The organism is Lentzea sp. NPDC059081, assembly GCF_042738015.1.
In the GTDB taxonomy this organism is placed as follows: domain Bacteria; phylum Actinomycetota; class Actinomycetes; order Mycobacteriales; family Pseudonocardiaceae; genus Lentzea.
On record NZ_JBHYGW010000001.1, the window covers coordinates 20,873 to 75,174 of the forward strand.

At 72.1% G+C, this 54,302-nt stretch carries 58 protein-coding genes (1 of these 58 cut by a window edge); 34 read left to right on the plus strand and 24 right to left on the minus strand.

The genetic code is table 11. The annotated features are described in order from the left end of the window. Positions 1–114: 114 nt before the first annotated feature. Positions 115–981, minus strand: coding sequence for a LysR family transcriptional regulator (locus ACFWV3_RS00100; protein WP_382406439.1), 867 nt, complete (start codon positions 979–981; stop codon positions 115–117). A 69-nt stretch (positions 982–1,050) separates the two neighbouring features. Between ACFWV3_RS00100 and ACFWV3_RS00105 the strand changes: the two genes are divergently transcribed. Beyond that, the gene (locus ACFWV3_RS00105; protein ID WP_382406441.1) at positions 1,051–1,797 is read left to right on the plus strand and encodes an SDR family NAD(P)-dependent oxidoreductase; all 747 of its coding nucleotides are present in this window, start codon (positions 1,051–1,053) and stop codon (positions 1,795–1,797) included. Positions 1,798–1,800: 3 nt separating this feature from the next. On the opposite strand, the gene ACFWV3_RS00110 is transcribed toward ACFWV3_RS00105, so the two are convergent. The 4 genes from ACFWV3_RS00110 to ACFWV3_RS00125 all read right to left on the minus strand — a co-directional run bounded on the left by ACFWV3_RS00110 (position 1,801) and on the right by ACFWV3_RS00125 (position 4,937). Beyond that, positions 1,801–2,583, minus strand: a complete 783-nt coding sequence (locus tag ACFWV3_RS00110; RefSeq protein ID WP_382406443.1) for a GntR family transcriptional regulator — start codon at positions 2,581–2,583, stop codon at positions 1,801–1,803. Positions 2,584–2,658: 75 nt separating this feature from the next. Next, positions 2,659–3,885 (minus strand): RNA polymerase sigma factor, encoded by a 1,227-nt coding sequence (locus ACFWV3_RS00115; RefSeq protein ID WP_382406445.1) that lies wholly within the window; start codon positions 3,883–3,885, stop codon positions 2,659–2,661. Next, on the minus strand, positions 3,885–4,274 hold the full coding sequence (locus tag ACFWV3_RS00120) for a YciI family protein (protein ID WP_382406447.1): 390 nt from the start codon (positions 4,272–4,274) through the stop codon (positions 3,885–3,887). The genes ACFWV3_RS00115 and ACFWV3_RS00120 overlap by 1 nt, the downstream gene beginning before the upstream one ends. 93 nt (positions 4,275–4,367) lie before the next feature. After that, positions 4,368–4,937 carry a TetR/AcrR family transcriptional regulator gene (locus tag ACFWV3_RS00125; protein ID WP_382406449.1) on the minus strand — a complete coding sequence of 190 codons (570 nt, stop codon included), beginning with the start codon at positions 4,935–4,937 and terminating at the stop codon, positions 4,368–4,370. 58 nt (positions 4,938–4,995) lie between these two features. Between ACFWV3_RS00125 and ACFWV3_RS00130 the strand changes: the two genes are divergently transcribed. Both ACFWV3_RS00130 and ACFWV3_RS00135 read left to right on the plus strand, forming a co-directional pair. Then, positions 4,996–5,631 carry an NAD(P)-dependent oxidoreductase gene (locus tag ACFWV3_RS00130; RefSeq protein WP_382406451.1) on the plus strand — a complete coding sequence of 212 codons (636 nt, stop codon included), beginning with the start codon at positions 4,996–4,998 and terminating at the stop codon, positions 5,629–5,631. Further along, positions 5,628–6,530 (plus strand): SDR family NAD(P)-dependent oxidoreductase, encoded by a 903-nt coding sequence (locus ACFWV3_RS00135; RefSeq protein ID WP_382406452.1) that lies wholly within the window; start codon positions 5,628–5,630, stop codon positions 6,528–6,530. Before ACFWV3_RS00130 ends, ACFWV3_RS00135 begins: the two co-directional genes overlap by 4 nt. Here the strand turns inward: ACFWV3_RS00135 and ACFWV3_RS00140 are convergent. Both ACFWV3_RS00140 and ACFWV3_RS00145 read right to left on the minus strand, forming a co-directional pair. Further along, a complete protein-coding gene (locus tag ACFWV3_RS00140) occupies positions 6,527–7,939 on the minus strand; it encodes an ATP-binding protein (RefSeq protein WP_382406454.1) in 1,413 nt (470 codons plus the stop codon). The genes ACFWV3_RS00135 and ACFWV3_RS00140 overlap by 4 nt on opposite strands. Continuing rightward, positions 7,939–9,606: an FAD-dependent oxidoreductase gene (locus tag ACFWV3_RS00145; RefSeq protein ID WP_382406456.1), complete on the minus strand. Its 1,668-nt coding sequence runs from the start codon at positions 9,604–9,606 to the stop codon at positions 7,939–7,941. The genes ACFWV3_RS00140 and ACFWV3_RS00145 overlap by 1 nt, the downstream gene beginning before the upstream one ends. Positions 9,607–9,662: 56 nt before the next feature. Here ACFWV3_RS00145 and ACFWV3_RS00150 point away from each other — a divergent pair, with 56 nt between their 5' ends. Further along, positions 9,663–9,929 carry a ubiquitin carboxyl-terminal hydrolase 14 gene (locus ACFWV3_RS00150; protein ID WP_382406458.1) on the plus strand — a complete coding sequence of 89 codons (267 nt, stop codon included), beginning with the start codon at positions 9,663–9,665 and terminating at the stop codon, positions 9,927–9,929. Further along, positions 9,926–10,987, plus strand: coding sequence for a spore photoproduct lyase family protein (locus ACFWV3_RS00155; RefSeq protein ID WP_382406460.1), 1,062 nt, complete (start codon positions 9,926–9,928; stop codon positions 10,985–10,987). The genes ACFWV3_RS00150 and ACFWV3_RS00155 overlap by 4 nt, the downstream gene beginning before the upstream one ends. A gap of 1 nt (position 10,988) precedes the next feature. Here the strand turns inward: ACFWV3_RS00155 and ACFWV3_RS00160 are convergent, their stop codons facing one another. From ACFWV3_RS00160 to ACFWV3_RS00170, 3 genes are read right to left on the minus strand one after another with little or no spacing between them, the layout of a single operon-like run. Beyond that, positions 10,989–11,927 carry a hypothetical protein gene (locus ACFWV3_RS00160; RefSeq protein ID WP_382406462.1) on the minus strand — a complete coding sequence of 313 codons (939 nt, stop codon included), beginning with the start codon at positions 11,925–11,927 and terminating at the stop codon, positions 10,989–10,991. After that, positions 11,928–12,266 carry an STAS domain-containing protein gene (locus ACFWV3_RS00165; RefSeq protein ID WP_382406464.1) on the minus strand — a complete coding sequence of 113 codons (339 nt, stop codon included), beginning with the start codon at positions 12,264–12,266 and terminating at the stop codon, positions 11,928–11,930. It lies immediately after the preceding gene. 5 nt (positions 12,267–12,271) lie between these two features. Continuing rightward, complete coding sequence (locus tag ACFWV3_RS00170) at positions 12,272–13,228, minus strand: LysR substrate-binding domain-containing protein (RefSeq protein WP_382406466.1); 957 nt, start codon at positions 13,226–13,228, stop codon at positions 12,272–12,274. A gap of 102 nt (positions 13,229–13,330) precedes the next feature. On the opposite strand from ACFWV3_RS00170, the gene ACFWV3_RS00175 reads away from it, so the two are divergent. Together ACFWV3_RS00175 and ACFWV3_RS00180 are read left to right on the plus strand one after the other, a co-directional pair. Then, complete coding sequence (locus tag ACFWV3_RS00175; protein WP_382406468.1) at positions 13,331–14,164, plus strand: aldo/keto reductase; 834 nt, start codon at positions 13,331–13,333, stop codon at positions 14,162–14,164. Positions 14,165–14,174: 10 nt separating this feature from the next. Beyond that, positions 14,175–15,578 (plus strand): amidase, encoded by a 1,404-nt coding sequence (locus ACFWV3_RS00180; RefSeq protein ID WP_382406470.1) that lies wholly within the window; start codon positions 14,175–14,177, stop codon positions 15,576–15,578. 38 nt (positions 15,579–15,616) lie between these two features. On the opposite strand, the gene ACFWV3_RS00185 is transcribed toward ACFWV3_RS00180, so the two are convergent. Together ACFWV3_RS00185 and ACFWV3_RS00190 are read right to left on the minus strand one after the other, a co-directional pair. Beyond that, the gene (locus ACFWV3_RS00185; protein ID WP_382406472.1) at positions 15,617–15,982 is read right to left on the minus strand and encodes a hypothetical protein; all 366 of its coding nucleotides are present in this window, start codon (positions 15,980–15,982) and stop codon (positions 15,617–15,619) included. Positions 15,983–16,023: 41 nt separating this feature from the next. Then, entirely contained in the window at positions 16,024–16,992 is a 969-nt protein-coding gene (locus ACFWV3_RS00190) for a LysR family transcriptional regulator (RefSeq protein WP_382406474.1), read from the minus strand. 141 nt (positions 16,993–17,133) lie between these two features. Here ACFWV3_RS00190 and ACFWV3_RS00195 point away from each other — a divergent pair, with 141 nt between their 5' ends. The 6 genes from ACFWV3_RS00195 to ACFWV3_RS00220 all read left to right on the plus strand — a co-directional run bounded on the left by ACFWV3_RS00195 (position 17,134) and on the right by ACFWV3_RS00220 (position 23,990). Beyond that, entirely contained in the window at positions 17,134–17,934 is an 801-nt protein-coding gene (locus tag ACFWV3_RS00195) for an alpha/beta hydrolase (RefSeq protein WP_382406476.1), read from the plus strand. An 8-nt stretch (positions 17,935–17,942) separates the two neighbouring features. Continuing rightward, the gene (locus tag ACFWV3_RS00200; protein WP_382406478.1) at positions 17,943–18,737 is read left to right on the plus strand and encodes an SDR family NAD(P)-dependent oxidoreductase; all 795 of its coding nucleotides are present in this window, start codon (positions 17,943–17,945) and stop codon (positions 18,735–18,737) included. Between the two features lie 106 nt (positions 18,738–18,843). Continuing rightward, on the plus strand, positions 18,844–20,394 hold the full coding sequence (locus tag ACFWV3_RS00205; protein ID WP_382406480.1) for a serine hydrolase domain-containing protein: 1,551 nt from the start codon (positions 18,844–18,846) through the stop codon (positions 20,392–20,394). Positions 20,395–20,477: 83 nt separating this feature from the next. Continuing rightward, positions 20,478–21,182 carry a PASTA domain-containing protein gene (locus ACFWV3_RS00210; RefSeq protein WP_382406482.1) on the plus strand — a complete coding sequence of 235 codons (705 nt, stop codon included), beginning with the start codon at positions 20,478–20,480 and terminating at the stop codon, positions 21,180–21,182. 116 nt (positions 21,183–21,298) lie between these two features. Further along, complete coding sequence (locus ACFWV3_RS00215) at positions 21,299–23,644, plus strand: hypothetical protein (RefSeq protein ID WP_382406484.1); 2,346 nt, start codon at positions 21,299–21,301, stop codon at positions 23,642–23,644. Next, the gene (locus ACFWV3_RS00220) at positions 23,595–23,990 is read left to right on the plus strand and encodes a hypothetical protein (RefSeq protein ID WP_382406486.1); all 396 of its coding nucleotides are present in this window, start codon (positions 23,595–23,597) and stop codon (positions 23,988–23,990) included. Before ACFWV3_RS00215 ends, ACFWV3_RS00220 begins: the two co-directional genes overlap by 50 nt. Before the next feature lie 71 nt (positions 23,991–24,061). On the opposite strand, the gene ACFWV3_RS00225 is transcribed toward ACFWV3_RS00220, so the two are convergent. Both ACFWV3_RS00225 and ACFWV3_RS00230 read right to left on the minus strand, forming a co-directional pair. Further along, the gene (locus ACFWV3_RS00225; RefSeq protein WP_382406488.1) at positions 24,062–24,910 is read right to left on the minus strand and encodes a helix-turn-helix domain-containing protein; all 849 of its coding nucleotides are present in this window, start codon (positions 24,908–24,910) and stop codon (positions 24,062–24,064) included. Beyond that, a complete protein-coding gene (locus ACFWV3_RS00230) occupies positions 24,907–25,404 on the minus strand; it encodes an SRPBCC family protein (protein ID WP_382406490.1) in 498 nt (165 codons plus the stop codon). Before ACFWV3_RS00230 ends, ACFWV3_RS00225 begins: the two co-directional genes overlap by 4 nt. A 199-nt stretch (positions 25,405–25,603) precedes the next feature. Here ACFWV3_RS00230 and ACFWV3_RS00235 point away from each other — a divergent pair, with 199 nt between their 5' ends. From ACFWV3_RS00235 to ACFWV3_RS00250, 4 genes are read left to right on the plus strand one after another with little or no spacing between them, the layout of a single operon-like run. Beyond that, positions 25,604–25,990 carry a hypothetical protein gene (locus ACFWV3_RS00235; RefSeq protein WP_382406492.1) on the plus strand — a complete coding sequence of 129 codons (387 nt, stop codon included), beginning with the start codon at positions 25,604–25,606 and terminating at the stop codon, positions 25,988–25,990. Then, the gene (locus ACFWV3_RS00240; protein ID WP_382406494.1) at positions 25,987–26,769 is read left to right on the plus strand and encodes a hypothetical protein; all 783 of its coding nucleotides are present in this window, start codon (positions 25,987–25,989) and stop codon (positions 26,767–26,769) included. Before ACFWV3_RS00235 ends, ACFWV3_RS00240 begins: the two co-directional genes overlap by 4 nt. Then, positions 26,766–27,470, plus strand: coding sequence for a heavy metal-binding domain-containing protein (locus ACFWV3_RS00245; protein WP_382406496.1), 705 nt, complete (start codon positions 26,766–26,768; stop codon positions 27,468–27,470). Before ACFWV3_RS00240 ends, ACFWV3_RS00245 begins: the two co-directional genes overlap by 4 nt. Next, positions 27,467–28,264 carry a heavy metal-binding domain-containing protein gene (locus ACFWV3_RS00250; protein WP_382406497.1) on the plus strand — a complete coding sequence of 266 codons (798 nt, stop codon included), beginning with the start codon at positions 27,467–27,469 and terminating at the stop codon, positions 28,262–28,264. Before ACFWV3_RS00245 ends, ACFWV3_RS00250 begins: the two co-directional genes overlap by 4 nt. A 59-nt stretch (positions 28,265–28,323) precedes the next feature. On the opposite strand, the gene ACFWV3_RS00255 is transcribed toward ACFWV3_RS00250, so the two are convergent. Beyond that, positions 28,324–28,791 carry a hypothetical protein gene (locus tag ACFWV3_RS00255; RefSeq protein ID WP_382406499.1) on the minus strand — a complete coding sequence of 156 codons (468 nt, stop codon included), beginning with the start codon at positions 28,789–28,791 and terminating at the stop codon, positions 28,324–28,326. A gap of 128 nt (positions 28,792–28,919) precedes the next feature. Here ACFWV3_RS00255 and ACFWV3_RS00260 point away from each other — a divergent pair, with 128 nt between their 5' ends. The 3 genes from ACFWV3_RS00260 to ACFWV3_RS00270 all read left to right on the plus strand — a co-directional run bounded on the left by ACFWV3_RS00260 (position 28,920) and on the right by ACFWV3_RS00270 (position 33,920). After that, positions 28,920–29,441 carry a M15 family metallopeptidase gene (locus tag ACFWV3_RS00260; protein ID WP_382406501.1) on the plus strand — a complete coding sequence of 174 codons (522 nt, stop codon included), beginning with the start codon at positions 28,920–28,922 and terminating at the stop codon, positions 29,439–29,441. 58 nt (positions 29,442–29,499) lie between these two features. Continuing rightward, positions 29,500–32,529 (plus strand): BTAD domain-containing putative transcriptional regulator, encoded by a 3,030-nt coding sequence (locus tag ACFWV3_RS00265; protein ID WP_382406503.1) that lies wholly within the window; start codon positions 29,500–29,502, stop codon positions 32,527–32,529. A gap of 86 nt (positions 32,530–32,615) precedes the next feature. Then, positions 32,616–33,920, plus strand: a complete 1,305-nt coding sequence (locus ACFWV3_RS00270) for an MFS transporter (RefSeq protein WP_382406505.1) — start codon at positions 32,616–32,618, stop codon at positions 33,918–33,920. On the opposite strand, the gene ACFWV3_RS00275 is transcribed toward ACFWV3_RS00270, so the two are convergent. Both ACFWV3_RS00275 and ACFWV3_RS00280 read right to left on the minus strand, forming a co-directional pair. Beyond that, the gene (locus ACFWV3_RS00275; protein WP_382406507.1) at positions 33,917–34,288 is read right to left on the minus strand and encodes a VOC family protein; all 372 of its coding nucleotides are present in this window, start codon (positions 34,286–34,288) and stop codon (positions 33,917–33,919) included. The genes ACFWV3_RS00270 and ACFWV3_RS00275 overlap by 4 nt on opposite strands. A 3-nt stretch (positions 34,289–34,291) precedes the next feature. After that, a complete protein-coding gene (locus tag ACFWV3_RS00280) occupies positions 34,292–34,966 on the minus strand; it encodes an ArsR family transcriptional regulator (RefSeq protein ID WP_382408114.1) in 675 nt (224 codons plus the stop codon). Positions 34,967–35,127: 161 nt separating this feature from the next. On the opposite strand from ACFWV3_RS00280, the gene ACFWV3_RS00285 reads away from it, so the two are divergent. Beyond that, a complete protein-coding gene (locus ACFWV3_RS00285) occupies positions 35,128–37,176 on the plus strand; it encodes a fibronectin type III domain-containing protein (protein WP_382406509.1) in 2,049 nt (682 codons plus the stop codon). 1 nt (position 37,177) lies between these two features. On the opposite strand, the gene ACFWV3_RS00290 is transcribed toward ACFWV3_RS00285, so the two are convergent. Beyond that, entirely contained in the window at positions 37,178–38,050 is an 873-nt protein-coding gene (locus tag ACFWV3_RS00290; RefSeq protein WP_382406511.1) for an XRE family transcriptional regulator, read from the minus strand. Between the two features lie 179 nt (positions 38,051–38,229). Here ACFWV3_RS00290 and ACFWV3_RS00295 point away from each other — a divergent pair, with 179 nt between their 5' ends. Both ACFWV3_RS00295 and ACFWV3_RS00300 read left to right on the plus strand, forming a co-directional pair. Then, complete coding sequence (locus ACFWV3_RS00295) at positions 38,230–40,506, plus strand: proprotein convertase P-domain-containing protein (protein WP_382406513.1); 2,277 nt, start codon at positions 38,230–38,232, stop codon at positions 40,504–40,506. Between the two features lie 79 nt (positions 40,507–40,585). After that, positions 40,586–41,014 carry a GNAT family N-acetyltransferase gene (locus ACFWV3_RS00300; RefSeq protein ID WP_382406515.1) on the plus strand — a complete coding sequence of 143 codons (429 nt, stop codon included), beginning with the start codon at positions 40,586–40,588 and terminating at the stop codon, positions 41,012–41,014. Between the two features lies 1 nt (position 41,015). Here ACFWV3_RS00300 and ACFWV3_RS00305 read toward each other — a convergent pair whose 3' ends face one another. The 3 genes from ACFWV3_RS00305 to ACFWV3_RS00315 form a co-directional block, all read right to left on the minus strand. After that, on the minus strand, positions 41,016–41,735 hold the full coding sequence (locus tag ACFWV3_RS00305) for an anti-sigma factor domain-containing protein (RefSeq protein ID WP_382406517.1): 720 nt from the start codon (positions 41,733–41,735) through the stop codon (positions 41,016–41,018). Beyond that, on the minus strand, positions 41,732–42,331 hold the full coding sequence (locus ACFWV3_RS00310; protein ID WP_382406519.1) for a sigma-70 family RNA polymerase sigma factor: 600 nt from the start codon (positions 42,329–42,331) through the stop codon (positions 41,732–41,734). Before ACFWV3_RS00310 ends, ACFWV3_RS00305 begins: the two co-directional genes overlap by 4 nt. A gap of 117 nt (positions 42,332–42,448) precedes the next feature. Then, a complete protein-coding gene (locus tag ACFWV3_RS00315; RefSeq protein ID WP_382406521.1) occupies positions 42,449–43,132 on the minus strand; it encodes a DJ-1/PfpI family protein in 684 nt (227 codons plus the stop codon). A 109-nt stretch (positions 43,133–43,241) separates the two neighbouring features. On the opposite strand from ACFWV3_RS00315, the gene ACFWV3_RS00320 reads away from it, so the two are divergent. Beyond that, positions 43,242–43,694 carry a YybH family protein gene (locus tag ACFWV3_RS00320; protein WP_382406523.1) on the plus strand — a complete coding sequence of 151 codons (453 nt, stop codon included), beginning with the start codon at positions 43,242–43,244 and terminating at the stop codon, positions 43,692–43,694. Here ACFWV3_RS00320 and ACFWV3_RS00325 read toward each other — a convergent pair. Next, complete coding sequence (locus ACFWV3_RS00325; RefSeq protein ID WP_382406525.1) at positions 43,691–44,551, minus strand: helix-turn-helix domain-containing protein; 861 nt, start codon at positions 44,549–44,551, stop codon at positions 43,691–43,693. The two genes, ACFWV3_RS00320 and ACFWV3_RS00325, sit on opposite strands and share 4 nt — an antisense overlap. Positions 44,552–44,678: 127 nt before the next feature. Here ACFWV3_RS00325 and ACFWV3_RS00330 point away from each other — a divergent pair, with 127 nt between their 5' ends. The 10 genes from ACFWV3_RS00330 (at position 44,679) to ACFWV3_RS00375 (ending at position 52,278) form a co-directional block, all read left to right on the plus strand. Next, positions 44,679–45,530, plus strand: coding sequence for an SDR family oxidoreductase (locus ACFWV3_RS00330; protein ID WP_382406527.1), 852 nt, complete (start codon positions 44,679–44,681; stop codon positions 45,528–45,530). A gap of 106 nt (positions 45,531–45,636) precedes the next feature. Continuing rightward, positions 45,637–45,903, plus strand: coding sequence for an Atu4866 domain-containing protein (locus tag ACFWV3_RS00335; protein WP_382406529.1), 267 nt, complete (start codon positions 45,637–45,639; stop codon positions 45,901–45,903). A gap of 191 nt (positions 45,904–46,094) precedes the next feature. Beyond that, positions 46,095–46,472: a hypothetical protein gene (locus ACFWV3_RS00340; RefSeq protein WP_382408116.1), complete on the plus strand. Its 378-nt coding sequence runs from the start codon at positions 46,095–46,097 to the stop codon at positions 46,470–46,472. 47 nt (positions 46,473–46,519) lie between these two features. Further along, positions 46,520–47,122, plus strand: a complete 603-nt coding sequence (locus ACFWV3_RS00345) for a MarR family winged helix-turn-helix transcriptional regulator (protein ID WP_382406531.1) — start codon at positions 46,520–46,522, stop codon at positions 47,120–47,122. Positions 47,123–47,259: 137 nt separating this feature from the next. Further along, positions 47,260–48,813 carry an HAD-IIIC family phosphatase gene (locus ACFWV3_RS00350; protein ID WP_382406533.1) on the plus strand — a complete coding sequence of 518 codons (1,554 nt, stop codon included), beginning with the start codon at positions 47,260–47,262 and terminating at the stop codon, positions 48,811–48,813. Continuing rightward, positions 48,813–50,150, plus strand: a complete 1,338-nt coding sequence (locus ACFWV3_RS00355; protein ID WP_382406535.1) for an FkbM family methyltransferase — start codon at positions 48,813–48,815, stop codon at positions 50,148–50,150. Before ACFWV3_RS00350 ends, ACFWV3_RS00355 begins: the two co-directional genes overlap by 1 nt. 20 nt (positions 50,151–50,170) lie before the next feature. Next, entirely contained in the window at positions 50,171–50,557 is a 387-nt protein-coding gene (locus ACFWV3_RS00360; protein WP_382406537.1) for a cupin domain-containing protein, read from the plus strand. A 64-nt stretch (positions 50,558–50,621) separates the two neighbouring features. Further along, positions 50,622–51,509: a 3-hydroxyisobutyrate dehydrogenase gene (gene mmsB, locus ACFWV3_RS00365; protein ID WP_382406539.1), complete on the plus strand. Its 888-nt coding sequence runs from the start codon at positions 50,622–50,624 to the stop codon at positions 51,507–51,509. Positions 51,510–51,582: 73 nt separating this feature from the next. Then, on the plus strand, positions 51,583–51,810 hold the full coding sequence (locus ACFWV3_RS00370; protein ID WP_382406541.1) for a hexameric tyrosine-coordinated heme protein: 228 nt from the start codon (positions 51,583–51,585) through the stop codon (positions 51,808–51,810). A gap of 18 nt (positions 51,811–51,828) precedes the next feature. Next, positions 51,829–52,278, plus strand: coding sequence for a MarR family winged helix-turn-helix transcriptional regulator (locus ACFWV3_RS00375; RefSeq protein WP_382406543.1), 450 nt, complete (start codon positions 51,829–51,831; stop codon positions 52,276–52,278). Here the strand turns inward: ACFWV3_RS00375 and ACFWV3_RS00380 are convergent. Continuing rightward, positions 52,267–53,721 (minus strand): carboxylesterase/lipase family protein, encoded by a 1,455-nt coding sequence (locus tag ACFWV3_RS00380; RefSeq protein ID WP_382406545.1) that lies wholly within the window; start codon positions 53,719–53,721, stop codon positions 52,267–52,269. The genes ACFWV3_RS00375 and ACFWV3_RS00380 overlap by 12 nt on opposite strands. 5 nt (positions 53,722–53,726) lie before the next feature. Then, positions 53,727–54,302: the 3' portion of an MBL fold metallo-hydrolase gene (locus ACFWV3_RS00385; protein WP_382406547.1), read on the minus strand. Its footprint extends 330 nt past the window's final position; only the last 576 of its 906 coding nucleotides appear in the window; its start codon lies off the right edge, out of view — the gene reads right to left on this strand; it ends in the stop codon at positions 53,727–53,729.

A 54,302-nucleotide genomic window follows, 5' to 3' on the forward strand; every position in this document is an offset into this window, starting at 1 on the left:
TGGTTCCCTCCGCTCCTGCTCTTTTTCCCAGCCTCCGCCCCCCGCCACCGTGCACGCCGTGCGCCGGGACGCCCGCAACTGGGCCGCACAGCCCGCGAGCGTCACCGGCAAGGCCTACTGGGCGGTGGGTCGCACCGGGCTCGACTGAGCGGGGGTCGTGACCGAGGTCGCGGCGCGGACGAACTCGGCGACCTGGAGCGAGGTGGACTCCCGGCGCCAGGCGATCACGAGGGTGGACGGCTCGGCGTCGGGGACCGGGCGGCTGACCGTGCCGGGCGGCAGCCGGTCGCGGACCGACTCCGGGAGCACCGCGACCATCCTGCCGAGCCGGACGAGCTGCAGCAGCTGGTCGGCGCCGGTGACGGGGTGGCCGGTCACCCCGGGACGGGCCTCCGGCCAGCGGGGCTGGGGCTGGTCGCGCAGGTCCGCCATCGACACCGAGGACCGGCCGGCGAGCGGGTGGCCCTCCGGGAGCACCACGACGTGGCGCTCGACGTGGAGGTCGTCGCTGTCCAGGCCGGTCAGGTCGTTCTGCGGCCGGTGCAGCAGCGCTAGGTCGGCACGCCCGTCGCGGACCATCGCGGCGCGTTCGCCGACGCTGAACGCGAGGTCGACCGGGACGGCGCCGGGCGTGGCGGCGTAGCGGTCCAGGATGGCCAGCAGCAGGCCTCCGTCGCCGCCGGCCTTGAGCGCCAGGACCAGGCGCGGAGTGGTCGCCGCCGCCCGGCGCGCCCGGCGGACGGCCGCGGTCATCGCGTCCAGCGCCAGGCGGCTCTCGGTCAGGAACACCTCGCCGGCCGCCGTGAGCCGGACGCCGCGGCTGGTGCGTTCCAGCAGGGCCACGTCCATCCGGTGTTCGAGCTGGCGGATCGCCCTGGACAGCGGCGGCTGGGCGATGCCGAGCCGGTGCGCGGCCCGTCCGAAGTGCAGCTCCTCGGCGACCGCGACGAAGTAGCGCAGCTCGCGGGTCTGGACGTCCATACCCCCAGGGTATCGAGCGAGACCGCGTCGGTCCTGGCTCGCGGGGCCGGGAGGTGGTGCGGTGGAGGCATGAGTGATGAAGCGACGATCGCACTGGTGACCGGGGCGAACAAGGGGATCGGACGGGCCGTCGCCGGGCGGCTCGCGGACCTCGGGGTGACGGTGCTCGTGGGCGCCAGGGACCGGGAGAAGGGCGCCGGGGCGGCGGCCGAGATCCAGGCGGCGGGCGGCACGGCGCACCCGATCGCCCTCGACGTGACCGACGAGGCCGCCGTGCGCGCGGCGGCCGAGGAGATCGCCGGCCGGTTCGGGCACCTGGACGTCCTGGTCAACAACGCGGGCATCTCCGGCGACCTGCGGGCGCAGGCGCCGGGGTCGGCCCAGCTCGACGGCGTGCGGGCGGTGTTCGAGACGAACCTCTTCGGCGTCATCGCCGTGACCGAGGCGATGCTCCCGCTGCTGCGCCGCTCACCCGCGGCCCGGATCGTGAACGTCTCCAGCGGCACCTCGTCGATGGGGTGGACGACCGACGCCACCCACTACCTGAGCCGGATGCCGGGGACGGTGGCGTACCCGGTGTCGAAGGCCGCGCTGAACATGCTGACCGTCCAGTACGCCAAGGCCCTGGCGGGGGATGGGATCCTGGTGAACGCGATCGCGCCCGGCGCGTGCGACACGGACTTCGCCAAGGGACTGCCGTTCCAGCTGACGAGGACAGCGGACGACGGCGCCGCGATCGTGGTGCGGCTGGCCACGCTCGGCCGCGAGTGCCCGACCGGGGGCTTCTTCGACGACAACGGCAAGGTGCCCTGGTGAGGGTCAGCCGAGGGCGGTGCCGTCCTTCACGCCGCCCTCGGCCAGCAGGGGGATGACCCGCTCGACGAAACCGGAGATGTGGTCGCGCAGCGCCGTGGACGCGGCCTCGGCGTCACCGGCCCGCGCGGCCGCGAGGATCGCCCGGTGCTCGTCGGCCTCGTCGCGCCAGCCACCCGCCTCGCGCCAGCCGGAGACACTGATCAGCGCCGTCTGGTCGCGCAGGCCGTCGAGCGTGGCTACGAGCAGCGGGTTCCCGCAGCCGAGGTAGAGGGCGCGGTGGAACTCCCGGTTCGCGAGGCTCATGCCCGCGGTGTCTCCCGCTTCCCCCGCGGCCACCGCGCGGTCGAGCGTCTCGGCGGCGGTGGCGAGGTTCGCCCCGTTGCCGACGGCCCTGTTTTCGAGAGCCCTGTTTTCGAGAGCTCCGTTTTCGACGGCTCCGTTTTCGACTGCACGGCGCACGGCCTCGGGTTCGAGCAGCAGGCGCAGGTCGTAGAGGGCCGCGGCGGCCGGGGCATCGACCTCGCGCACGACGGCGCCCTTGTAGCGGCTGAGCACCACCAGGCCGGTGCCTACCAACGACTTCAGGGCCTCGCGGACGGGGGTCTTCGACACGCCGAGCATCGCGGCGAGGTCGGTCTCCACGAGCTGCTGGCCCGGCCGGAGCCGGCCGGTGAGGATCGCGCGCCGGATGGCGGCCAGCGCCCGGTCGGTGCGGTTCGCCAGCGGGTCGCCGTCCGCGTCGGCCAGCGACAGCCGGAACGCCGGGTCGGGCGGGATGCCGGCCATCGTGCTCCTCGGACGTCATATACGAGATACGAGCGCACCGTAGGGTCGGTGTCAGCGGGCCGTCAAGCAGGCGCGTCACGGGGCGAGGTCGCGGAGCCGGGCGTTGAGGTAGCGCTGCTCGGGCAGGCTGGTCGTGAGCCGGGCCGCCTGGCGGTAGCCGTCCACCGCACCGGCCAGGTCGCCGGTCATCTCCAGCAGGTGCGCGTGGACGGCGTGGGTGCGGTGGTGCCGGCGCATCGCCGGGTCGTCGAGCAACGGCCGGAGCAGGGCGAGGCCCTCCTCTAAGCCGAGCGCCATGCCGACCGCGACGGCCTGGTTGAGCGTCACGACGGGGCTGGGCGCCACCCGCGCGAGCATGGCGTAGAGCAGGCAGATCTGCGGCCAGTCCGTCCCCTCCCACGTGTCGGCCTCGGCGTGCACGGCGGCGACCGCGGCCTGGAGCTGGTACCTGCCGACGTGGCCGCGCGGCAGCACGCGTTCCAGGATCCCGACGCCCTCGGCGATCCGCGCGCGGTCCCACCGCGACCGGTCCTGCTCGGCCAGCGGCACGAGGTTGCCGCCGTCGGTGCGCGCCGGGGTGCGGGCGTGGGTGAGCAGCATCAGCGCCAGCGCGCCCGCGACCTCGTCGTGGCCGGGGATCACCGCGTGCAGCTGCCGGGTCAGCCGGATGGCCTCCTCGGCGAGGGTCGAGTCCACCAGCGCGTCACCGGTGGAGCGGGTGTGCCCCTCGGTGAAGAGCAGGTGGCAGGCGTCGAGCACCGCCGCGACGCGGGCGGGCAGGTCGTCCTCGCCGGGGAGCTCGAACACCGCGCCCGCCGCCCGCAGCGTCGCCCGCGCCCTGGTCAGCCGCTGGGTCATGGTGCGCTCGGGCACCAGGTACGCCGCCGCGATCTGGGCGGTGCCCAGGCCGCCGACCGCGTGCAGGGTGAGCGCGACCTGCGAGGACCGGCTCAGGCTGGGGTGGCAGCACAGCAGGAACAACCTCAGCGTGTCGTCGTGGTCCTGGCGGACGTGGTCGGCCGGCGGCGCGTCGTCGAGCCGGGCCGCGGCCACGGACTCCTCGCGTTCGGCCCGCGCGCTCTCGGACCGCAGCCGGTCGATCAGCCGCCGGGAGGCGACCCGGATCAGCCAGCCGCGCGGGTTGTCCGGCACGCCGTCCCGTTCCCACTGCCGTGCCGCCGCCTCGGCCGCCTCCTGCGCGGCGTCCTCGCAGTACCCGAGGTCGCCGTAGCGGTGCAGCAGGGCGCCGAGGACGTGCGCCGACTCGCGCCGCCACACGTCCTCGACCACCCGCGGGTCCACTACTCGCCACCGCCCGGCCACATGGTGGGCCGCAGCTCGACGGTCTCCTCCGGCCCGGAGAAGCGGGCGGCGATCTCCTCGGCGCGCTCGCGGCTGTCCACGTCGATCAGGAAGAACCCGGCCAGGTGCTCCTTGGCCTCGGAGTACGGCCCGTCGGTGACCAGCGGCTTGCCGTCGGCCCACCGGTAGAGCCGCGACGACTCGGGCGCGCCCAGCGCCTCGCCGGAGAGCAGCTCGCCCTTGTCCCGCAGCTCCGTGAGCATCTGCTCGAACTCGGCGTTCAGGCGCTCCTTCTCCTCCTCCGGCAGGTCCTGGTAGCCGGGCAGGTAGTCGGAGGTCGGGTGCCCCCACGGCTGCGGGTTGGAGTGGATCATGATCACGTACTTCACCGTCGGCTCCTTCGAGCTGGTCGTGGGCCCGGACGGCCCATCCTCACCCGGGACGTCGGAGCCGGCCGCGCCACGTCGACATCCCGGTTCCCGTCAGCCGGCGGTCCAGGTGCCGAGCGCGTCGACGGCGGCTTCGACCAGGGCGGGGTCCACCGGGCCGCGTTCGATGGTGGCGCGGTAGTACAGCGGCCCGATGGCCAGGGCGGCGGCGTCGCGCGTGCTGAGCGTGAGGGTGAGCTCGCCCCGTGCCTGCGCGTCGTCGAGGGCGGCCGCCAGCCGGTCCGCGAGGACCCCGGCGAACTGCGCCCGGCGGGCGTCCATCGTCCCGTCCCACAGGGCGGCGTTCGCCAGCGTCGTGGAGACGGCGCGCACGTCGTCGAGCTCGAGCTGCCGGGCCAGAGCGGTCAGCTCCCGCCGCAGCCAGTCCTTCGTCGGGGTGGTGGGCTGGGCGAGGAACGGCATCGGCACCTTCACCATGGCCTCGAGGAGCAGCGGTGCGGTCCGGGGCCAGTGCCGGTAGACCGTGGCTCTGGCGACCTCCGCCCGTTCCGCCACCTGCGCGTGCGTCACCGCCGCCGGGCCGCTCTCCAGCAGCAGCTCGCGTGCGGCGGTGAGGATCGCCTCCCGGCTGCGCAGGAACCGGGGATCCGTCTCGTCGGTCACCCGCCGATCTTATGAGACAACTTGACTCGTAGCGCGGCGAGGAGGAATAGTTCCCGCTATGAGACAATCTGTTTCACAAGGGGTCGCCGTCCTCGGCGCCTCCGGCGCCACCGGGCGTCACGTGGTGGCCACGGCGCTCCAGCGGGGGCACCGCGTGACGGCACTGGTCCGCCGGACGGGGACGTTCGCGCAGAGCGACGGCCTCACCGAGGTGATCTGGCCCGACGTCAGCGACAGCGCGGCCCTCGCGCGGGCACTGCCGGGCACCACCGCGGTGATCAGCGCGCTGGGCGGGGCGGAGAAGGGGCCCACGACGGTGTGCACCGACGGCATCCGTGCCGCGGTCACGGCGATGAAGGCGGCCGGTGTGCGACGCCTGGTCGCGGTCAGCGCGCACGGGGTCCTGGAGACGCACGACAAGTCGCTGTACTCGCTGGCCGTCTGGGCGAACGTGGCCGAGCGCATGCGCGACAAGGAGTCGATGGAGCCGCTCATCACGGCCTCCGGCCTGAGCTGGACGATCGTCCGCCCGCCGAAGCTCTCGGACCACGCCGCGACCGGCGAGTACCGCACCGGCACCGACCTGCGCATCCAGCTGTGGAGCTCCATCGGCAGGGCCGACCTCGCCGCGTTCCTGGTCGACGAGGCCGAGAACCCGCGGTACACCCACGCCTGCCCGAGGATCGCCCGATGACCGCCGTCCCCGACCTGACTGGCCGGGTCGCCGTCGTCACCGGTGCCACGGGCGGCATGGGACAGGTGATCGCCGCCGACCTCGTCCGCGCCGGTGCCCACGTGGTGACCATCGCCCGCGACCCGGCCCGTGCCGAGGCCCTGCGCTCCCACCTCGGCCCCCGGTCGGACCAGCTCGACGTCGTCGCGGGAGACCTGTCCCGACGCGCGGACGTCGTGGCCGCGGCGAGGACGATCGCGGACCGGTACGACCGGATCCACGTCCTCGTCAACAACGCCGGCGCGCACTTCTCCGAGCACCGGGTCTCGGCCGACGGCGTCGAGATGCACATCGCCCTCGACTACCTCGCGGCCTACGGCCTGATCACCCTGCTGGACGGACCGCTGCGCCGCGGCGGGGCACGCGTGGTGAACGTCGCCAGCGACACCCTCAACGACACCCGGCAGGTCAAGCTCCCCGGCAGGCCCCGTCCGGCGACGCTCGACCTGACCGGCGTCACCGGCCTGGCAGAACTGAACCCCGCCACCGGGTTCGTGCCGTTCGAGGCCTATGCGCGCGCCAAGCTCATGACCGTCACCGCCGGCTACGCCCTCGCACGGGACCTCGCCGCCGGGGGAGTGACCGTCAACGCCCTGCACCCCGGCCTCGTCGCCACCGGCATCGTCGACGACCTCGTGCCCGCACTGCTCCGTCCCGCGCGCACCCTCATCCGCCGCGCCCTGCTCACCCCGGCCGACGGCGCCGCCACGACCGTGCGCCTGGCGACCGATCCCGGCCTGTCCGGGGTCACGGGCCGGTACTTCCACCGGGCCGACGAGGCGAGCACCCCGCCGGTGTCGCACGACCGGCGGGTCCAGGCCCGGCTCCTCGACCTGAGCCGAGCCCACTTCGCCGGCTAGCCGTTCGACTCCAGCGGCAGGACGACCTGGAACCGCGTGTCACCGGGCACCGACTCCACCCGGATCGCGCCGTGGTGCTTGTTGACCACGATCCGCCACGAGATCTCCAGCCCGAGCCCCGTGCCCTCGCCGACCGGTTTGGTGGTGAAGAACGGTTCGAAGATCCGGTCCTTCACGCCCGCCGGGATGCCGGGGCCGGTGTCGCCGATCTCCACGACGAGGTTCCCGTCCTCGCGGGAGGTCCGCACGGTCAGCGTGCCGGACCCGCCCATCGCGCTCAGGGCGTTGTCGATCATGTTCGTCCACACCTGGTTGAGCTCGCCGGCGTAGGCGGGGACGTGGGGGAGCGTGCGGTCGTAGTCCTTGACCAGCCGCACGTCCCCGAGCTTGCCGCCGAACATGACCAGGGTGGAGTCGAGCAGCTCGTGCACGTCCACGACCTGGAACGGCGCGCGGTCCATCTGCGAGTACTGCTTGGCGGCGCCGACCAGGGTGGACACCCTGGTGGTGGCGTCCTCGATCTCGTTCATCAGCATCTCGGTCTCGACCGTGTAGCGCAGCCAGTGCACGGCGGAGCCCGTCATGGCCACCGGGCACGCCGTGAGCGAGCTCTCCAGCCACTCGACGTCCAGCCCGGCCGCGACCAGGACGGGCGCGACGTCCCAGCCGCCGGTGATGCCGTGGTCGTCGAGCCAGTCGGAGACCTCGTCCTCGGCGTCGCTCGCCTCCAGCGGGCTGAGCTTCGGCGCCTTGGCGACCCGCTCGACCGCCTTCTCCTGCAGCTTGACCAGCGCCGGCAGCTCGGACGGGTCGATCGACCCCTGGGCCAGCAGGGCGAGCTTGTGCCGCATGCCCGCGACCCGTTCGCGCAGGGCGGCGGTCGCGCGGACGGCGGCCGCGGCCGGGTTGTTCAGCTCGTGCGTGAGACCGGCGGACAACGCGCCGAGCGCGGTGAGCCGTTCGTGCTGGCCCACCGTCGCCTGGGTGTTGCGCATGCCCCAGAACAGGCCTTCCAGCAGGTGCATCGCCATCGGGAACCACGTGCGGATCATCGGCCCGAACTCGTCGGCGTCGAACTGCAGCATCGACGTGGCGGTGATCGACTCGACGGTCATCTGGTAGGTCGGCTGGTCGAGCTCCAGGTAGGCCTGGGTGGCGCCGAAGTACGAGCCGCGCAGGTCGCTGCGGCTCACCTCGACGCGCCGGCCGCCGAGGGTGCGGCACAGGGCCACCGTTCCCTCCAGCAGCACGAAGAAGCACGTGGCCGCCTCACCCTCGGTGAGCACGGGCGTGCCCGCCTCGCGGGTCTCGACGTGACCGTGCGCGGCCAGCCAGTCCAGCTGGGCCTGGTCGAGCTTCTCGAACAGGAACAGCCCGCGCAGCTCGTCCGCGGTGAGCCTCTTCTCCATCAGGACCTCGCCAGGTAGCGGTGGACCAGGGTCACGGCCATGGCGCCCTCGCCGACGGCCGACGCGACCCGCTTCACCGAGTCGGACCGGACGTCGCCCGCGACGAAGACACCGGGCACGCTCGTCTCCAGGTGGTAGGGCGCCCGTTCGAGGTCCCAGCCGGGAGGGGCACCGCCGAGGTCGGGCCCGGCGAGCAGGAACCCGTGCTCGTCGCGCTCCAGCGTGCCGTCGAGCCAGTCGGTGCGCGGGGCGGCGCCGATGAACGCGAACAGCCAGCTCGCCTCGACCGTCGTCGTCTCGCCGGTCTTGTTGTGCAGCAACGACAACGTCTCCAGGTGGTCGTCACCCGTGCCGCCGCAGACCTCGGTGTGCGTGCGGACCTCGACGTTCGGGATCGCGTCCAGCTGGTCGATCAGGTAGCGCGACATCGACTGCTCCAGCGAGTCGCCGCGCACCAGGATCACGACCTTGCGCGCGTGCCCGGAGAAGTAGACGGCGGCCTGCCCGGCGGAGTTCGCGCCGCCGACGAGGTAGACGTCCTGGCCCGCGCAGTTCGGGCCCTCCGTGGTCGAGGCGCCGTAGAACACGCCGCGCCCGGTCAGCTCGCCGAGGCCCGGCGCGTTCAGCAGCCGGTACGAGACGCCGGTGGCGAGGATGACGGTGTGGGCGGCCAGCTCGGTGCCGTCGCCGAACCGCACGACGCGCGCGGCGCCCCGGCGTTCGAGGGAGACGACGTCACGGGTGGTGAGCAGCTCGACGCCGAACTTCACCGCCTGCCTGCGGGCCCGTTCGGTCAGCTGCCCGCCGGACACGCCGTCGGGGAAGCCCAGGTAGTTCTCGATGCGGCTGCTGGTGCCCGCCTGGCCGCCGGTCGCGATCCGTTCCACCAGGACGGTCCGCAGGCCCTCCGACCCGCCGTACACCGCGGCGCCCAGCCCGGCCGGCCCGCCGCCCACGACGATCAGGTCGTAGAAGTCGGCCGACGGCTGCGTGCTCAGCCCGACCTCGGCGGCGAGCTCGGCGTCCGTCGGGTCGACGAGGGCCTTGCCCTGGGCCGTGACCACGACGGGCAGCGTCGTCCCGTCCTGGTGCGCGGCCTTGAGCAGGCACTGCGCCTCCGGCTCCTCCAGCGCGTGCCAGCGGAACGGGACGCTGTTGCGCGCCAGGAAGTCCCGGACCTCGTAGGACCGCGGCGACCACCGGTGCCCGACCACGCGCACCCGCTGCGGCGGCTGCCGGTCGCTCACGGCCCAGGCCCGCAGCTGCTCGTCGAGCACCGGGTAGAGGTTCTGCTCCGGTGGGTCCCACGGCTTGAGCAGGTAGTGGTCGAGGTCCACGACGTTGATCGCCTGGATCGCGGCGTCGGTGTCGGCGTACGCCGTGAGCAGCACCCGGCGCGCCTGCGGGAACACGTCCATGGCCTGTTCGAGGAACTCGATGCCGCTCATCTGCGGCATCCGGTAGTCGGCGAGCAGCGCCGCGACCTCCTCGCCGCGCAGCTTGATCTCGTGCAGGGCCTCCATGGCCTGGGGACCGGACTCCGCCCGCACGACCCGGTACTGCTCGCCGTACTTGCGGCGCAGGTCGCGCGCCACCGCGCGGGACACGGCGGGATCGTCGTCCACCGTGAGGATCGAAGGCCGCGCGACGCGACCGGCAGTCGTCATGCGTCCAGTCAAACACCAGAGGTCGCCGAAGTCCGCACCCGAGGTACGGTCTGGCCGTGACGACGACTACCTGCGAACACATCGCCGAGCTGGGGCCGGAACCCGCGCCCAGGACGCCGGAGGGGTGCGAGGACTGCCTGGCCGCCGGCGGCAGGTGGGTGCACCTGCGGCTGTGTCTCAGCTGCGGCAAGGTCGCCTGCTGCGACTCCTCGCCCGCCAAGCACGCCTCGAAGCACTTCGCCGACGAGGGCCACCCGGTCATCCGCTCGTTCGAGCCGGGGGAGACCTGGCGCTGGTGCTTCGTGGACGACACGATCGTGTGACCGCTCCGCTGCTGAGCCCGACCAGGATCTACGTGGAGCCCGCGGCGGCGTTGCTGCCGCGGGGCCGCGAGGTGCTGGCGAGGTTCCCCGACGCGGACCTGGTCGAGGTCGACAGCCACTGGCAGATCCCCGAGCTGCACGGCGACGAGGCCAACGCGCGGCGGTGGGTGCGGATCAAGCGCGAGGCGCTGGTGCTCGGCGTGAAGAAGTCCCTCAGCGCGCGGCCCAACGGGCGTTCGGCGCACTTCATCGCGCCGTCCACCGCCAACGGGTGCGCGATGGCCTGCGCCTACTGCTACGTGCCGCGGCGCAAGGGCTACTCGAACCCGATCACGGTGTTCGCGAACATCGAGCAGATCACCGGCTACCTGGCCCGGCACGTCGCGCGGCAGGGCCCGATGACCGAGCAGGGCCAGATCGACGACCGGGCGTGGGTCTACGACATCGGCGAGAACTCCGACTGCTCGGCGGACGCGGTGGTGAGCGACAACGTCCGCGACCTGGTCCACCTGTTCCGCGGGCTGCCCACCGCGAAGGCGTCCTTCGCGACCAAGTACGTGAACCGCGACCTGCTGGAGTGGGACCCGCGGGGGCGCACCCGCGTCCGGTTCTCCCTGATGCCCGAACGCACCGCGAAGCTCCTCGACATCCGCACCACACCCGTCGCGGAGCGCCTCGCCGCGCTCGACGACTTCCGCGAGGCGGGCTACGAGGTGCACGTGAACCTGAGCCCGGTGGTCGTGCACGACGGCTGGCTCGACGACTGGCGGGAGCTGCTCGGGTCGCTCGGTGACGCGGCCTCGCCCGCCACCCGCGAGCAGCTGGCCGCCGAGGTGATCATGCTGACCCACAACCGGGCGCTGCACGACGTCAACCTCCGCTGGCACCCGCGCGCCGAGGACGTCCTGTGGCGCCCTGACCTGCAGGAGACCAAGCGCAGCGAGGGCGGCGGGATCAACGTCCGCTACCGGCGGGGGCTCAAGCGAGAGCTCCTCGACTCGTTCCTCGCCCTCGTCGAGGCGCACGCCCCGTACCTGCGGGTCCGGTACGCGTTCTGAGTCAGCGCAACACGAACACCCGGAGAAGACCCCACAGCATCGTGAGGGCGGCGGTGAGACCCGCCAGGCTGAGCGCGAGCCAGCGGAGGTCTCGCTGCCGTTGCAGCCGCGCGGGTGCCCGCGAGTCGTCCAGGTGCGCGAAGACCGGGGCGAGGTGGTGCAGCAGCGCCGCTTCGAGGCCGGTGGAGCGGTCGAGCCCGAGGACGACCGGTTCGGCGGTCCAGTCCTCGCGGAAGGTCAGCGCCGCCCTGATCGCGTGGTCGTCCGCGCCGGGCAGCGGCGGGAGGCCGGGCAGCGGGTGCGGGAACAGGTCGGCCACGCCCGAGCGGAAGTGGTCGTACTCCCAGTTCTCGAACGGCAGCAGGAGCACGACGCGCCGCGGGTCGACCGTCTTTCTGACCTGTTCGAGCTCCCACCTCAGCCCGTCGCCCCTGCCCGCGCCGACGAGGACCAGCCGGGACCGGCCGAGCAGGTCGCGCACCGTGTCCCGCCACTCGTCCCCGACGTAGACGCGGGGCGCGCCGGCCGGGGGAAGGGGCTCGCCGGGGCGGCCGACCGCCACCAGCGGCCCGATCGGCGCGAAGGCGCGGGCCAGCCGCTCCTCCTCGGTGCGGAAGTAGTCCAGGGCGGTCTCGCCGGTGCGCGCGAGCTGGTCGTCGACCGTGAACGAGCGCAGGTAGAGCACGGGCGGCCGCGGGTCCGCCGCCAGCGCGGACCACCCGTCGGTCGAGGTGGTGCGCTTGAAACCGACCCAGCACCGGACGACGACGTGCCGCCCGATCGGCTGGGAGACCAGGTGCGCCACGACGAGCCCGACGAAGTAGAGGGCGCCACCGCCCAGCCGGTCGCTGACCAGCGCGATCGCCACCACGAGCACGACGATGAGCAGGCAGCCGGTGACGGCCCCGCAGAAGTACGCCGCGGCGCGCAGCGCCTGCACTCAGCCCTCCAGGGCTTGCCGCACGCCGGGGTAGAGCTGGATCAGCTCGTTCAACGTGGTCGCGCGCAGTGCCCGCAGTGGGCTCCCGCCCGGCGCCACCACTCGCAGCGGCGTGCCCCGGTCCTCCCCGCGCAGGTGGTACTCCACCAGCAGGGACAGTCCCGACGACGCCAGGAACGAGACGCCGGTCATGTCGAGCACGACCGCCAGCCGTCCCTCCGCCGCCTGCGCGAACGCCTGGTCGAGGTGCTCCTGCAGCAGTGGCGCCGTGTAGGAGTCGACCTCGCCGGTGACCTCGAGAACCACCGCGTTCTCCCGCACGTCCAGTTCGGTGTCCATGGGCGTCACTCCTCCTCGATCCCACCCCAGCTTGACTGGCCGGGTGGCTGTTGTCGATCACCGACGCCCGGTTGCGCGGCGTCGTGGAGCGCGCGCAGCGCCGCCCGGCACGCGGGACGGTTCGTGCTGCTGTTGCGCCACAACGCGAACACGCGCCGCCGGGGCTCCGGCAGCAGGGGCACGAACCGGACGCCGGCCGGCGTGGTGCCCCGGCCGAGCCGGGGGATGATCGCGGCACCGAGACCCGCCGCCACCAGGGCGAGCTGGGTCGAGTGCTCCGAGGCGGTGTGCACGATCCGGCGCTCGATCCCGTTGCGGCGCAACGTGTTCTCCAGCCAGCCGTGGCAGATCTCGGCGCTGGGCCAGCCGACCCAGTCCTCGTCGCGCAGCTCCTCGAAGCTGGTGGCGGCCCGGCCGGCGAGCGGGTGGTGGACGGGCAGCGCCACGTCGAGCACGTCCTCCAGCACCGGCGCGCACGAGATGCCCTCGGGCACCGCGAGCGGCTGCTCCGGCCAGTCCTGCACCACCGCGATGTCGATGTCGGCGTGGCGCAGCTGGGCGATCGACTCGACGGGTTCCAGCTCCAGGAGCCGCACGGACAGCGCCGGGTACCGCTGCCGCAGCGCGTGCAGCACCGGCGGCAGGAGGCCGCGGGCGGCCGTCGCGAACGCGGCCACCGACAGCGTTCCGGTCACGGCGCCGCGGTGGTCGGCGAGGTCGGTCTCGACGAGCTCGACCTGCTGCAACAGCCTGGCCGCGTGCTCGGCCAGCAGGTCGCCGACGTCGGTGAGCCGGATGCCGCGGCCCTGCCGTTCGAGCAGGCGCTGACCGACCTCCCGCTCCAGCCTGGACAGCTGCTGCGACACCGCCGACGTGGTCACGTGCAGCGCCTCGGCGGCGCCGCGGACCGAGCCGGTCGTGGACACGGCGTGGAGCGTCCGCAGGCGTTCCAGGTTCAACACATAAGCGATGCTACGCGATCAGCCCAAGAATGTTTCGATTGTCTTAGCGGAGCTCGGTCGGCAGTGTGGGCGCCACACCACCGACTCACTTCGGGAGCCCTTGTGCAGCACCTCGTTCTCGGCGACATTCCGGTCCACCGCCTGGGTTTCGGCGCCATGCGGATGCCCGCGGACGACCCGGCCGCGGCCCACGCCCTGGCCCGCCGCGCGGTCGAGCTGGGCGTGACCTTCCTCGACACCGCCGACTCCTACGACCTCGGCCGCAACGAGGAGCTGCTGGCGGAAGCCCTGCACCCGTACCCCGGCGACGTCGTGGTCGCCACCAAAGCCGGCCAGTGCCACCCCGGCGACGACTGGATCCCGCTCGGCCGCCCGGAGTACCTGCGCCAGCAGGCCGAGCTGAGCCTGCGCAGGCTGCGGGTCGAGCGCATCGACCTGTTCCAGCTGCACCGGGTCGACCCCGCCGTCCCGCTGGCGGACCAGATCGGTGCGGTGCGCCGGCTGCAGGACGAGGGCAAGGTGCGGCACGTCGGGCTGTCCGAGGTCTCCGTCGAGCAGATCGTCGAAGCCGGGCGGATCACCCCGATCGTGAGCGTGCAGAACAGGTACAACCTCGCCGACCGGCGCTCGGAGGACGTGCTGGCGCACTGCGAACGGCACGGCATCGCGTTCCTGCCCTGGCTGCCGATCGCGCCGAGCGTGCGCACGGACTCGCCGGTGACCGACGTGGCCCGCCGGCTGGGCGTCAGTCCGGCACAGGTGGCGCTCGCGTGGCTGCTGCGTCGTTCGGAGGTCATGCTCCCCATCCCGGGCACGTCATCCCTGCAGCACCTCGAGGAGAACACGGGTGCGGTCGACATCGTCCTGTCCGATGAGGACTTCGAGGCTTTGTCTTGTGGCAAAAGGGATTTTGTGCCCTCGCAGACGGGTCGCTAGCTTCGCCCGCATGGACTGGGGAACTTGTTCGGCCGTGGAACTCCTTGCCGCTCTGCGTTCTGGCGCGGTGACGTCGGTGGAACTGACCGACGACGCGATCGCCCGCATCGAACGGGACGACAAGGCGATCAACGCGATCTGCGTGCCGGACTTCGACCGCGCGAGGGCCGCCGCGCGCCGTGCCGACGAGGCCCGTGCTCGGGGCGAGGATCGGCCGTTGCTCGGCATTCCGGTGACGGTCAAGGAGTCCTACGACGTCGCCGGGCTGCCCACGACGTGGGGCATGCCCGCGCACCGGGACTTCGTGCCCACCGAGGACGCGGTGCAGGTGTCGCGGCTCAAGGCCGCGGGCGCGGTGGTGCTGGGCAAGACCAACGTTCCGTTGGGGTTGCAGGACATCCAGAGCTTCAACGAGATCTACGGCACCACCAACAACCCGTGGGACGTCAGCCGCACGGCCGGGGGTTCGTCCGGCGGTTCGGCGGCGGCCCTGGCCGCGGGCTTCGGCGCGCTGTCGATCGGCTCCGACCTGGCCGGTTCGCTGCGCACCCCGGCGCACTTCTGCGGCGTCCACGCCCACAAGCCCACTCTGGGCCTGGCAGCCACCCGCGGCATGGTCCCGCCGGCCGAGGCGGCGTTGCCGGTGGAGCAGGACCTGGCCGTGGTGGGGCCGATGGCGCGCAATGCCCGCGACCTCACGCTCCTGCTGGACGTCATGGCCGGACCGGACCCGTTGACGCTGGGCGTGGCGCATCGCGTGGCCCTACCGCCTGCCCGGCACGAGCGCCTGACCGGCTTCCGGGTGTTGGTGCTGGACGAACACCCTTGTATCCCAACGGGATCGGCCGTTCGTGCCGGCGTGCACCGGATTGGCGCCGCGTTGAGCGATGGCGGCGCCCGCGTGGAACAGCACAGTCCGCAGCTGCCTGATTTGTCTCGTGCCGCCACGCTGTACATGCAGCTGCTGGTGTCCGGTTCGGTGGCGCGCTTTCCACAAGACTCGCTGCCGACACCGTCTGGTGACAGCCTTGACGCCACACGGTTGCGCGCCATGACGTTCAGCCACCAGGACTGGATGTGGGCCAACCACGAGCGCGAACTCCACCGCCACGCCTGGCGGCACCTGTTCGCCGAGTTCGACGCCGTGGTGTGCCCGATCACGCCGACGCCCGCGTTCCCGCACGACCACACGCCGAACCCGATGGAACGGACCATCGACATCGACGGCTCGGCGCACCCGTACTTCGACCAGCTCGTCTGGGCGGGCCTGGCCACCACCCCCGGCCTGCCCGCCACCGCAGTTCCCGCGGGCAGGTCCGCGGAGGGGCTGCCGGTGGGGGTGCAGGTGATCGGGCCGATGTTCGAGGACCGCACCCCGTTGCGGCTGGCCGAACTGCTCGACTCGGTCGCGTGAGAGCCACCCCGAGGCGTCTCAGGCAGTGTTCGCGCGGGTCAATCGAGGCAGCGGAACCACACCACGCGGCGGCCGCCCAAGCCCTCGCGTCCAGCCTCGACGTCCACGATGCCCAGTCGCACGTGAGTCTTCACAGCGGTGTCGGTGCCGACACAGGTGGGCCCGTCCGCGCCGTCGTGCCACACGCCATCTCTGTCGGCCCACGACACACCGGAGACGACGTAGCCGCCGTCGCGGCCACCGTCGCTGTTGTGCAAGGCGATCGCGGTTCCGCTCCCGTTCGGCATCGCCCATCCCTCGACGACCTCGGGCGTCGCCGAGTGCTGTGTGGTGAACTCCCAGATCCCGAAGGCGGCCACTACGACTCCCACTGCCACCGGCGCGACGAATCGCCTTGCTCCCATGGCTGATTCCTACCAGCGCACCGGGTCCTGAGCACCTGTCGTCACGCCAGTGCCGCAGCGTCGAGCAGGTCCTCCGGCGGCACCCACAGCGGCCCACCGTCCCGCCCAGGCCGCAACCACCGCCGCTGCTCCGCCGTTTCCAGCGCCACGCCGAGGAACTGCCGGACGGCCTCCGACTGCTCCCCGTCCCGCCAGGCGAGCGACCACGGGTACACCGGCCGGAGCTCCTCCGGCCGGTGGATCGGTATCCCCAGGGCCGCGTACCGGTGGGCGTAGCCGTCGAACTCGAGCACGTGGGCCGGCGTGCGGGCGCGGGTGAGCGCCGCGTGGCAGTGCTCGAAGGTGCCGGGGTTGCCGAGCCAGCGCAACGTCAGGCCGGTGTGCTGTTCGAGTGAGCTGAGGTAGCGCCCGTGCGTGTTGTAGAGCGCCGAGCCGGGTGGGTCGCCGAAGACCTCGAGCGGGCGTTCGTGCAGGGAGGCGGACGGGCGAGGCGGGTCGCCCGGTCGTCCCACGAGCCAGAACGGTTCGAGTCGCAGCAGGGCGTGCTGCCACCCGGTGGGGTGGTCGGCCCTCATCGCCGCGGTGACGCGGATGATCGCCACGTCGAGCGTGTCGGCCAGCAGCGCCGCCAGCTGCCGGGTGCTGTCCATCGAGCTCTCCACGAGGCGGACGCCGGGGAACCGCTCGTGGAAGGCGTCGGCGAGGACGCGGCCGCTGTCCAGGCTGAAGATGTGCGCGATGCGGACGCGGTCGGGTTCCGGCTCGCGGCGCATGCGGTCGGCCAGGGCCAGCAGCTGCCTGGCCTGCTCCAGGAAGTGCTCGCCGCGCGGGGTGAGCGCGACGTGGCGGCTGTCGCGCAGCAGCAGCCGGGCGCCGAGGTCGTCCTCCAGCCGGCGGATCTGCTTGGACAGCGCCGGCTGGCTGATGAACAGCCTGGCCGCGGCCCGCCCGAAGTGCAGCTCCTCGGCGACCGTGACGAAGTAGCGCACCAGCCTCAGATCGAGATCCATCCCGTCCTCCCGGCACGAACCGTAGGGCCGGACCGGCAACGATGCCAGGGCGGTTATCGATCATGGCCGAACGTGTCCTGGACGCGGTGTCGACGCCGGAGTTGGCTGGCCACCAGAACCTGGACGAAACGGAGGATCACCTTGTCGGACAAGAGACCACCGGTCGTGTTCATCCACGGCCTGTGGCTGCACGCGACCAGCTGGCAGCCCTGGATCGACCACTTCGAGGCGGCTGGGTACTCCGCCGTCGCGCCCGGCTGGCCCCGCGAGCCCGGCACCGTCGCGGCGGCGCGGGAACAGCCGGACGCGGTGGCGGACACGACGATCGACGAGGCCACCGAGCACTTCGCCTCGATCATCGCCGGCCTCGCCGAGCCTCCGGTCGTGATCGGTCACTCCTTCGGAGGCCTGATCACGGAGAAGCTGCTCGGACAGGGCGTCGGACGCGCGGGCGTCGCGATCGACCCGGCCCAGATCAAGGGGGTCCTGCCGCTTCCGCTGGCCCAGCTGCGCTCCGGCCTGCCCGCGCTCGGCAACCCGGCCAACCTGCACCGCGCCGTCACGCTGAGCGAGAAGGAGTTCCGCTTCGGCTTCGGCAACGCGCTGACCGAGGAGGAGTCCGCGGACCTGTACCGGCGGTGGGTGGTGCCGGCGCCGGCCCGTCCGCTGTTCCAGGTGGCCGCCGCGAACTTCGTGCTGCACTCGCAGGCGCAGGTCGACACCCACCGCGCCGACCGCGGGCCGTTGCTGCTGATCTCCGGGACCGCGGACCACACCGTGCCCGACGTCGTGACCCGGTCGACGTTCAAGCAGTACCGCGACTCCACCGCGGTCACCGAGCTCAAGCAGTTCGAAGGCCGTGGTCACTCGCTCACGATCGACAGCGGCTGGCGCGAGGTCGCCGACTCCGTGCTCGGCTGGCTGCACGCTCAAGGGATCTGAGGGGACACGTGGATCTCGGACTCGACGGCCAGGTCGCCGTCGTCACCGGTGCCAGCAAGGGCATCGGACTGGCCATCGCCACCGCGCTCGTCGCCGAGGGCGCCTTCGTCGTCGCGGGCGCCCGGTCGAGCAGCGAGGGGCTGGACGCGCTCACCGCGGGCGGCAAGGCCGTCGCCGTCTCCGTCGACCTCGGCACCGTCGACGGGCCGGGCCGGCTCGTGGACGCGGCGCTCGCCGAGCACGGGCGCCTCGACGTCCTGGTCAACAACGTCGGCTTCGTCACGCCGCGGACCACCGGGTTCCTCCTCGTCACCGACGACCAGTGGGCGCAGTCGATCACCCTCAACCTCCTGGCCGCGGTGCGCACCACCAGGGCCGCCCTGCCCGCGATGCTGACGGCGGGCCGGGGCAGCATCGTCAACACCGCCTCGGTCAACGCCACCCTGCCGGACCCGACCGTGATCGACTACGGCGCGGCGAAGGCGGCGCTGGTCAACCTCACCAAGGCGTTGTCCAAGGAGTTCGGCCCGCACGGCATCCGGGTCAACTCGATCAGCCCCGGTCCCGTCGCGACCGACCTCTGGCTGGGTACCGGCGGCGTGGCCGAGACCCTCGCCGCCACCGCCGGCGAGACACCGGGTGCCGTCGCCGACCAGGCCGCGGCCCAGGCGGTCACCGGCCGGTTCACCAGGCCGGAGGAGGTCGCCGATCTCGCGCTGTTCCTGGCCGGTGACCGCGTCTCGGGCAACGTCACGGGCGTGAACATGGTCATCGACGGCGGCTTCACCACCGAGACGCACTGAGCCCCACCCGTGCGGGCCGGAAATCGGGAGGGGCTCCTGGGGTGTGTTCGGTAGCGTCGGCGAGGTGACCCGAGTCGCGAGCCACGCGTGAGGAGTTGGTCGGCGGATGTCTGACGAAGTGCTCCAGGTGCCCCTCCACCAGGAGCTCGACGCCCTGTTCGGCCAGCACACGGCGGCCGGGCACGCGCGGGCCCTGGTCTACGGCGTCACCGGCCAGGACGGCCTGGCGCACTCCGCCGGCTTCGGGGTGGCCGACGACCACGGCCGCGTTCCGGACGCGGACGTGGTCTTCCCGATCGCGTCGATGTCCAAGAGCTTCATCGCCTGCGCCGTGCTGATCGCCCGCGACCGGGGCCACCTGTCCCTGCACGACCCGATCACCCGGCACGTCCCGGAGTTCGTCCTCGCCGGCGACCAGCGGGACGTCCCGACGATCGAGATGCTCCTGGGCATGTGCGGCGGGCTCACCGAGGACAACTCGTGGGTGGACCCGTTCATCGGCACCCCCACCGAGGACCTCCTCGCCCTGGTGTCCAGGGGAGTGCGCCTCAGCCACCCGCCGGGCGCGGTCTTCGAGTACTCCAACCTCGGCTTCGCGCTGGTCGGGCTGGCACTGACCCGTGCGGTGGGCCGGCCGCTGGCGGAGTTCGTCACGGAGGAGCTGCTCCAGCCGCTGGGCCTGACGTCCACGTTCTGCGACACGGCCGTGCCCGGCGACGTCCCCCGCGCCGTCGGCTACTCGCTCGACGCGGAGGGCAACTGGGTCGCCTACCCGCCGCAGACCTCGGACGCGTTCCTCGCCGCCGGGGGACTGGTGAGCACCGTGCGCGACCTCGCCACGTGGATCACCTGGCTCGGCTCCGCGCTGCGCCCGGAGCGCGCGGGCGACGTCCCGGTGCTCAGCCGCCTGTCCCGCCGCGACGTGCAACGCGTGCGCATGGTCATGCCGCCGTCGGTGGCCGTGACGGGGGTCGGGCAGGCCCGGCTGACCTCCAGCGGGTACGCCCTCGGCCTCGGCGTCCTGACCGACCTGCACCGCGGGACGGTCGTCTCCCACGGTGGCGGTCTCCCCGGTTTCTGGCTCTTCATGGCCTGGCACCCCGAGTCGGGCCACGGCGCCGTCGTCCTGACCAACGGCAACCGGGGCAACCCCGGCGGGCTCTGCACCGAGGCGCTGGGACGGGTGCTGAACCACCACCGCGCCCCCGCGAGCACCGCCGCGCTGTGGCCGGAGACGGTCGCGCTGCGCGACCAGGCCGACGCCCTCGTCCGCGACTGGGACGACTCGCTGGCCGCCCGGATCTTCGCCGAGAACGTCGACTTCGACCGCCCGCTGCCGGAACGCCGCGCCGAGATCGCCCGGCTCGTGGCCGAGATCGGCCCCCTGCTCGACGTCCGCCCGTCCGCCGTCTCCGCCCGCACCGCGGCCGACATCACCTGGTCGATCCCCGGCGAGCGCGGCGAGCTGCTGTGCATGATCCACCTGACCCCGGTGGAGCCGGCGCGCGTCCAGGAGTTCGTCGTGAAGGCCCTGCCCGCCGGGCGGCCCCGGACCGCCGGTGCCACGGACATCTCGCTGCAGCGCCGTTTCGGCGACGCCTTCCTCACTCCCGCGGCCAACGTCCGAGTCGTGTTTCCCGGCTCTGACGGGGAATGACGGGCTGTCGACAGCTTGTCGACGAGCTGCAACCGCGCGGTCCTACCGTCGCCCGCACCGAAGCCGGCGAAAGGACGACCGCGATGAGAACCATGCTGAGACGACTGGCACTGATCAGCACAGCCGTGCCGCTGTTGCTGGGAATCGGGATCCAGTCCGCTTCCGCCACGACGCACACGGCCGACGGGACAGCGCCGGACGCGCACCTGTCGGCCGCTGCCGTCACCCTGGTGACCGGCAACGACAACAAGGACTTCGACACGCTCGTGCGCGCCCAGGCGGAGACCCCGTCCGGCCGGGTCGCCGCCGACTTCAGCGACGTCGGGACCGAGTACGGGGACAACAGCGTCCACGGGCCGTTCATGATGCGGACCGACACCGGCGTCACCGCCGCGATGCTGAGCTCGGGCCTCGTGCGGATCGCGATCGATCCCAACGGGAACGACACCTGGCACTTCAGCTACAGCCTGACCCTGTTCTTCTCGGACGGCACGACGTTCGTGGTGCAGGCGGGCAGCCTCTCGCTGAACCAGGACTCCCGGCAGCTGACCACGCCGTTCACCCTCACCACCCAGGTGGCCGTGCCCGACGTGGTCGGCGCGTCCCAGAGCAGCGCCAGGGCCACCCTGCAGGCCGCGGGCCTGGGAGTCGTCGTGACCTCGGCCGTCGACCCGACGTGCAACTTCATCAACCTGGTGATGCGGGAGAGCCCGCGGGCGGGGACCGTCGTGAACGTCGGCTCCACGGTCACCATCACGATCGGGCTGAAGCCGCGGATCTGCCCCTGAGGGCTGTGCCGCCGCGCACCGTGCCCACGTGCCGTCGAATGTTCCCGGGCCGGTAACGCCGCACGGCCTTCCGGAGACAACGCACCCAGAACATTCGGTTCCGAAGGGTGCGGTGGATGATCAGGCCGGTCAAGGGTGTGCAGTCGGTGCTCGAGCTGGTCGACCACGTCGTCGAGCACCGGCCGTCGTTGCCGCCACTGGTCATCGCCGTCACCGGCGCGGACGACGAGGCCCGCGCGTTCCTCGACGACTGCCGGGGAGGACTCGCCGACATCGGCGGCGAGCCGCTGGTGCCGCACGCGCACGCCGACGCGGTGACGGCGGCGCTGGCCGAGGGGTCGGCGATCTCCCCGGACGTCGGCCTGCTGGACGAGCTCGCGAAGCAGCTGAAGAGCACCATTCCACGCGGAGCGGGGAGGAACTGGCGCGCGAGGCAGTTCGCGCTCGTCCTGGACGTGGTCACCGCCGCCGCCCTGATCGACGCACCGACCTCGGAAGCCAGGCGCGAGGCGTTGCACGACCGGCTCTACGGGCAGTGGGAGAAGCGGACCGGGCTGCTCGCCTGGGCGCGCGACCTGCGCGACACCGAACTGCCGGGCAAGGTCCTCGGCCTCGTCCTCACGGTCCTGCTCGGCGGCCCCAGCCGCTGGTTCTTCGGCAGGAGGCTGAACCGGCGCGGCCTCCGCTGGTTCAGCGACCACGTGCGGGACGAGACCGGCAGAGGCGGCGGATTCCTCGACCAGGCCGTGTACCTGCTGCCGGACAGCGGGTTGCCGGACGTGGCCGCGTTGCGCCGCCGCGTCCTGCTCGACGCGCTGCTGCACGACGTCGCGGTGTTCACCCGGCGCACGAGGTTCCTGCCGAGCCGCAGGCGGCGTCGGTGGACACCGGTGCTGTTGCTGGACGCCACCGAGCCGGTCGCGGCGGAGCTGGTGACCCTCTACTCCGAGCTCACCGCCCGGACGAACGTCATGCCGTTGCTCGTCGTCGCGGCGGTGCCAGAGGAGGCGCTCGGCGACGAGCCCGTGCACGACCTCGACGAAGGCGTTGTCGCGCTGCGTGGCGTGGTGGAGAAGGAGGAGGTGCGGCGGAGGCTCGTGCTGAGGCTTCCGCAGGGCGCCGCCCGTCCCACCGTCCATCGGGTGACGCCTCGGATTCCCAGCCGTGCCTCCGCTTTCGCGCCGCTCGTGCTCACCGTGCTGCTGGTCGTGACCGGCACCGCGTACGCCGGTTACCACGTCGGCTGGGGCGGCTGTGCGGACACCAGGATCAAGGACGGCACGGGCGAACGCGTCGGGATCATCGAACGCGGCTGCAGCTTCAGCCGGACCGAGACCGTCGTGGCCGGCGTGCCGAACCTCGCCGACCTGGAACAGCAGGTCTTCCGCAACAACGACGCGGTCGACGAGATGGAGCTGGTCGGCGGGAAGCACCAGTACTTCCGCGAGGTGGTGTTCTTCGCACCGCTCACCCGCCCGAACGCCGCCGGGCACACCGCCCCGCCGAACGCCGTCTGGCAGCTGCGCGGTGCCGTCGAAGCCCAGCGGGAGCACAACGAGAAGGCCAGGATCGACGAGGACCTGGTGCCCGTGAAGCTCCTGCTGGCCAACAGCGGCGACAAGTTCTCCGAGGGCGACTGGGTGGCGTCGAAGATCGCCGAACGGCCGCAGTCCCAGGGCGGGGAGCTCGCCGCCGTGATCGGCATCTCGCAGAGCAGGAAGGAGATCGGGGACCTGATCGGCAGGCACCTCAAGGGCATTCCGGTGATCGGCGCCAGCATGTACGGCGGCAAGATGACCAGCGGCAACCCCGGCATGTTCCTGACCTCCCCGCTGAACGAGGCGTGGGCGGAGAAGATGGCGACCTGGCTCGGCGGCCGGCCGGCCGCGATCGTCTTCGACCCGGACGACGAGTACTTCAGCCGGCAGCTGCGCGACCTGCTGGCCGGCAGGGGGGTCGGCGCGCAGGGCGACAACATCGAGGTCAGGGAGCAGACGGACGACGTCGACTTCGCCGGCTCGCTGTCGGCCGTCTGCGAGAAGAACCTGGTTCCCGTGCTGACCAACCGCGCCGACCAGATCCTGAAGTTCCTCGTGCGCATGGACGGCATCAAGGCCTGCACCGACAAGTTGCGGATGCCGGTGCTCGCCGGCCCCGGCCTGGTGGTCGAAGCCGCGAAGGGCGCCCTCGCCGACCAGCACCGCTGGGCCGAGATCACGATGCTGTGCCTGGCCGGCACCGCCGCGGAGAGCGAGGAGTCGACCGGGCGCGACGCCTTCCGGTTCGCCGCCCTGGCCATCACGGAGGCGAAGAAGTCGGCCGGTGAGCTGTGGCGGCCGCAGGCCGTGCAGACGCAACTGGAGAACTCGCCTGTTTTCGCGCAGGCCGGATTGCACAAGCTCAACGATCCCGGTGCTGTTGACCGGATTCAGTTCATCAGCGTCAACCAGCCGGACCGGTGAGGCTGGTGGCGCCGCTCGGGCATTTGCCTGTCGGCAAATCCTGCTGACGGCGTGCGGCCACAGCGGCACGACATCGCCGGCTTCCGACGCGCCGGCCTCCAACGCGCCGGCCTCGGGTGCGGCCGCGCTGGCCGCGCCCGTGGTTTCGCTGGAGGAGGTCGCGAAGCTGGTGCAGAACGTCACCGGTCAGTGCGCGGATGCCAAGCGCAGGAGCCATGACCATCTGGTGAACGGGTGGTTCATTGGCACCACGGGAGAGATCTGCGGAAAGCACGTCGCCGAGTGGGCTCACCGTGTCGCGTTCGGGAACGGGTACGCGGTGTTCTCGGACGTCGGCGGTCGCTGACAGCCGGCCGACCGTCGACGCGCTCCGCACCAGCTGTACCGACAGCAGGGTGAGCGCGAGGCTGCCGAACGTCAGCGAGCTCCGCTGAGCCGCGCCGCCCGCAGCAGCTCGAGCTGCTCCGCCCCACCGGTTCCCGGCGCCGCCGTGTAGGTGACGATCCGCAGGTCGGCACCGGGCACGGTCAGCACGTCGCAGTCCACGGTGATGTCACCCAGCTCGGGGTGGCTGATCGTCTTGAGGTCGCCGACGAGCTGACCCATGCCCGCCACCGACCACAGCTCGCCGAAGAACGGCGAGGCCGCCCGCAGGCCGTCCACGAGCGCCGCCAGCTCGGGGTCGGTCGGGTAGCGGGAGACCGCTTCGCGCAGGTCGGCGACGATCGCGGTCTCGAAGGCGTACGGGCCGGCCGTCGAGGTGACCGGGCGCAGGTGCCAGCGGCCCTCCCCGGTGCCGAAGAGGGCGCGGGCGAGGTTGCGCCCGGCGGGCGGCAGGCCGGACGGGTCGCCGTGCAGGGCCGTCCACATGTCGTTCCACCACAGCAGGCTCCAGTCCGCGGCGAACACGCCGATCGGGAGGTCGCCCAGGCGGTCGACGAGGCGGCGGATGCTCGGCGGCACGTGGGTGCCGACGGTCTGGTCGCGGGGCGCGAGCAGGCCCGCGGCGCGGTAGAGCTGGTCGCGTTCGGCCGGGGTGAGCCGCAGTGCGCGGGCCAGGGCGGAGACCACCTGGGCGGACGGGTTGGTGGCCCGGCTCTGCTCCAGCCGCAGCACGTACTCGTGGGACAGGCCGGCGAGCTCGGCCAGCTCCTCGCGGCGCAGGCCGGGGGCGCGCCGGCGGGCCGACCGGGCGTAGCCGGCGTCGGCGGGGTCGAGGCGGTCGCGCCAGCCGCGCACCAGGGCACCGAAGCTCAGGTCGCTCACCCCTCCATGATCGCAATGGGCGTCTCCTGCACCACGGTCACCATCCTGGCGAGCGCGGCGCGCATGTAGCGGGTCCAGAGCGGCTTGAACGGGCCGGCGACGATCCAGCCGCGGCCGGGCAGCGGGCGGAAGTCGTAGGTCCAGCGGATCGACGTGCCGGTGCCGTCGGGCAGGAACGACCACTCGCCGCGCACCCCGGAGACCAGCTTGGCCAGCACGTTGGTGAAACCGCTGAGCTCGTAGGCGAACCCGTGCCCGGCCACGACCTCGGTGAGCCGCTCGTCGGCCTTGGAGCCGTCGGAGAACCAGGTCTGGCGCGAGGTCCCCGGCCGGTCCCAGGTGCCGGTCTGGTCGCGCACCTCCGCGACGCCGGGGAACGGTCCCCAGGGCTGGAAGACCTGCGCGAGGTCGATCGGCACGATGACCCGGTAGGTGTGGGCGGGGGCGGCCGTCGTGCGGGCGAAGACGGTGATCGGAACGCTGTTTTTCGTCATGCCACGAGCATCACGGGCAGCGCGCGCCTCAGGCAGACACCTGTCAGTACACACCCTCGCGACCGTGGTCCGGGCCTCGGGCATGCGAAGCCATGCAGAGGCGATGAATACACCGTGGACCGCTGCATCCGTTGGTGTGGCGGGTGATTATGATCCGGGGACATCGATCCGCACTGGGGGCAGGTTGCCGGACTGGGATGTGGAGACGCTCGCAGCGAGCCTGCGGACGTACAGCGCGGACCTGGCGCTGTACGCGGGGTTCCTGGTGAACACGTTGTCCGGCGCGCTGCCGCCGGACATGGTCGAGGTGCGGCGGAAGACCGGCGTGCTGCGCCGGGGTGACGGTCCGGTGCTCGTCGTGACGGTGCGGGTGGGGGACCGGCGGTTCACGTTGCGCCGGAAGGCCGTCGGCGCCGCGGTGGGCGCGCAGATCGCGCACGAGTCGCGTGGAATCGTGCTGAGCACCTCGGACGTCAAGATCGACGCGTGGTCGCGGGAGCTCGCGGCCGCGTTGACGTCGTACGCCGCGCACCACGCGGAAGCCGCGGAGCTGTTGCGCCGCATCACGTTGCCGGACCTGCCGTGAAGCTGAGCGCCGCGGACCACCAGGCGTTGCGGTCCGTCGGCTTCACCCCGCTCGGCCCGGTCTTCGGCAACCACGTGCGCCGCGCGGCGGTCGGCTGGCTGCCGTGCGGGCCGGACGTGAGTCCCGTGCTGCGCCAGGAAGACGGACTCGCCAAGGCGGTCGACGACGCGCTCATCCGGCTGATGCACATGTCGCCGGACGCGGACGGCGTCATCGGGATCCGGGTGACCGAGGAGCCGTTCGGCCGCGGCTCGGAGGTGAGCCTGACCGGCGTGGCCGTGCGCGCGGACGGTGCCGTGCGGCCGGGAATCAGGTTCCTGACGCACCTCGGCGGCGCGGACTTCGCCAAGCTGCTGCACGGCGGATGGGTGCCGTGCGGTCTGGCGGTCGGGGTCGCCGCGGTGGCCGTGCACCGGGTCGAGATGCCGCGCACGATCGAGCTGGCGATGTCGAACCGGGAGCTGCCGCAGCCCACCGAGGTCCTGAACCGCGTGCAACTCCGTGCGCGGGCACATCTGAGCGCCGAGTGCGGGCTGCTGGGCGGCGCGGGCGTGGTGATGGGGCAGATGGACGTGCGGGTGCGTGAGCCGCACTGCTGGCTGGCCAACCTCCGACCGCCGTTGCAGTTCCAGTTCCCCTGGTCGCCGCCGCTGGAGAACGAGAAGCAGTGGCACGGACGCGACATCTACGCGGAAGCCGTGTTCACCGCGACCGCGATCACGCCGTTCCGCGCGCCGGCCGTCGCTCCGTTGACGATCATGCCGGTGGGTGACCGGTGATCAGGGCGGCCGGGTTCACCCCGCTCGGCCCGGCGAGCGGCACCGCGATGTTCGCGGGTCGCGTCCCGCACCCGTCGTGCGGGCTGGTCCGGGACAGTTCCGAGGTCTACCCGCACCGGAGCGTGGCCGGGATGTGGCGCGAGGGCTGGGCGACGGCGCTCACCCGGCTGCGGGAGCGCTGCACGGCGTTGGGCGGCGACGGCGTGATCGGCGTGCGGCTGACGCGGCAGGAGCTGGGGCGCCGCTACGAGTTCACCGCGTCGGGCACGGTCGTGCGCGCGGACGGCGAGATCCACCCGGCACTGCCGTTCACCGCCCATGTCGACGGCAGGGAGTTCGTCGCCCTCATGTCGGCGGGATGGGTGCCGGTGGGAGTCGTGTCCGGGTTCGCGGTGGTCCGCGGTCACCTCGGCTGGAGACTTCCGGTGCTGGCCGAACAACCCGAGCACACCGACACGCTGACCCACGCGATGACGACCGCACGGCGTGCGTTCGCCGACGACGCGCTCCGCCAGAACGCCACGGCGGTCGTGGTCCACGACATGAGCACCCATGTCGGTCACGAGGAGTGCCGGGAACACCACCGCACCGACGTCGAGGCGCACGCGCTGGTCGTCGGCACCGCGATCACGCAGTTCCGCGCGGCGGCCGCGCGGCCACCGCTGACCATCATGCCGTTGCACCGAGGGGGAACCGGATGAGCGTCGAGCTGTCCACCGAGGCGATGAAGAGACTCCGCCAGCTCCAGCCCGGCGGCAGGGGGATCTTCACGTCCGACCTGTCCGTCAACGAGTTCCTGCTGGTGCGGCAGGCGGGTTTCCGGCCGCTGGGGCTGGTGCTCGGCGTGTCGATCTACCACGTGGGCACGCAGTTCCGGCGCTGGAACGCCAACCAGGAGCTCGACGTGCTCTCGCAGGCGATGTACCACGCGCGGGAGCTCGCGATGACCCGCATGCAGGCCGAGGCGGAGGTGCTCGGCGCGGACGGCATCGTCGGCGTGCGGCTCAAGGTCGAGCTCAAGGAGTGGGGGACGCACGTCGCCGAGTTCAGCGCCGTCGGCACCGCGGTGAAGGCGGAAGACGGCGGGAACTGGCGCAACCACGCGGGAAAGCCGTTCACCTCGGACCTGTCCGGACAGGACTTCTGGACGTTGCTGCAGGCCGGGTACGCGCCGTCCGGCATGGTGATGGGCACGTGCGTCTACCACGTCGCGCACCAGACGCTGGGTGCCGTCATCGGCAACCTGGGCCGCAACGCCGAGCTGCCCGAGTTCACCCAGGGCCTCTACACGGCGAGGGAGCTCGCCATGGAGCGGATGCAGGCGGAGGCGGCGGCGCTGGAGTCGGAGGGCATCGTCGGCGTGCAGTTGTTGCAGCACAACCACAGCTGGTCCGGGCACGTCACGGAGTTCTTCGCGGTCGGGACGGCGGTGCGGCCGATCCGCGACGACCACACGATCCCGGCCCCGCAGCTGGTGCTCGGCCTGGACTCCTAGCGGCCGGACTCCTGCCTCAAGAAATCCTGCCGCCGGAACCCCGGCCGGCACACCACCGGTCAGTTCGTCCGCAGATGCCGGCCGATGCGCTCGAACTCGGCCGTCATCTCCGGCGACACGAGGAAGTCGTCGAGGGGAGCGGACACCTCGTAGTCCACCGACTCCAGCGCCCGGATCGCCAGCTGCACCACGAACTCCGGGTCGCGGTCGGCGAGGTAGCCCGCCCAGTGCTCCAGGGCCTCCAGCGCCCACAGCAGCTGCGGTTCCATGTCGCCCTCGGACAGCGTGCCTTCGTCGATCGTGTCCAGCCACGCGCGCAACTGGTCCGGCGTGCTGCCCGCCGGGTCGGCGCACGCCTGCCCGAACGCCTGCCGGGCGTCGTCGTCCAGCTCGGCCTCCGCCGCGTCGTCGAGATCGTCGCCCTCGGTCAGCATGCGCACGGTCTCGGCGCCGAACCGGTGCCGCTGCTCGTCTTCTGCGGTCGCGACCAGGTCTCGGACGGCCTGTTCCACCTCGGTGTAGTGCACGACGAGATCCAACCAGCCGCCTGCGTGCGGGCGGCACCCGGTCCCAGGGGGACACCACCTGCTGATACGCGCTTAAAGAAAAATTCCAGTGCCGGAGTGCACGGTCGGACGATCTCTGTGGATGACCCGTGAGCCAGGAGGACGAGGCAGTGGAGAGGGTGGATCCCGCCGTCGAGGCGGTCCCGGTGCGTGAGTGCGGCGAGCCCTTGGTCGACCTGCGCACCGTGGCCGCTCTGCGGCTCGACGACCGCCGTGCCGATGACGTGGGTTTGTACGCCCGGTTGCGGATCGGCGTGGTGGACCGGCTGGTCACCGCGCAGACGCTGCTGCCACCGGGACTGCGGTTGCTGGTCGTCGAGGGGTACCGGCCGGGTTCCTCGTCGCACGTCACCGGGGGAGCGGTGGACCTGAGCCTGTGCACTGTGGACGCGGACGAGCTCGATCTGGGGACGGTCTTCGACGCCGCGGAGCCCCGGGACCGGGAGGAGGCGTTGCGCAACCGCGACTTCCTCGCGGCCGCGCTGGAGGGCGCGGGACTGGTCGGCTACCCCGGCGCGTGGTGGCACTGGTCCTACGGCGACCGGTACTGGGCGCACCTCACCGGGTCCCCTCAGGCGATCTACGGACCTGATGTGTGTCCAAACGGCTGAACTGCGCGGGGCCGAAGTGATCTACCTTCAGTGGCGGTGACACTGGGGAGGTCGCGTCTTGCTGCAGTTCCGGTTGCTCGGCCCGGTAGAGGCCGTCGTCGGAGACAGATCGGTTCCGCTCGGCGGCCTCAAACCGCAGGTGCTGCTGGCCGCACTCGTGCTGGAACGCGGGCGGGTGGTGTCGGCGCACCGCCTCGTCGAGCTGGTGTGGGGCGACGACCCGCCGTCCAGTGCCCGCGCGCTCATCCAGACCTACGTCTCGAAGCTGCGCCGGGCGCTGGCCGACCACGGTGCCCCCGACGTGATCCAGTCGCGGTCGCAGGGCTACCTGGTTCGCCTCGACGACGCCACGGTGGACGCCGACGAGCTCGCGCTCCTGCTCGCGAAGGCAAGGCAGGAAAGCAAAGCGCACGGCTACGCACCGGCCGCGCGGCTGCTCGCGGAGGCGGTCGGACTGTCCCGCGGGCCTGCTTTGTCCGGTCTGCGCGACACGCTCCTGCGCGGCGAGGCACGGCGGCTCGACGAGCTGCTCGTGTCCGTCCAGGAGGAACTGTTCGCCGCCGAGCTGAGCCTCGGCAGGCTCGACCACCTCGCCGAGCTCACCGGCGCGGTGACGCGGCACCCGGCGAACGAGCGGCTGCGCGGGCAGCTGATGGTCACGCTCTACCGGCTGGGGCGGCAGTCCGACGCGCTCGCCTGCTACCGGGAGGGACGCGAGGCGCTGGTCGACGAGCTCGGCGTGGAACCCGGCTCCGAGCTCGGCGCCATCCACGCCGCCATCCTGCGCGGCACGCTGGACCTGGTCCCGTCGGACGTGGCGCCGGTCGGTCAGCCGGCCTCGGCGACGTCGCCCGCGCAGCTGCCGGCGACCCCCGCCGACTTCACCGGCCGGGTGCGGGAGCTGGCGGAGCTGGCCGAAGGGCTCTCCGGCGAGACGCCCGCCGTGCGGATCGTGGCCGGGCCGGGCGGGTGCGGGAAGTCCGCGCTGACCGTCCGCGCCGCGCACGAGGCGTCGGCGTCGTTCCCCGACGGCCAGCTGTACGCCGAGCTGCGCGGCACGAGCGACGTGCCGGCGACGCCCGGCGAGATCCTGGGCAGGTTCCTCAGCGCGCTCGGGATGGAGGCGGGCCAGCTGCCCGAGTCCACGCAGGAACGCCAGGAGCTCTACCGGACCCTGTTGTCCGGCCGCCGGATTCTCGTCGTCCTCGACGACGCCGGGTCGGAGGAACAGGTGCGGCCGCTGCTGCCGGGTGCCGCCGGCTGCGCCGTCCTGATCTCCTCGCGCGACCGGCTCGCCGGACTGGCCGGGGTGCTGTTCACCGAGCTGGACCTCGTGACGCCGGAGGAGGCGTACGACCTGCTGGCGCGGATCGTCGGCGACGCACGCCTGGCGGTCGACGAGAGCGCGGCGCACCGCATCGTCGACGCCTGCGGCCGGCTGCCCCTCGCGTTGCGGATCGCCGGTGCGCGGCTGGCGTCGCGGCGGCAGCTGCCGGTGCAGGTCCTCGCGGACCGGCTCACCGACGAACGCCGGCGCCTCAACGAACTGTCGGCCGGCGACCTGGCCGTGCGCAGCAGCATCGCGCTGAGCTACCGGGCGCTCGACGAGCGGGCGCGCACGGCGCTGGGCCGGATGGGACACCTCGGCCTGCCCGACTTCTCCACCTGGGTGGTCAGCTGGCTGCTCGAGACCTCGGAGGCGGACGCGGAGAAGGTGCTGGAGGTGCTCGTCGACGCGCAGCTGGCGACGTTGTCCGGCGCCGACGCGGCGGGGGTCCTGCGCTACCGGCTGCACGACCTGGTCCGGCTCTACGCCCGCGAGCGCGCGGAGGCCGACGAACCCGCCGAGCTCACCGCGTCGACCGCCCGTGCCCTGGACGGCTGGATCGCCCTGCTCGGGCGCACCGCGGTGAACAGCCCGCCGGCGGAGGCCACCTGGCGTCCCGCCGCCGGGCACCACGACCCGGACGGCCTGGACGGGATGGTCGCGCGCCTGCCCGACGACCTCAGCTCCTGGTTGCAGGGCGAGGAACCCGCACTGGCGGTGGCGGTCGAACGGGCCGCCGCGATCGGTCTGCACCGGCACGTCTGCGACTTCGTCTCTGCGCACACCGCGGTCGAGCAGGTGACCAACAGGTACGAGCTCCGCGACCGGATCATCGGCGTCGCGATGACCTCCGCGCAGCACCTCGGCGATCCCGGCGTCGAGGCGGACGTGCTGACCGAGCTCGCCCGGCTGCGCTTCGCCCAGGACCGGTTCTCCGAGGCCCGCAGGCTCTTCGGCGAGGCGTTGAGCCGCTGCCGGAACCTGCACGACGTGCGCGGGCAGGCCGCCGCGCTCGCCGGCATGGGGATCGCCTGCCGGGAACCGGGACACCTCACCGAGGCCGTGCACTTCCTGAGCCAGGCCGCCACCCTGTCCCAGGCGCTCGACGACCAGGTCGGCATCGGCCACGTCCTGCGGATCAGGGGGTCGGTCCGGCTCGAGCTCGGCGACTACGACGCGGCGCGCACGGACCTGGACGAGTCGCTGGCCGCGTACCAGCTGGCCGGCAGCCGGCGCGGTGTCGCGTTGTCGTTGCGCACCAAGGGTCTCTACCACCGGGCGCGCGGCGCGTACGAGGAGTGCATGGCCGCCTGCGCCGACGCGGCCGCGATCTTCGCCGAGCTCGGCGACGACCTGATGCACTCCTACGCCGTGCGGGCGCACGCCAAGGCGCAGATGAGGTCGGGCAAGAGCGCGGAGGCGTTGCCACGACTGGAAGAGGCGCTGGCCACCTCGCGCGCCAACGACGACCGCTGGGGCCAGGCCATCACCCTGCGCGTCCTCGGCCAGCTGCACCTCGCGGAGGCGCGGCTGGACCTCGCGCGGGACTACCTCGACGCCGCCATGTCCATCTGGGAGGCCATGGAGACACCGCTCTGGCAGGCGCGCACCGAGTACGACCTCGGATTGTTGCACCGGGAACGCGGTGACGCGGAGGCGGCGGCCACGGCGTTCGCGCGTGCCAGGGACGTGTTCCGCGCTCGCGGCGCACGGGAGTACAAGGAGCACTTCGAGACGGGCGACAATCTTCTGATGACGTGAATGTGCAATTGGGGGGAACTGGCTGTTGCCACGGAATTGCTGTTGCAGCGTCGACGCAAACCTGTTTCCGTGCATATAGTGCCGCCGTGCTTTCCGTTCTGGGCAATCCCGTCTACCGAAAACTGTTCGGCGCGCAGGTCGTCGCGCTGACCGGGACGGGACTGGCCACGGTCGCGCTCGGGTTGCTGGCCCACGACATCGCCGGTCCGGGGTCCGGAGCCGTCCTCGGCACCGCCCTGGCGATCAAGATGGTCGCCTACGTCGGCGTGGCCCCGGTCGCGACGGCCCTGCTCGGAGCGCTGCCCCGACGGGTCGTGCTGATCGCGCTCGACCTGGTGCGGGTCGCGGTGGCGGCGGTGCTGCCGTGGGTGGACGAGGTGTGGCAGGTCTACGTCCTGATCTTCGTGCTGCAGGCGGCGTCGGCGGCGTTCACGCCGTTGTTCCAGGCGACGATCCCCGACGTGCTGCCCGACGAACGCGAGTACACGCGTGCCGTCACGTTGTCCCGCACCGCCTACGACCTGGAGGGGTTGCTCAGCCCGGCGCTGGCCGCCGCGGCACTCGCCCTGGTGAGCTTCCACGAGCTGTTCCTCGGCACCGCGCTCGGGTTTGCCGCGTCCGCCCTGCTCGTGCTCTCCACCGTCGTGCCCAAGCCGAAGTCGTTGCCGCGCAGGCGTTGTGACGCCCACGGAATCCGCATCTACCTCGCCACTCCACGGCTGCGCGGCCTGCTCGCCGTGCACCTCGCCGCGGCGGCAGCGGGGTCGATGGTCTTCGTGAACACCGTCGCGGCCGTGCGGGACGGGCTGGGTCGTGACGCGTCCGACGTGGCCGTCGCCCTGGCGGTGAACGGCGCCGGTTCGCTCGCGGCCGCACTGGTGCTGCCGAGTCTGCTGGACCGCTTCACGGACCGCGTGGTCGTGTCGCGGGCCGCGGTCACGCTCGTCGCGGTGCTGCTCGTGGGTGCGTTCGCCTGGAGCTGGCAGGTCCTGCTGGTGCTGTGGGCGTTGATCGGGGCGGGCTGCTCACTCGCGCTCACGCCCGGCGCCCGGTTGCTGCGCCGCTCGGCGGGTCCGGCGGACCGGCCGGCGTTGTTCGCCGCGGACTTCGCGCTGTCGCACGCCTGCTGGCTGGCCTGCTACCCGCTGGCCGGGTGGGTGGCGACGGCCGCCGGGATGACCACCGCGTTCCTCGTGCTGGGCGCGGTCGCGGCGGTGGGAGCCGTGATCGCCGTGCGCCTCTGGCCCGCGCACGACCCCGCGGTCGTCGAGCACGACCACCGCGACCTCGACCCGCACCACGAGCACCTGCACGACGCGGTGCCGGTCGGAGGCGGGTGGACGCACGCGCACGAGTTCCGGATCGACGACCACCACACCCGCTGGCCCTAAGCGGGCTGGAACACCTCGACCAGGTTGCCCGCCGGGTCCTCGACCAGCACCTGCCGGCCACCGGGCCCGCTCACCAGGTCGCTGACGAACGGCACCCCGGCGGCGCGCAGGCGGGTGATCTCGGCGTCGAGGTCGTCGACGACGAGGTGGATCCGGTTGCGGCCGGCGGCGAGCGAGCCGGCCGGGGTGGCGCGGGCACCGGAGCTCGCCGGGCCCGACAGCAGCAGCCGCAGCGGTCCGCGCACGACGTCGGCGAACGCGGGCGCGGCGTCGGTGCGGACCGCGAACCCGAAGTGGGCGGTGTAGAAGCCGATGGCGGCCCGGACGTCGTCGACCAGGTAGCGCACGCTCGCGAGTTCCTCGGTCATCGGTCATCCCTTCCGGCCCGCGGCGAGCACGGGCAGCAGGTGGCGGACGCGGGTGTCGATCTCGCCGGCGGCGCGGACGAAGTCCCGGTGGCCGACGGGCTCGGGAACGCTCCAGTGGACCCGCTCGCCGCCGAAGTCGGGGCAGACCTCGCGCACCTTGTCGCACAGGGTGACCACGAGGTCGAACCGGTCCCGCGGGAACGGGCGCGGCCGGTGTCCCGCCGCGTCGAGCCCGAACTCCTCGCGCAGCACCCGGACGGCGAGCGGGTGCACCTGCGGCTTCGGGTCGCTGCCCGCGCTCGTGACGGCCACGCCGTGCCGGCGCAGCAGTGCTTCGGCGATCGGCGACCGCGCGCTGTTGCCGGTGCACGAGACCAGCACGCGGACGTCGTCCGGCGGAGCCGTGAGCGGGTGCGGGACCAGCCGCAACGCCGGGTGCACCGCGGCCCCGGTGCTGGTCAACGCCGTGGCGCAGCGGTCGAGGTCGAGGTGGTAGTAGGTGTCGCGGCCGTCGAACGAGCTGCGCCGCGACCGCACCAGGCCACCGTCGCGCAGCAGCCGCAGGTGGTACGAGACGAGGTTCTGCGGCTCGCCCACGCGCTCGGTCAGCTCGCGCACGCGGAGGTCGCTGCCGGCCAGGGCGGTCAGCAGCTGCCAGCGCAGCGGATGGGCGACCATCCGCAGGAACTCCGGGGCGGCCACACCCGGGACTGTACATCAAACCCGTTTGATGTACACCCCTCGGAACTGAAGAGTTGAATGCGACTGAACAGTTGAACAATGCGCGCGAGTGACGATTCGGAATACCTTTTCGGCACCCTGCCCGTGAAGGAGCTCCAATGCGCGGAAAAGTCATCACCCTGGCGTGCGGATCGGTTCTGGCGATCAGCGCGCTCACCCCGATCACGCCCGTTGCGGCCGCCCAGCCGGTCTCGCTCGCCGCCCAGCAGAGCGAGGCGCACCAGCGGTTCGACGCCCTCCCGCCAGACCTGCGCGGCCAGCTCGCCGGGCACTGGTTCGACGCCGGGAAGGGCAAGCTCACCGTCGCCGTGCAGACCGAGGAGGCCGCCGCGCGTGCTCGTGCTGCGGGGGTCGAAGCCGTCCGTGTCCAGCGTGGTGCGGCCGACCTCGACCGGCTTCTCGGTCAGGTCAGGGCGTTGGTCGGCGACGGCGTCCCCGGCGTGTTCAGCTGGGGCGTCGACGTGCGGGACAACCAGGTCGACGTCACGGTCAACACCTCACGCAGGACGCGGGACACCGACCGGTTCCTGGAGGAGGTCCGCGCGTTCGGCGACGGCGTGCACGTCGTCGAGACCCGGTCGCAGCAACGCCAGCAGGCCGGCACCGTCCAGGCCGGCAGCCCGTGGTGGCCGGGGTCGGAGTCGAACTGCTCGGTCGGTTTCGGCGCCACGGACACCAACGGCGGCAAGCACTTCCTCACCGCCGGGCACTGCACGAACGACGCCAACCAGGCCGCGTACGGGCAGAGCGGTCAGCAGAACCGCATCGGCACCTCCAACGTCGGCGGCACCCGCAGCGTCAACGCGCGCGAGGGCGACATGGGCGTCGTCGCCGTGACGGAGGCCGGGTGGGCCCTCTCGCCCGCGGTGAACACGTGGGGCCAGCCCGCCGTCACGGTGACCGGCTCGGCCGAGGCGATGGTCGGCGACCGCGTCTGCCACTCCGGAAACACCTCCAAGTGGCAGTGCGGCGAGGTCAAGTACACGCACAAGGCCGTCGACTACGGCGGCGGGCTGGTGATCGAGGACCTCACCTGGACCACCGCGTGCTCGCTCGGCGGCGACTCCGGCGGCGGGTGGCTGCTCGGCGACAAGGCGGTCGGCCTGCACGACGGCGGCCCGTCCCAGTGCGTGCAAAACCCGACGGACGACGGCGACCTCTCGATCTTCCAGCCCGTCGGCGAGGCCCTGCGCAAGTGGGGACTCACGCTCGTCACGGGCGGATCGAGCGACACCACCGCGCCCACCGCGCCGGCCAACCCGCGGGCGACGGGCACGACGGCGAGCAGCGTCTCGCTCGCGTGGGACGCCTCGACCGACAACGTCGGCGTGACGGCGTACGACGTCTACAACGGCGGCACGATCGCCACGACGGTCACCGGCACGACCGCGACCGTCGGCAACCTCAAGGCGGACAACGACTACACCTTCACGATCAAGGCGAAAGACGCCGCGGGCAACACATCTGCGGCGAGCGCGGCCGTCACCGCACGCACCCGGCCGGGCAGCGGTGACGCGGAGCCGCCCACCACACCAGGAAACCTGCGTGCGACGGGCACGACGGCGAGCAGCGTCTCGCTGGCGTGGGACGCCTCGACCGACAACGTCGGCGTGACCGGCTACGAGGTCCTCAACGGCACCTCCACGGCCACGAGGGTCACCGGCACCACCGCGACGGTGACCGGCCTGACCGCCGACACCGCCTACTCGTTCGCCGTGCGCGCCGTCGACGCGGCGGGCAACCAGTCGAAGCAGACGGCGGCGATCACCGTGCGCACGTCCGGGAACACCGGCGGCCGCACGTTCACCAACGACACGGACTACCCGATCCGCGACTACCAGGTCGCGGTCAGCGCGGTGCGCTCCACCGCCGCGGGCGCCGCCGGCAACCCGATCACCGTCGAGGTCGACGTCACCCACACCTGCCTGGAGGACCTGAACGTCACGTTGGTGGCGCCCAGTGGGCGCACCTACCCGCTGCTGCGCACGCCGGGCGGCAACTACACCTGCCACCCGTTCCCGGCGGGCAGGACGTTCTCGGTCGTTCCCGTGGCCGGCGAGCAGGCGACCGGCACGTGGACGGTGCGCATCGGCGACAACGGTCCCGGCGACACCGGTGTCCTGAGTGGATGGTCGGTGACGGTGTAGGTCACCAGGTCCACTCGAAGCCGTAGCACCCCGGCCCGAACCGGAGGGCGACTCCGAGCACGGAGTCGCCCTCGTCGAGCCGCACCCCGGACGTGCGCCTGCCGCCGGCGTCCTGGACGACCCGCGTGCAGGTGCGGGGGAGCGAGTCGAAGCACACCTCCAGCACGTACTCGTGCACCGGGCGCCGGAACTTGCGCGAGTAGTTGGTGGCGAGCGGGTACGGCGCGTGGTTCACGAGCTCGTGCTCGGTCAGCACGGTCTGCCCCCGGCGCAACGGGGTGCGGAACAGCAGCTCCGCCACCAACAGGCCGTCGGCGGGCCGGGTCACCACGCGGCCGAGCCGGCAGTGGCGCAGCGGCCTGATCGACGGCAGCGGCCGGTCGTGCTCGTCGAGGTGCAGGATCACGACCCAGCGGTCCGGCCCGTCCTCCTCCGCCCGCAGCACCTGCCGCGACAGGAACGACCGCTCGCCCCGCTCCGGCCCGACCACCACCCGGTCGTGCTGGCTGACGCGCGTCAGCCGGGCGTCCCACCGGGTGTCGACGCCCTCGACCACGTCGTCGATCACCGCGGGCTCCGGCCAGAACGCGCTGATGCCACCGGCTTGCGCGCGCGGCCGCAGCACGGGCCCGAGCAACCCGGTCAGCGCGCCGGGGGAGAGCGCCAGCACGTCCTCCAGGTGTCCCACGGCAACCAGCGACGACCGGCGTTCCGGCCGGCTGCGACCGGTCTGCCAGTAGCTCAGCGTCGCGAGGCTCACCGAGACGCCGCGCCGCGCGAGGTGGTCGCGGATCCGGTCCAGCGACAGGCCCCGCGCCGCGACGGCCGCCCGCAACGTCTCGGCGAAGCCGGGCACTTCCGGCGAAATCGACATGACGCCTCCTCCCAGCCGAGTGCTCCGACGCTAGCCGCCGACCGCCGTCATCGTTGTCGTGACTTAAAAGTGAACGTCCGGAACGGCTTCCATCCGAATGACCGGATGTCGATCGCGCCCGCCGCGGCTACCGTCGCGTCACCCTGCGATCTCTGCGATCCCTGCGAAGGAGCCCGATCGTGCGAAGAAGAAGATCCCTGCTCTCCACGGCGCTGGTGACGACGGTCGTGGCCGCGATGGCCGTCCCCGCGTCGGCCGCCGCGCCACTGGCCGGGTGCTCCGGCACCAACGACGGCGACTACACGATCAGCGACAACGCCACCGTCGAGTCGCCGATCACGATCTCCGACTGCTCGTCGGCGCCGTCGGCCACCGCCACGGTGCCGGTGAAGATCGTGCACACCTACATCGGCGACCTCCAGGTCAGCCTGGTCGCCCCGGACGGCTCCGCCTACGTCCTGCACAACCGCTCCGGCGGCTCCTCGGACAACATCGACCAGACCTACACCGTCGACCTGTCCGGCGAGACCTCGAACGGCACGTGGAAGCTGCGGGTCAACGACAACGCGGCCAACGACACCGGCCGGATCGACTCCTGGACGCTCAACCTCGGCGGGAACAACCCGGCCGACGACTTCTCCGTCGCCGCGTCGCCGACGTCGGGCTCCGTCGTGGCGGGCTCGGCCGCGTCCACGACGGTGCAGACCCAGACCACGACCGGTCAGGCGCAGACCGTGCAGCTGTCGGCGACCGGACTGCCCTCCGGCGCCACGGCCTCGTTCAGCCCGTCGTCCGTCACCACGGGGTCGAGCTCGACGCTCACGATCAGCACCGCGACGTCGATCTCCTCGGGCACCTACCCGATCACCGTGCGGGCCGCGGGCACCGCGACGAGGACCGCCACCTACACGCTGACCGTCACCGGCGGCACCGGACCGCAGATCCCCGACATCGACGTGGCGGCGGTCAAGCAGCACCTCGCTCAGTTCGGCACGATCGCCTCGCAGAACGGCGGCAACCGGCGCTCCACGACGGCGGGCTACCGCGCGTCCGTGGCGTACGTGAAGGACAAGCTCTCCGCGGCCGGGTTCACGGTCACCGAGCAGGCCTGCACCTCCGGCTGCACGAGCGGCGCCGGCCCGAACGTGATCGCGGAGTGGCCGGGTGGTGACTCGAACAACGTCTACATGTTCGGCGCCCACCTCGACGGCGTGTCCGCCGGCCCCGGCATCAACGACAACGGCTCCGGCTCGGCGTCGCTGCTGGAGACCGCGCTCGTGCTGGCGCGCACCAACCCGTCGATGCTGAACAAGGTCCGCTTCGGCTGGTGGACCGACGAGGAGCAGGGCCTCAACGGCTCGCGCTTCTACGTCTCGCAGCTCTCGTCCACCGAGCGCGCGAAGATCAAGACCTACCACAACTTCGACATGGTCGGGTCGGTCAACGGCGGCTACTTCATCAACAACATCAGCAGCTCCCAGTCCGTGCACATGAAGGCGTACTGGGACTCGCTCGGCCTGCAGCCGGAGGAGAACACCGAGGGCCGCAACCGGTCCGACGACGCCTCGTTCACCAACGCGGGCATCCCGGCGTCCGGCTACGCGATGGGCGCCAGCGCCCGCAAGACCGCGGCGCAGGCGTCGAAGTGGGGCGGCACGTCCGGTGGCGCGTTCGACCCCTGCTACCACTCGTCGTGCGACACCACGGCCAACATCAGCGACACCCACCTCAACCGCGCGGTGGACGGCATCGCCTACACCCTGTGGAAGTCGGCGGTCGGCAGCGGCACGCCTGGCGCGGACTTCTCCGTGTCGGTGTCGCCGGCGTCCGGTTCGGTGGCGGCGGGCTCGTCGCTGACGGCCTCGGTCGCCACCCAGACGGTGAGCGGCAGCGCGCAGACCGTGCAGCTGTCGGCGTCCGGACTGCCTTCCGGCGCAACGGCTTCGTTCAGCCCGTCCTCGGTCACCACCGGGTCGGGCTCGACGCTGACGATCAGCACCACGGCGTCCGTCGCGGCGGGCACCTACCCGGTCACGATCACCGCGGCCGGGTCGTCGACCCGCACCGCGAGCTACTCGCTGACCGTCACGGGCACCGGGGGCGGCAGCTGCTCCGGCACCAACCCGAACGACGTCTCGATCCCGGACGCGGGCAGCGCCGTCGACAGCGACGTCGTGATCTCCGGCTGTGCCGCGACGCCGTCCGCCTCCTCGGTGGTGACGGTGCGGATCGTCCACCCGTACATCGGTGACCTGACGGTGGCGCTGATCGCACCGGACGGCTCGTCGTACACCCTGCACAACCGCAGCGGCGGCAGCGCGGACAACATCGACCGCACCTACACGGCCGACGTGTCGAGCGAGACCGCCAACGGCACGTGGAAGCTCCGGGTCCGCGACCTGGCCGCGTCCGACGTGGGCACGATCGACACGTGGGGCGTGAACCTGGCGCCGTAGCGACCCACGGCGAGTGGCCTCTTGGATTACGGCCTCAATGGGCCTTCTGGGAGGCCACTCGCCCGGTCACGATCTCCCCGTGACCACCACCGTGCAGGAACTGACCGGCGACGACACCGCACTGGCCTTCGACGCGCTCCGCGAGCTGCGGCCGCACCTGACCTCCGTCGAGGAGTTCGTCGAGCTCGTGCGGGCCCAGCGGCGGGAGGGATACCGGATCGTCGCGTCGTTCGACTCGGCAGGCCGTGTTGCCGCGGTGGCAGGGTTCCGGCACATCACGAACCTCTACGCCGGGCCGCACCTCTACGTCGACGACCTGAGCACCCTCCCGCCGGCCCGCGGGCAGGGCCACGCGAGCGCGTTGCTGCGCTGGGTCGACGAGGAGGCCCGCCGCCTCGGCTGCGCGGGCGTCCACCTCGACTCCGGGACGCAGCGGCACGACGCCCACCGGCTCTACCTGAGCTCCGGGTACGTCATCCCCGCCTTCCACTTCTCGAAGAGCGTCTGACTCAGGCGAGCCCGATCTCGACGACGAGCTCACCGGTGGGAGTCTTCGAACCGCCCTTCGGTTCCACCGTGAGCGCGACCTTCTGCGCCCCCGGCACCCCGTTGGCCACCAGCGGCGCCGTGGGGGAGGAGAGCACACCGGCCGAGTGCGGGCCCTCGCCGTTGACCATCCACAGCTGCAGGACCCGGTCGCCGGCGGGAACCGGCAGGTCCTTGCCGAGGAACAGCATCTCGTTGCGGCTGGGCGACATCACGGCCGTGCCGGTCGCCCCGTTCGCCCCGGTGGCGCTGAAGATCTTCGCGTCCGGTGTCGACAGCAGGTCAGAGAACCGCCCGTACTGGCTGGAGAGCTGCGCGAGCTGGTCCTGCTGGTCGGACTGCACGACCTGCACCGCCACGAAGGCGACAGCGACCAGGCAGGCCGCGGCCAGGAGTGCGCCGGCCCTGCCGAACCCGCGAGCGCGGGGAACCCTGGCCGTGCGCGGGGAGAGCTGCCGCGTCTCGGCCGCGGCGGCCAGCACCCGTGCCTTCAGGTGGGCCGGCGGCGCGAACTCGACGGCCGCGCCCAGCCGTGCCGCGGTGGCGCTGAGCTCGGCGACCTCGGCCGCGCAGCTCTCGCACCGGGCGAGGTGCGTCTCGAACGCCGACCGCTCGGCGTCGGACAACGCGTTCACGGCGTAGGCGCCGGTGAGCGTGTGCAGATCAGCGGATGTGCTCCTCATCCGGTCACCCCCATGCAGTCCCTGAGCCTGATCAGTCCGTCCCGCATCCGGGTCTTGACGGTGCCGAGCGGAAGGTTCAGCAAGCTCGCGACCTCGGGATACGAGTAGCCCTGGTAGTAGGCGAGCAGCACCGACTCGCGCTGCAGCCCGGTGAGGAACCCGAGGCACCGCCGCACCTGGCGCTGCTCCAGCCGTCCGGAGACCTGCTCGCTCACCTCGTCGAAGGGCCGGGTGGGGTCGAGCCGGGCCACGTGCTCCTCGCGGTTGCTCGCGGCCTGGGCCGACCGGACCCGGTCGACCGCGCGCCGGTGCGTCAGCGTGAGGATCCAGGTGGTCGCCTTGCCCTTGCCGGGGTCGAACCTGGTCGCCGTCCGCCACACCTCGAGCATCACCTCCTGGAACACCTCCTCGGACTGCGCCTGGTCCCGGACCACCCGCCTGATCAGCCCGAACACCGAGCCGGACACGACGTCGTAGAGCCGCTCGAACGCGGACTCGTCGCCGCGCGCCACGAGGGCCAGCAGCTCGTCGGCTGTCGGCTCTGGCCGTCCGACGTCGGGCGGAATGCTCTGCAACGCCCGCTCGCGCTTCGGCATCTGGCTCCCTCTCCTCACCTTCGACATGAGGTGTTCGGAGCAGCGGCCGGTTTGGATCGGTGCTGAATGGGGATGGATGAGGAGAGAGGTGAGCCTGGCCGCGTCACGTGACCGGGTTCACCGGCGCCACACGGTTCCCCGTCGTTCGTACTCCAGCATCGTCTCGACCTGGTGCGCGGTCTGCACACCGACGAACCGTTCGACGAGCCAGAGCGCGACGTCGAGACCGGACGTGATGCCGCCACCGGTGATCAGGTCGCCGTCGTCGACGACCCGCGCGTCGACCACGGACGCACCGCGCGCGGCGAGGTCGGGCTTGGCCCTGGTGTGGGTGGTGGCGTTGCGGCCGCGGGTGATCCCGGCGGCGGCGAGCACCATCGTGCCGGTGCAGATGCCCACCGGCAGCACGTCGGCACCGGCGAGGCGGCCCAGGAACGCCGTGTCCGCCATGAGCCTGCGCACGCCGGGGCTGTCCGGGTCGGTGTAGCGGCCGCCGCCGGGCACCACGAGGACGTCGGCTTCGGCGGGCGACCACCCGTGCTCGACGACGACCTTCGTGCCGTGCAGACAGGTCACCGGACCCGGCCTGCCGGTGGTCACCTGAGTGGTGCGGACCGCACCGCCGGAGAAAGCCGCCGCCAGGCCCAGCACCTCCACCGGTGCCACGAAGTCCTGTTCCTCCACACCGTCGAACATCAGCACCTGCACCCGCACCGGGCTCGCCGCCGAAGCCGTGGCGCCCGCCGCGCCGGCGACGCCGAGGGACAGTGCTGATGCCCGCAGGAAAGTTCGTCGTTCCACGTCGGCCTCCCGAGTCGTCGTTCGTCGACAGGTCGGGCGGGGGAGCCGTGCGGTTCCCGGGTGCGGCACGCCCTGTCCGATTGCGAGGTCCGTGCCTAGCGTCGGGACCATGAACGACGAACAGGTGATCGCGGACCGGCACGAGCGGTGGGTGTTCGGCTGGGACCGCCGCGAGGGCGACGAGCCGTTCGACTTCCGGCGGGTCTTCGGCGGGTTCTACGACTTCGACGGTCCGGTCCGCCTCTACGACGACTTCGACCCCGAGCAGCGGGTGGCGACGACCGCCGCCGGGTACGGCGCCATCTGGGAGCCGCTCTTCACCACGATGGTCTCGGCGCACCACGCCGTCGACGACGGACCGCACGTGCTCGCCGACGGCGACCTGGCGGCGTCGACGCTGCGGTTCCTGGCGCGGATCGTGACCCCGGCCGGGGTCACGGACATCCGCACCACGACCTCACTGGTGTGGCGCCGGACATCGGACGGGTGGCGGATCGTCCGGGAGCACAACTCGACGAAGGTGCTGCCGGCGGGGGAGCTGGACGGCCGGTTCCCGGGCTAAGCCCTGTCCTGGCTCGGGTTCGCCGTCCAGCTCGCCAGGATGTCCATGGCCTGCCTCGACGACGAGCCGGCGGCGGTCGTGTAGACGTACAGCATCGTGTCCGGGTCGCCGGGCAGCACGAACGACTCGTAGTCCACCGTCAGGTCGCCGACCAGCGGGTGCCGCAGCCGTTTCGAGCCGTAGGTGCGCTGGTGGACGCGGTGCTGCTCCCACCACCCGTCGAACTCGGGGCTGCGGTCGCGGAGCTCGTCGACCAGTGCGGTCGTGGCGGCGTCGGACGGGTCGCGGCCGACCTCGAACCGCAGGCTCTCCACGGCGGCGCGGGCCTGGTCGTGCCAGTCGACGAACAACGACCGCGCGTCCTCGTCGAGGAAGATCCACCGGGCATAGTTGCGCTCCTTGGGCGGGATCTCGTCGAAGTCCGCGAACAGCGCCTTGGCCATCGGGTTCGCCGCGAGCACGTCGGTGCGGCGCCCGAGGACCAGGGCCGGCTCGCCGTCCAGCGCGTCGATGAACTGGTACAGGCCGGGACGGACCCGTTGCACGGCACGCGACCGGTGGGGTGCCGGGTTCGACGGCAGGCCGATCAGGTCCCGCAGGTGGGTGCGCCCGGCCTCGTCGAGCTCCAGGGCACGGCCGATGGCTTCCACGACCGCCGCCGACGGGTTGATGCGCCTGCCCTGTTCCAGCCGCGCGTAGTAGTCCGTCGACACGCCCGCGAGCAGCGCGACCTCCTCGCGCCGCAAGCCCTTCACCCGGCGGACCCGGCCGTCGGAGGGCAGCCCGGCGCGGGACGGGTCGACCTGACCGCGGGCGCGGCGCAGGAAGTCGGCGAGTTCGCGGTTGAGACCGGGCATGTCCTCCATTGTCGTGCAGCTGTGGCGTTCCCGAGTGGACCTCCGAGTCCTGGGTTCGCGCGTCCGAGGTCGCACAGGGCCCGACATACGGCCCACGAGGACCGTTTTCCGGACCAGGCTTCATGCCATGACCTTCCCTGTTGACCGTCCCGCCACCTGGTTCGTCACCGGCACCTCCCGGGGCCTCGGCCTCGAGCTCGTCCGGCAGCTGCTCGACCGCGGTGACCACGTCGCCGCGACGACCCGCTCGACCGACCGCCTCCTGACCGCCCTCGGCACGGACACGTCCCGCCTGCTGCCGCTGACCGTCGACCTCCGCGACGAGACCGCTGTCGCCCAAGCGGTCCGGCAGACCACCGACCGGTTCGGCGGCCTCGACGTCGTCGTCAACAACGCCGGCTACGGCTTCCTCGCCGCTGTCGAGGAGACCACCGACCGCGACGTCTGCGACATGCTCGACGTCCAGGTCGTGGGCGTGTGGAACGTCCTGCGCGCCACCCTGCCGATCCTGCGCGAGCAACGGAGCGGGCACGTCGTGAACGTGTCGTCGGTGCTCGGCCTGACCTCGGTCCCCGGCTGGGGCCTCTACTGCGCGGGCAAGTACGCGCTGGAGGGCCTGACCGAGGCGCTCGCCGGCGAGGTCGCCGAGTTCGGCGTGCACGTGACCCTCGTCGAGCCCGGCTACTTCCGCACCGACTTCCTGACCACCGGCTCGCTCGCGTTGCCGGACACCACCACCGACGCCTACCCGGCGATCCGCTCGATGGTCGAGAACCACCTGGAGCTGCAGGGCAGCCAGCTCGGCGACCCGGTCAGGGGAGCCCGGCTGATGATCGACCGGGTCGTGGCGGGCGACGGGTCGCTGCGCCAGATCCTCGGCTCGGACTCGCACGCCTACGCCACGGCCAAGGTGCAGGCGCTGCAGGCGACCCTCGACGCAGCGGCGGGAACGGCGTCCGCCAGCGACTTCCCGGCCTGATCCCGCCACGATCGACTGCTTCCGCCTGAGCGCGCCGCCAGGGTGTGCCACACCTGGGCAGCGCGCGGCCTGGCACCCGTCGTCGCGGGCTCGCAGGATCGGTTCCATGACCGAACAGACGACAGGCGAGAACGTCGACGTGGTGGGCATGTGGGTCACCGCGGACGGCCACATCCGGCAGGAGCTGCGCGCCGACGGCCGGTACGACGAGGCGCGGGGGACGCGCGCCAGTGCCTACACCGGCAGCTACACGGTGACCGGCGCGCACCTCGACTACGTCGACGACACCGGGTTCACCGCCACCGGCGACATCCGCGACGGCGTGCTCTACCACGAGCACTTGGTGCTCTACCGGGAGAACACCGGATCCTGAGATCACCGCCTCCTGAGTCCCCCGGTGTGACCCAGGACTCCTCGACGCCTCTTGTGGCGGACCCCCTTCGGCGAGATCATTGGCACTGCCAAGTAATCGTCCGGAGGGGGAGATCGCGTGAGCATCAGAGCAAGAGCCGGGGTGGCGCCGTGACCGCCACCGCGCTCGCCGTCGTGTTCCTCTGGCTCGGGATGGTGCTGGCCATCTCGTTCCTGGAAGCGCCGCTGCGGTTCCGGGCTCCGGACGTCACGGTGCGCATCGGGATCGGCATCGGACGGCTGGTCTTCCGCGCGTTGAACACCGTGGAATCCGTTCTGGCGCTCGCTCTGGTCGTGGTGTTCGCGGTGGCGGCGATCAGGCCGGCGGTGGTGAGCACTATCGGAGTCGCCGTGCTGGTGCTGGCCGCGCAGCTCGTTCTGGTGCGGCCGCGATTGACCCGCCGGACGAACAGAATAATCGGCGGCGAGCAGTTGCCGCGGTCCAGAGCGCATTATCTTTACGTTCTGCTCGAAATCGTCAAAGTGGCGGCTCTGCTCACCGGCGGAGTGCTGCTCATCTCGGCCGCGTAGGATCTGCCGGTGTCACGCCGCCGGGCGTCGAACGGGAAGGCCGAGACATGACCGACGTGCCGGGTTTTCCGCCGAACACCCAGTTGCTGGCCGCCCTCACCCGGCTCGGTCAGGCCACCCGGATGGAGGCGGTGCGCAACGCAGGGCCGCACAACCTCAGCCCGTTGCAGGCGGACATCATCAGCCTCTTCCGGCGGGACGCGACCGCGCTCCGGCAGAGCGACATCGTCACGGCGCTGGCCTCGACGGCGCCGACGATCTCCGACGCGGTGCGGGTCCTGCGGAAGAAAGGCCTGCTCGACGCCACCGCCGACCTGTCCGACGCCCGCGCCCGGCTGGTGCGGCTGACGCCGGCGGGGCACGCGGAGGCCACTCGGCTGAACGTCTACTCCGAGAGCCTGGTCGAGGCCGTCGACACGTTGCCGGAAGAGGAGCTCGCCGCGATCCTGCGCGTCGGCACGAAGCTGATGCGCGAGCTCGAGAACCGCAACCTGATCCCGACCTCGCGCATGTGCCCGACGTGCCGCTTCTTCGTGCCGAACGCGCATCCGTCGGATGACGCGCGGCCGTACCACTGCAATTTCGTGGACGCGGCTTTCGGTGACGCCGAAATTCGGGTGACCTGTCCCGACCACGAAGTGCGCGGCTGAGTCATTCCCGTTTCCCGCTGAAGTAGCACGTGCTCTGGAACACATTGCGGGGACGACTCCGCGCTTTATAGTTGGCACTGCCAAGTAAGAATTCGGGAAAAACATCCGAGACGGATGCAATGCAGAAAGGAGGAGCAGTGGACGGGAAATCGACCGAAGGTGCCTTACGGCCCGACGTCGTCATCGCCTCCAGCTTCACGAACGCACCGCTGATGGCTCTTCTCGAACGGTTGAACCAGGACCTCGGTTTCGCGAACGCGATCACGGCGGCGCCTCACGGCCAGGTCGGGGAGCAGCTGCTGGACCCCGGCAGCGCCTTCGCCCGCAACACGACCGGCCTGAACGTGGTGCTGGTCCGGCACGGCGAGTGGGCCGCGGCCGGACTGGCCCCGCTGGCGGCCGGCTTCGCCGCACGCCAGTCGAACCACCTCGTGGTCTGCCTGCTGCCGGAGCCGTCCGGCGACGACCGGGAGGTCACCCCTTCCGGAGTGGAAGGGCTCGCGGTGGTGTGCGCGGCGGACTGGTTCCACGCCCACGGCGTCACGGACGTGTTCGACGCCCACGCGGCCGCCCTCGCCGACGTGCCGTTCACCGACGAGGCCTTCGCTGCTGTCGCATTGGGACTGTCGCGGGTGGCGGCCTCGCTGCACGCCAAGCCGCGCAAGGTGATCGCCGTCGACTGCGACTACACGCTCTGGGGCGGCGCCTGCGGTGACCTCGACCCCGCCGAGCTGCTGATCGACGACCGGTACCGGCGGGTCCAGCAGTTCCTGAAGGAACGCCACGACGCCGGGTTCATGCTGGTGATCTGCAGCCGCAACGACCCGGCGAGCGTCGACCGGGTGTTCGCCGAGCGGGCGGGCGACCTCGTGCTGACGCCGGAGCACTTCGTCGGCCGCCGGGTCAACTGGGCCCCCAAGTGGCAGAACCTCCACTCGCTGGCCGCCGAGCTGAACGTGGGCGTGGACAGCTTCGTCCTCGTCGACGACGACGCGCTGACGTGCGCGCAGACGGCCGAGGCACTGCCGTCCACCGGAGTGGTCCACCTGCCCGACGACGCGGACGCGCTGGCCGTCCTGCGCCGGAGCACGGACTTCGACAGGTTCTTCACGACCGAGGCGGACCGGCTGCGCAACCAGAGCTACCGCGGCGAGGCGTTGCGGGCCGAACACGTGGCCGCCGTCAGCAGTCCCGGCGAGCTCAACGCGAAGCTGGAGACCGTCGTCGAGGTCGTGCCGGCGGACCGGGCGCACTGGCGGCGCATCGAACAGCTCGCCGCCCGCACCAACCAGTTCACCAGCGCCACGATGACGCCCGCCCAGGTGGCGGCGGCGCTGCGCGAGGGCGCGCCGGGATGGGTCGTGTCGCTGCGCGACCGGTTCGGTGACTACGGAGTCGTCGGTGCCGTGGTGGCGGCGGAGACCGACGGCGACTGGCACGTGGACGCGCTGATGATGAGCTGCCGGGCGCTCAACCGCGGAGTGGCGGAGTCGTTGCTGGACACCGCGGTGCGGGCGGGGGCGGACGCCGGCTTCTCCCGCACGAACGTCCGCGTGCGCCCGACGGGCCGCAACGACCTCGCGATCGACTTCCTCACCCGGCGGGCCGCCGACGTCCGCGAACAGGCGGACAGCCAGCTCCTGATGGTCATCGACCCGCACGACACCGCCGACCGGGAAGAGGCGTCCTGATGATCGACACGGATCCTGCCGCACTGGTCGCGGCGGTGCGACGGCAACGCCTGGACCTCGCCGGCCTCGCGACCCGCGTGCGCGGCTTCCTCAAGCTGGGCAAGGGAGTCGAGCACGTCGAGGTGCAGGTCGAGTCCTCCGGCCGGCTGCGCGCGGTCGTGTGGGTCGCCCCGACCCGCAGCGGTCTGGGCACCTTCGCGCTGCCGGACGGCACGGTCGTCACCGACCTGAACCACTACGAGACCGCCTACCTCCACCAGGAGATCGTGGTCGACGGCGTGTACCGGCCGGACGGGCTCGACCTGCCGCCGGACGCCGTCGTGCTCGACATCGGCGCGAACATCGGCCTGTTCTCCCTGTCCGTGGCGCGTTCGCTGCCGCGGTGCCGGGTGGTCGCCTTCGAACCCGCACCGGACGCCTACGCCGCGCTGGCCGCCAACGTCGAGGACCTCCCGGTGACGTGCCTGCCCTGGGCCATCGGGGGAGAGAGCGGCCGCACCACCATGACCGTCTACCCGGCGGCGTCGGTGTTCTCCAGCCTGAACGCCGATCCCGACGCCGACCGGTCGGCGATGAGCGCGGCGATCGCGGTCGCCGCCGACGACGACAGCACGGGCATCGCCGACCAGGTCGCGGCCGACCGGGTCGACGGCGCGATCGAGGTGCCCGTCGAGGTCCGGCGGCTGTCCGACGTGCTCGACGAGCTCGGGCTGGACCACGTCGACCTGGTCAAGCTGGACGCCGAGGGCGCCGAACTGGGCATCCTCGGCACGCTGCGCCCCGAGGACTGGGCGAAGATCGCCGCCCTCGTCCTGGAGGTGCACACCACGAGCGACCGGCACGCGCTCTTCGAACTGCTGGAGAACGCCGGGTTCACCTGCCGCGTGACCTACGTGCCGGCCTTGGAGGGCACCGGGTTCGTCAACCTGCACGCCTTCCGGCCCACCACGTCCCGCCCGGCGACGGTCGCGTTCGCACTGCCGCCGTCGATCCCGCCGCTCACGGCACGGGAGCGGCTGCGTCAGGCGCTCGACTGCTTCCTCGGCGCCAACGACGTCGCGCTGGAGGTCCGCACCGGACCGGCACCGGCGACACCGGACGCGACCGAGGCGGCCGACCCGGCATCGGTACCGGGGCTCGTCGCCGCGTGGCAGCACGCCGTGGGCACCGAACCCGGTGGCACCGCTGACTTCTTCGAGCTCGGCGGCACCTCGATGGCCGCCGTCCGGATGCTGTCGCAGCTGCGCCGCGAGCACGGCTACGAGCTCAGGCTCGACGAGTTCCTCGAGTCACCCACGGCCGCGACGCTGGCCGCCCTCTGCACCCGAACCATCTGATCTCACAAGGAGAAACCGTCATGGAGTTCATCAGTTCGACCGACCTGCAGGAGATTCCCCCGCTGCCGGAGCAGTACCACGAGCACTTCACCGGCACCACGGACCTGCGGGAGCTGGGCGTCGGCGCCCCGGAGGGCGAGGCGAGCGTGCTGCTCGTGCGGTTCGAGCCCGGCGCCCGCAACGCCTGGCACCGGCACACCGGCGGGCAGCTGATCTACGTCACCGAGGGCGAGGGCTACGTGCAGTCGCGGGGCCAGGACCCCGTCGTCGTGCGGGCGGGCGACGCGGTCGCGTGCCCTCCCGACGAGGAGCACTGGCACGGCGCGACGCCGGGCGGTCCCGGCATGACCCACCTCGCCGTCACCTACGGCAAGATCGTGTGGCTGGAGCCGCACGAGCAGGCGTAGACCGCCCGCAGACCGTCACCTGAGCCGCTCGCACGATCATCCTCCGGAGCAAGGAGAAACAGTCATGGACACCCGTGCGGCCTTCATCGGCCTGGGCACGATGGGAAGGCCGATGGCGAGCAGGCTGCTCGCCGCGGGCTGGGACCTCTCGGTCTTCGACGCCGATCCCGCGGCGATGCGGCCGCTCGTGGAGGCCGGGGCACGAGGCGCGGCCTCGCCGGCGGACGCGGTCGCGGACGCGTCGTTCATCGTCACGATGCTGCCCAACAGCCAGCACGTGCTGGACGCCACCACGGGCCAGGACGGCGCGCTGACCGCCGCCGCGCCGGGCAGCGTGCTGATCGACATGAGCACCATCAACCCGATGACGAGCCGCAACGTCGCGACGTTCGCCGGAACCAGGGGAGTGGCGGCGCTCGACGCCCCGGTCAGCGGGTCCAGCGCCGGGGCCGCCGACGGGTCGCTCACCATCATGGTCGGGGGCGACGCCGACGTGCTCGACCGGAGCAGGCACCTGCTGTCCGTGCTGGGTGCCAGGATCGTCCACTGCGGACGGTCGGGCATGGGTTCCGCGGTCAAGCTCGCCAACCAGGTCATGGCGGCGACCTCGATGGTGGCGGTGGCGGAGAGCTTCCGGCTCGCCCAGGCCCTCGGCGTCGACCCGCGGCTGCTCTACGACGTCAGCACGTCCAGCTCCGGCGACAGCTGGTCGTTGCGCACCCGCCCGCCGGTCCCCGGGGTGCTGGACTCGAGCCCCGCGAACCACGGCTTCCGGCCGGGGTTCAAGGCGGACCTCATGCGCAAGGACCTCGACCTGGCGCTGAGCGCGGCCGCGAGCGCGGGTCTCGACCTGCCGCTGGCCGCCGCCGTGCACGACCTCTACGCCGACCTGGGCAAGGCGGGCTTCGGTGACCGGGACTTCTCCGCGGTCATCGAAGTGCTGCCCCGCTGACCTGCCGACCACTCTTGACACAGGAACTTCGCGCGCGAATAGTTAATGCGCGAACTAAATTGAGGAGACCACGATGGAGCTCGTTCCCGGCAACACCCTGATCACCGCCACGCCTGACGAGGGCCGTGCCCTCGCCATCAAGCTCGCGAGGCTGACCGTGAAGACGACCCAGCCGGACGCGGAGATCCGCCAGCGGCTGCGCCAGGCCTATGCGGAGGACCACCACAGCCTGATCGCCATCGCCCAGGTCGTGGCGACCGAGTACTCGACCATCGCCGCGGCGAACAACCACTGGCGCTGACGGGGGAGCGGGCGGGGCATGGGTGAGACTGGAGGCATGAAGGTGCACCGCATGCCGGACCAGCCGTGCTTCGCGCTCTACAGCGCGGTGAACGCCATCACCCGTGCCTACCGCCCGCTCCTGCAGCCGCTGGACCTCACCTACACCCAGTACGTCGTGATGATGACGTTGTGGGAGCAGGACGGCGTGGACCTGCGCACCCTCGCCGAGCGCACCCTGCTCGACCCGCCGACCCTCACCCCGGTGGTGAAGCGGCTGGAGGCCAAGGGCCTGCTCGGCCGCCGGAGGGCCGACGACGACGAGCGCCGCCTGGTCCTGACCGTCACCGAGGAGGGCCGGCGGCTGCAGGCCGAGGCGAACGAGGTGCCGGAGAAGATGCTCTGCCAGGTGGGCCTGACGCCCGCGGAGGAACGGCAGCTGCGCACCCTCTGCGGACAGGTCACGGACGCCCTCGCGTCACCGCGCTGAGCGCCAGGCCTGCCGTTCCGCCCCGCGCGGATCGTCGACGGTGCCGCTGTCGAGGTCGAACCGCATGGTGGTGCGCCGGTCCGCTGTGTACGCCGGCCAGCCGGGGTCTCCGGTGCGGGCGAAGCGGACCCAGGTCCGGTGGACCCGCGTGACGAGCGACGACGGCGGGTCGTCCGCGCCGAGCACCCCGTTCGGACCGCGCAGTCCGGGCAGGCCGGTCCGCCCGAACACGAACGGCAGCTCGACCGTGTGCGCGGCGCCGAGCTCCCTGCTCAGCGCGGGGGAGCGCCACGCGAACTCATAGGCGAACGTCCGTGAGCCGTGCGCCTCGGCCAGCGCCCAGGTGCCCGCGCCGAACAGGGCGTCACCGAGGATCGCGGACCGGATCTCCCCGTCCGCGGCCGCCGGCCGTTGTTCGCGGTAGGTCTTCACCAGCCGGACGGGGTCGGGGTGCGCCTTCGCCGCCAGTGCGTCGACGTCCGTCCCCGTCGAGGTCGCGTAGGTGCCGAACGGGACGAGGTAGAGGTTGCCCTCCTCGGCGTTCGTGCCGGTGAGCAGGTCGACGTCGGCGACGAGCGCGTCGGCCGGTTGCGTGGCCAGGACCAGGCTGAACGGGCTCAGCCCTGCCAGCGGATCGGTGTGCGTCGCGGTCCGCAGGTCGATCCCCGCCAGCTTCGCCGCCGTCTCCACGAGTCCTTCGTCCGGAACCCCCGCGAAGCCGTCGACGGTCGGCTCGACGGCGAGGAGGCCGGCGGCGCGCCGGGTGACCAGGGACGCCTGCCCGGGGGAGAAGGCGCCCAGCCCGCTTCCACTTTGGACGATCGCGCGGCGGAACAGCCCGGTGGCCTCGGGGGTGGCCAGCAAGCCGCTGACGATGGTGGCTCCCGCGGACTGGCCGAACACGGTGACGGTGCCGGGATCGCCGCCGAACGCCGCGATGTTCTCCCGCACCCAGCGCAGGGCCGCGACGACGTCGAGCAGGCCGCGATTGGGTGGTGCGCCCGGGATGTCGAGGAACCCCGCGATGCCGAGGCGGTAGTTCACGGTGACGAGCACGACGCCGTCCCGGGCGAACGCCGACCCGTCGTACAGCTCGGAACAGCCGGAGCCCGCGACGAAGCCGCCACCGTGCACGAACACCATCACGGGCAGTCCGGTGGCTTCGGTGTCGGGTGTCCAGACGTTGACGGTGAGGTAGTCCTCGCCGCGGTGCCAGCCACCGAAGTAGGCCCGCATGTCCATCTCGCCCAGCACACGTGGCGACTGCGGGGCTGTAGGTCCGAACTTCGTCGCGTCGCGCACGCCCTGCCACGGTTCGTGCTCCGCGGGTGGTGCGAACCGGGCGGCGCCAGTAGGGGCAGCGGCGTACGGGATGTCGCGGAAGACGGTGATCCCGTCCTGGTCGAGCCCGCGCACGACCCCTCGGGCGGTGGTGACGTCCATCCGCCTCACCGCTGCTCGTAGGAGCTGAAAGGCGCCCAGTCCTTGATCGCGAACGTGTCCGCGTCGCGGGTGACCTCCACGGCGCCGCCGCCGGCGAAGTGCGCAGGGAACACGAGGGTGGTGGTGTCCGCGGCCTCGCCCAGGATCCTGCGGCGGGTGGCGCGCGACTGGGCGGGGTCCTCGCAGAAGCAGCTGTTGGCGTCCGGTTCGAGGACCTGCACGGGGGAGTGCATCAGGTCGCCCACGAAGACCGCGCGGTCGGTGCCGGAGGCCAGGGTGAGGACGCTGGAACCGGGGGTGTGGCCGGGCGCCGGTTCCAGGCGGAGGTGCGCGTCGATCCGGTGGCCGTCCTCCCAGAGTTGCGTCAGACCCGCCTGGTGGACGGGGGCGACGCTGTCCTCGAAGACGTTCTGGTTGCCGCGGCCCAGAGCCGGCACCCTGCCGTTCTCCGGGTTCCAGAAGTCGAAGTCGGCCTTGGGCATCAGGTAGGTGGCGTTGGGGAAGGTCGGCACCCATGCGCGGTCGTCGAGGCGCGTGTTCCAGCCGACGTGGTCGACGTGCAGGTGGGTGTTGACGACGAT

Coding starts and splice junctions, on each gene's coding strand:
- ACFWV3_RS00100 (WP_382406439.1), bottom strand. CDS start 981: ATGGACGTCCAGACCCGCGAGCTGCGCTACTTCGTCGCGGTCGCCGAG.
- ACFWV3_RS00105 (WP_382406441.1), top strand. CDS start 1,051: ATGAGTGATGAAGCGACGATCGCACTGGTGACCGGGGCGAACAAGGGG.
- ACFWV3_RS00110 (WP_382406443.1), bottom strand. CDS start 2,583: ATGGCCGGCATCCCGCCCGACCCGGCGTTCCGGCTGTCGCTGGCCGAC.
- ACFWV3_RS00130 (WP_382406451.1), top strand. CDS start 4,996: ATGAGACAATCTGTTTCACAAGGGGTCGCCGTCCTCGGCGCCTCCGGC.
- ACFWV3_RS00135 (WP_382406452.1), top strand. CDS start 5,628: ATGACCGCCGTCCCCGACCTGACTGGCCGGGTCGCCGTCGTCACCGGT.
- ACFWV3_RS00140 (WP_382406454.1), bottom strand. CDS start 7,939: ATGGAGAAGAGGCTCACCGCGGACGAGCTGCGCGGGCTGTTCCTGTTC.
- ACFWV3_RS00145 (WP_382406456.1), bottom strand. CDS start 9,606: ATGACGACTGCCGGTCGCGTCGCGCGGCCTTCGATCCTCACGGTGGAC.
- ACFWV3_RS00165 (WP_382406464.1), bottom strand. CDS start 12,266: ATGGACACCGAACTGGACGTGCGGGAGAACGCGGTGGTTCTCGAGGTC.
- ACFWV3_RS00180 (WP_382406470.1), top strand. CDS start 14,175: ATGGACTGGGGAACTTGTTCGGCCGTGGAACTCCTTGCCGCTCTGCGT.
- ACFWV3_RS00185 (WP_382406472.1), bottom strand. CDS start 15,982: ATGGGAGCAAGGCGATTCGTCGCGCCGGTGGCAGTGGGAGTCGTAGTG.
- ACFWV3_RS00190 (WP_382406474.1), bottom strand. CDS start 16,992: ATGGATCTCGATCTGAGGCTGGTGCGCTACTTCGTCACGGTCGCCGAG.
- ACFWV3_RS00205 (WP_382406480.1), top strand. CDS start 18,844: ATGTCTGACGAAGTGCTCCAGGTGCCCCTCCACCAGGAGCTCGACGCC.
- ACFWV3_RS00210 (WP_382406482.1), top strand. CDS start 20,478: ATGAGAACCATGCTGAGACGACTGGCACTGATCAGCACAGCCGTGCCG.
- ACFWV3_RS00215 (WP_382406484.1), top strand. CDS start 21,299: ATGATCAGGCCGGTCAAGGGTGTGCAGTCGGTGCTCGAGCTGGTCGAC.
- ACFWV3_RS00230 (WP_382406490.1), bottom strand. CDS start 25,404: ATGACGAAAAACAGCGTTCCGATCACCGTCTTCGCCCGCACGACGGCC.
- ACFWV3_RS00250 (WP_382406497.1), top strand. CDS start 27,467: ATGAGCGTCGAGCTGTCCACCGAGGCGATGAAGAGACTCCGCCAGCTC.
- ACFWV3_RS00275 (WP_382406507.1), bottom strand. CDS start 34,288: ATGACCGAGGAACTCGCGAGCGTGCGCTACCTGGTCGACGACGTCCGG.
- ACFWV3_RS00280 (WP_382408114.1), bottom strand. CDS start 34,966: ATGGTCGCCCATCCGCTGCGCTGGCAGCTGCTGACCGCCCTGGCCGGC.
- ACFWV3_RS00285 (WP_382406509.1), top strand. CDS start 35,128: ATGCGCGGAAAAGTCATCACCCTGGCGTGCGGATCGGTTCTGGCGATC.
- ACFWV3_RS00290 (WP_382406511.1), bottom strand. CDS start 38,050: ATGTCGATTTCGCCGGAAGTGCCCGGCTTCGCCGAGACGTTGCGGGCG.
- ACFWV3_RS00305 (WP_382406517.1), bottom strand. CDS start 41,735: ATGAGGAGCACATCCGCTGATCTGCACACGCTCACCGGCGCCTACGCC.
- ACFWV3_RS00310 (WP_382406519.1), bottom strand. CDS start 42,331: ATGCCGAAGCGCGAGCGGGCGTTGCAGAGCATTCCGCCCGACGTCGGA.
- ACFWV3_RS00320 (WP_382406523.1), top strand. CDS start 43,242: ATGAACGACGAACAGGTGATCGCGGACCGGCACGAGCGGTGGGTGTTC.
- ACFWV3_RS00325 (WP_382406525.1), bottom strand. CDS start 44,551: ATGCCCGGTCTCAACCGCGAACTCGCCGACTTCCTGCGCCGCGCCCGC.
- ACFWV3_RS00330 (WP_382406527.1), top strand. CDS start 44,679: ATGACCTTCCCTGTTGACCGTCCCGCCACCTGGTTCGTCACCGGCACC.
- ACFWV3_RS00335 (WP_382406529.1), top strand. CDS start 45,637: ATGACCGAACAGACGACAGGCGAGAACGTCGACGTGGTGGGCATGTGG.
- ACFWV3_RS00340 (WP_382408116.1), top strand. CDS start 46,095: ATGGTGCTGGCCATCTCGTTCCTGGAAGCGCCGCTGCGGTTCCGGGCT.
- ACFWV3_RS00345 (WP_382406531.1), top strand. CDS start 46,520: ATGACCGACGTGCCGGGTTTTCCGCCGAACACCCAGTTGCTGGCCGCC.
- ACFWV3_RS00355 (WP_382406535.1), top strand. CDS start 48,813: ATGATCGACACGGATCCTGCCGCACTGGTCGCGGCGGTGCGACGGCAA.
- ACFWV3_RS00360 (WP_382406537.1), top strand. CDS start 50,171: ATGGAGTTCATCAGTTCGACCGACCTGCAGGAGATTCCCCCGCTGCCG.
- mmsB (WP_382406539.1), top strand. CDS start 50,622: ATGGACACCCGTGCGGCCTTCATCGGCCTGGGCACGATGGGAAGGCCG.
- ACFWV3_RS00370 (WP_382406541.1), top strand. CDS start 51,583: ATGGAGCTCGTTCCCGGCAACACCCTGATCACCGCCACGCCTGACGAG.
- ACFWV3_RS00375 (WP_382406543.1), top strand. CDS start 51,829: ATGGGTGAGACTGGAGGCATGAAGGTGCACCGCATGCCGGACCAGCCG.
- ACFWV3_RS00380 (WP_382406545.1), bottom strand. CDS start 53,721: ATGGACGTCACCACCGCCCGAGGGGTCGTGCGCGGGCTCGACCAGGAC.